Source organism: Clostridium sp. FP1 (genome assembly GCF_011065975.2).
Classification (GTDB): Bacteria; Bacillota; Clostridia; order Clostridiales; family Clostridiaceae; genus Clostridium_AD; species Clostridium_AD tagluense.
On the sequence record NZ_JAAMNJ020000001.1, the window covers coordinates 2,389,187 to 2,446,857 of the forward strand.

Sequence of the window (57,671 nt, forward strand, 5' to 3'; positions counted from 1 at the left end):
GCAAGGTGAAGCATATCATAAGTAAAAACACTATGTGTATTGAAGTTCCCATTATCTATAAAATTGGACGTGCTATGGCGAAGTTATTGTCAATTATATTAATGTTACGTGAGCTCATAATATAACTAAAGAACATGAGAAAATCTGTCCTGCATTCTAAAATTGTGTTTTCAGAACGATTTTTTATTAAGCAATAATATGCATCTTCATATTTAAGTATTTTATTAAGGTAGTTTAAATATTTGTTTATTATATTGGAAATTGGTATTACATGTATCAAAAAATGTGAAGTAAAGATTATTTAAATATAGTACACAGATAAATAGTAATTTCTAGGGGAGATGTGAGTATGGATACAGGAGCTATTATGATTTTTCCTGAATTTGAAAATTTGTTTAGAAAGGTGAGTTTATAATGTTTGAAATTTTGTTTGATGAGTTGGTAAGAAAATATGGTGAAGATTTTAATTGGTCTTTCATAGCTTTCACAAACAAATATTTTATAGAAGAAGCAAAACGAGAAATAAAAGAAGGACATCCTTTATATGGAGAAACGATGTATTCAACGGCTAAATGTGATTCTAATGATGATGTTATGTATGTAATAAGTGGAGAAAGATATGTTATTATTCACTTGACTTATTCTGAAAATACAGATGCTAGTTATCCTCATTTCATTCTATTTGAAAATGTAGAAGAAGAATTAATCTACATTGAAAAGAGATATTTACAAGAATATTTGTAAGTAAAATTACACTTTTAAATTCCAAGTTGTTAAAAGATTTTATTAGTGCAAAATGAGTGTGAGGAGGAATGCATTATGGACAGAAAAGAATTGATTGAACAGAAAAAGAAACAATTATATTTTAAAAATTTAATGAAATCCATGAATGCAGTAACTATTATAGAAATATATGAAATTGGTGCTGAGAGAGATTATTATAAAAATATTATTTATTCATATTATGAATTGTGGCAACAAAGTAAGATTGAGCCGTACAGTAAATTAATATGCAAGGCTGATGATAATCAATGTTGTAAATGGATTATAGATGAAGCTCGCTTAACAAGCGAAAAAGAATATATCTTTATTAATGGCGGATATTATGAAGGTTATGCATTAATTATCATTAATGATTTATCTGAATCAGTACTTCAATTATGGTATCATAATTGGAAACTTAATGATTTACATGGTTCTCTCAAATGTGGTTTTGGAGAAGGATTTTGTTTAATTGACTTAGTAGATAAAAAAGTAATTGATGTTGCTTTAGTTAGTGATGATGAGTATAATTATCAACTTTGGCAATGGTATTATTGATTCTTATTTCTGAGTTTAAAATTCCATTTGTAGGTGAGGTAGGAAGCATGTACAAGATAATTAAAAAAACTAATAATGGTTGGGAAGTACATGAAGTTGTAGGAAGTGATACTATTTCCCTTGTAAAGTACAGCGCAAATCATCAGGACATAAATAAATTAATAGAAGTATTACAACTTTTATATAAAAATAAAGTTGTAGAAGGTTCAATTGATATGAATCTGGCTATGCAAGATGAATATTTGCAGGAGTTATCAATAGGAGCGTATCAGTTTATTATAAATTTAGACTTTTGGGAAACTTTTATTTTTTATCCAAAACAAAAAGATGGAAACTCATATGTCATGAAAGTTTTTGAAAAATTAGCTACAGACACTAATTAAAACACCAGATTGAGGTTGAGTAATATAAATAGTAAATTTATAAGGCAGCTAATTATCATTATTAGAAATCAATCATAATTTTTAAAGGAGACTAGAGACTATAAATGTTTAGATTAAATAATGTGGAATTTGAAATTAATGATACTGAGTCTATATTCTATATTAATAACGGAAATGAAAATGGGCTTAGTTTTGCGCTTGATATAGATTGTAAAGCAGCAGAATATGATGGAGAGAATGTGACCCCATCAATATGTATTAATTATTTTGAAACAGATGCTAAAAGTATTCAGGATTTAAACGGAATGGAGTCTTTTGTGAATAGTTTAGAAGAATCTGACGAAAGAGAAGATACTATGTATTTGTTTGAGCATGAGCCATTTGAAAAGTACAGTTTAAAAATTCTTGAAAGTAAAGATGATAGAGTTCGTGTATTCTGTAAAGGAGTTGTAGTAACTAATGGATATTCAGAACCATATATATCTGCACCATTTGAATTAGATACTTGGATTAAGATAAAATAGGAATACATAAATTTATATCACGATGGAACAAATTCCCAATTTGTCTAGTTGATTAAAACTAACATGATATTTGGTTTATTTAATGCACATTTTTGTATGGTATAGTGAGATAATAATCTATATTTATCAGCTTCTCATTATCCATATACCCATTAGGTTAAATAATCTGAAGCTGGTTAAATGGATTGAAATGTCTATAATGTGCAGTACAAAAAAATGTGACACAATTGATAAGTGTGGGGAATACCTTAGTTAGCTAGACATGTTTTATAAAGATATCTGACTGTTAAAGAATAACGGGGATATGTCGAACCTTGAGAAAAAATGTATCATAACTATTGAAATTGAAAGTACGAACAATGGTCTTTGATAATTGAATAATACGGTATTGAAAAATAAAAACATTTACTATTATGGGAATATAGTTATGTATAAATATGTATAATTTGCAATTTCTATAGAGTTAGGTCGAAGTTGTAAAATGTAACGGTGCAAATAAGGGGGGAATTATAATGTCATTTATGCATTTGAAAGAAATTTTAATTGGAATTTTTGTATTAATGCCTATAATTATTTTAATCCATGAATTAGGTCATGTCTTCTTTGCAAAATTATTTGGTGCAAAGATTAAAAATATTGTTATTGGAAGTGGAAAGACAGTTCTAACTTTAGGTAAATTAAAAATAAAAACCGTATATTTTTATAGAGGGGCATTTACAGTAGATAAATTAGGCAATAGCAAGTTTAAAAAAATATTTGTTTTATTGGGTGGAGCTTTATTTAACATAGCAAGTTGCTTAATTATAATAATACTTTTTAATTTGAATGTTATAAGTCAGACTAATTTATTTGCTGTTTTCATCAATTTCTCTTTTTTTGCAGCAGTATTTTCCATTATTCCCATGACATATGGTAATGAGAACAATGATGGTTTACAAGTATATCAAGTTATTAAGAAAGGGACTTCTGATTTCTATAATAACAAACATATTTAACTTAATAATCATTTTAGGTTTGTTTGTAATAGGAATTTATGAGTTTATGTTATTTATAAAACTTGCTAATAGGGGAATTAAAGCACTTGATATTTATATTAACGAAAAGACAAATAATAAATTGCATTGAACATTATTAATTCCAAATATTTTGAAGATAATTTCAGTTGGAAAAATAATTGGTGGAATATTACGCAGGTTTGTATGTGTTCAGTGTTTATTGTTGCGGAGATAATATTGAATTATCTGCACTAGCATTAATATCTTCTACTACGTATTTATTTGGTTGGGTTTTCATTGTTTGGTTATTATATATACTATTTTCGCAGTAAAAGCACGAATGTATTATCAATAGACAAATCTTAAAAACCGAATATAAGAATTATTGGGAAGTGTGTTGCTTCATATTCTTCTTATTAAGCGGTGCAACTAATAAAACCGAATAATCCCTTAAAAATGCCGTATTATTCAATTGAATTTTACGGCATTTTTACGTCGCAGTTCAAATGTAGTTCGTCATAACCAACTGTAAGAGTTAATAGATTGTTTGTGCAGGTTGTGTCTAGCATGGGAAGCTGTATATCTAAAGAAGAAACTCGTAAAATAAATTGAACAAAAGATTATTTAGATAATCTAATCTGTAATCAAGAAGGTGAAAATAAAGATGTTAAGTAGTTATTTACAAAATGGGATGTTTTATTTTTATGGTTGCATACATAAAGTATTAATTATTTTTTGTGTATTTACTGTTATAAAATTTTTAGTTAAAAGAAAATTTGAAATTAAACCGCTAATCATGTTATGTGAATTCGCATGGATTCTTATAGTTTTTCTGATTTTGCAAATCACGGGTATTATCGGTGATTATTTTGGTACAACTTCATTTTTTGATGGAATTGCAAATTTTAGCTTTGACTTTTTTAAAGAAGGGTTATCTATAGCAACCTTATTAAATATAATACTATTTATTCCTTTTGGGTTCTTCTCGGCAATAGTTTTCAAAAAACTTATGGATAAATGGATTTATGGAGTTTTGATGGGTCTCATTTTTTCAATAATAATTGAATTTCTACAAACATTTAATGGTCGTTATGGAAGTTTACAAGATGTAATAATGAACACAATTGGAACATTTATAGGGTATGAAATATGGTTTTGGTTGTCAAGACTCATACAAAGACAAAAGAAATAAAAATGATTATCATTGTGTAGGCTAGGTTATGAGGATACCCTTTAGTACTTAGTTTTCATAAAGTTCATCATAAACAATTGTAAGATTACTAAAGAAATTATATAAACTGGATAGAATGTGGACATACCCAGTAGGCTAATAATGGGCGTGCGAAAAAAATGAATACTTAATTGATGAGTGTAGTGAAAATGAATAACTTGGATATGGCGAACTAGTATTATAGGGCGTCATAGTAAAAATGTATTAGCCAATACAAAAAAAATGGAGGTGATTAATAAATGAATTTAATCTTTCATACTGTTTTCAGCATTTCGACTGCACCATTATGTGCTAAAAAGATAGCGGAAGGTAATAAGTCATTAAAGATTTTAACGTTGGGATTTATAGGAAATATAATTGGACATGGTATTATGGATTTAATTCCGCATAACTATCCATTCACAAGAAATACTGATGTATTAATTTCATTTGGAGTATTTCTTTTATCAATGCTATTTGTGAAGAAGGAGTATGTATTTTCAGTTTCCTTTTGCTTTTTAGGGGGAGTGTTACCTGACTTGATAGATAAAGCATTCTTCCCAATAATAGGGTTAAGGAACTTGAAAATCTTTCCTTGGCACTGGGCTACTACAATTAACGTCTTTTATAATCAATACTCCAAATTGTCTTACCAATCCATTAATATAGTTTTTAAAATGTTTAATATTTTAGTGATAATTGTATCTTTATGCTTACTATTAATAAATGTGAAATTTATTGTTCATCATATGTTAAGACACATAAAAACAGACGGCAAAAAACATTAACAAAATGACTTAATGTAATAAATAAAAAGACTTTTAAGTCATACTTTTCTTCTAATTCGTCTAAACTTTATAATTAATTTGCCAAGAGTACTCCTCATTTTGCTGTATAATAGTAACTCAAAATTGCAAATGCAAATGATGAACCTAAAACTATTAAAATATCTACATCGTTTTTTAAAAATGCTGCTACATACAGAACAACAAAAAAGAATAGCCACTTTTTAATAATTTTTTTACAAAAACTCTTTTTACCGTCTTTGCTAATAATTTCAAGTATCCCTGATATTGAAACTATTAGCATACATGATGCAGTTAATATAAAAATTATAAGAAAGAAAGGTACAACAGCAGAATCAACTGACCATTCAAATTTTTGAGCCATTAATATAAAAACAACTACTACTAAAAATAACATTATAAACATGCAACTAATTTTTTTTATTGTCTTAACCATAAATATTCCCCCCAAGTTAATATGAATTTTTATATTTCTACTACTGTAAAGTAAAAACCCTCAGAAGCCACACGTCTCGTGGCTGAGAGTGCTACAGGACGTCGCACCCTTAAACATCCTTGAGTTGTGTTGCATAAAATAAGATCATAAATCATATAGAATTATTTCCATATAGTTTTATATTAATAAAAGTATAAGAACTAAAACTCTCCATATTGGTTTAATAATTTACTTCTTTTTTGTTTCATAATATTTTACAAGTCCAAATTAACTCCATTATACAATAAAAGGATAATATTGGCTATAATTGTGTATATGATTTTCAACACTACTCTTTGTAAAAGTATATAATAATTAATAGTAAGGGAAGTAATATAAGATTTTATATTACTTCCCTTTTTATCTTAAATTAATGATAAAAAGTATATAGTAATAATACATAAATATAAGCAATAAAGGAATACTAAAAGTATAGTAAGTGAGATAAACGAAAGAGAGGTAATTAACAAAAGGTGAAAGGTAATGAACTAAAAGAACAGTGGTATAAAAAGATTAGGATAGTAAAAGCACAAACAGATTTAGGTGAGATGTTCTATATAGTAGATGATAATTATGATTTCATACCTTTGATAAAAGAATATTTAAATATGATACAGGCAAGAGCCGAAAGAGAAGTCTCTCCTAATACAGTAAAAACGTATTGTTACTTACTGTGGTATTTCGTTGTATTCTTAAAAATTAAAGGACTTAAAATATTAGACCTTGATGGAGAACCTGATATATTAGCAAAGTTTAAGTTATGGCTTAAAAACCCATATAGGTTTTATGAAAATATAGAATTATTAAATTACAACATGGAGGTTGATTATGTTGAAGATTCATTAAATATAACTACTATTAATGGAATAATCAGTAGAGTAAGTTCTTTATATTTATGGCTTAAAGCAAGTAATAGAATTAAGGAAAATCCAGTTGTTTATAGAAATGTTATGATTACTAAATCAATGCGTGATAAAGACATTTTAGCACATACAAGGCATAATAGAACCATACAAGTAAATACCTTAAAATCTAAAGTACCGAAGGTACTACCTAAAACTGTAGAACAAAAGGATTTTAAAATATTTTTAGATAGTGTAAATCTATTAAGGGACAAAATAATGCTTCTCTGTTTGAAAGAAGGAGGGTTTAGGTCTAATGAACTGCTTGGAATTCATTTAGAAGATATAGATTTTTCAGAGCAGGGTTTATGGGTTAGGTTTAGACCAAATAACGCTAATGGTTCAAGAGCCAAGGGTGGATATGGAAGAGATAAATTTATTCATTTACCTACTGATTTAATGGCTCTAATAGATAGATATATAAGTTCTGAATGGTTAGAAAGCAATGCTGATAATGATTTCTTATTTGTGGTAGTTAGTAGTAAATTACATTCTAATAATGGCAAAGTAATGACTAAATCAACTCTTGATTCAATGTTTAGATATTACAGCAAGAAAACAGGAATTAAGATACACCCACATATGTTAAGGCATACCCATGCGACCGAACTTGCAAGAGAATATATTAGTAAAGGAGAACAAATAAACTGGGAGTATATATCCAAAAGGCTTGGTCATGCAAGTGTAACAACTACAATGGAAATATACGCACATTTAAAGCCAGAAGATTATAAGCAAGAATACCAAAGAATGCAAAATTATAGAGAAAACAAAAGAAGGGGTTAATAATTGGAAGTTACAAAAGATATACTAAATTCTATACTCGTGATGGAAAACAAAAATATTGAAAGTGGTCAAATAATAAACTTTCCTATAGATAATACTTACACTTCTTGGATGACGAAATCACAAAAGAAGTTATTTGAAGTATTAAAGAATCCAGAACATAGAAATAAAACATATAAAGAAATACTGTTTTTAGCAGGATATAAGGGTGCATCAACATGGCATATTGCTATAAAGAATGTAAAATTTGCAGACTTACTTGAAAATATGGGAGTGAAGATAAGAATAACAAGCCCAAATTACTTACCTCATGGTGAAATTGAGTATATAAAAAATCCTAAAGAAAGAGAAACATATTTAACACAAGATATATGGGATGTAAGAAAACTTTATAATAATTATCCAAGGCATAAAAATCCTGCTGACTATATTTTAAACTTTGCTAAAATTAAAAATATCAATATAAGAAACAGTATAAAAAAATACTTTAACTATAATCAATTATCAACAATGCAACCCACAACAGTTAAAACCCACCTTGATAAGATGTCATGCTTTTTACAAGCATTAGAAAATATTTTTCCGAATATAAATAGTTTTAATGAACTAAAAAGAGAGTCTCATATAGAAAAAATAATTAGCAATATGCATGGCTCTGCAACATTAAGGAGACAATCTCTAACAATAATAAAATCAATGTTTAAATATATGTATGATAGTAAATGGGTGTTAAACGTCAAATTATAACTAATTGAAACGTCATTTTATTTCTATTATTAGTAGGTGATTTACGTCAGATTATCCCTATAAAATCACTTTATCAGTAAGAAAAAAGCATTTTATTAATATAATTTCTTTTAGCCGGCAGGCTACTTTTATATAAAAAATGAGTAGCAATAATAGCTACCCAAGTATGTTAGTTTAAATTAATATGTTCGGCCATAGCTTGTAAGGCATGAGCCACTGTTATCGCATCTACTTTGTTCATAATTTCACATAAGCGTTCAGAGTTCCAAAATAAATCGTTTAAGGTAGAAAGATGACAGCCTACATCATAATCAGGGATACAAGCAAAATTTCCATAATTTGTTTTGCCTATAACTACAATAAAGCCACTTCTACTTTCAATCTTAAGCTCATAATGACTTCCAAATTCAGTTAATTTAGTTATCATCCCAGACCAATTTTCTATTTTTTTGCCCGTTTTCATTGTACACTCAAATTTAATTAGCATAGACAATCCTCCTAAAAACTAATCTACGATTACCGAAGCGATAATTCATTGGCGGCAGCCATTATTGTGTCAGTGTCAATCACTGTTTTTTCGTGCTGTGCACCTATTATTAAAGCCTTTGTTAATATCATATTTAGACGTCTTATAGAACCAGTACAGCTTCTGTATGCAGCTAAAATGGCATTATTATCAATAATTTCAGAAGAAGCACTTGCCAATGATAGTCTCGAATGAATGTATTCTACAGCCTCAGTCTCTGAAAACCCTTCAAAATCATAATTTATTATGATCCTTTGCTTTAATGCTTCATGTATCTGTTTTTCTAAGATATTATTAAGTATAGGTTGACCTATTAAAACCAGTGAAAAACAGTCCTTTGAGTCCATAGAAAAATTCATGAGTAATTTTAAATCTTTCAATATATCATTACTTAAATACTGTGCTTCATCCCATACAAGTATGTAATGGACACCCTTATCACTGCTCATGTTTTCCATATAGTCTTTTATATTTTTAAACATGTCTGACTTGCGAGAGCAAGGTTCGAGTCCTAGTGAGATACAAAACTGCCGATAAAACTCAGCAGTAGTTACGGTAGTAAAGCAAAGATAAATAACCTTTGTTAAATTTGGATTAACTTTTTTCGCGAAACATCTTAGAGCAAAAGTTTTTCCTGATCCAGGCGAAGCCGTAAATAATCCAATGCCTCTAGTTTCATTAAGATAATCAAGTCTTGATATCATTTCTTTTAAATCCCTTGAGATATATGCATCTTTTTCTTTAATACCTTTTTCAAAAGGGTTTAAGGTCATACCATAAAACTGCTTAAACATATTTAACACCATCCTTTGAATAATCTATATTAAGTGGGTTTTTACGTTTGGTTTTACCATTTTCAACCTTGTTTGTTTTTCTAATGCTATATTTAATCTTTTCATAATAGATATAAGCACTGTCCATGTCATCAGGTAGATACCGCACTTCAACCTTCTGTTTTATAAATTGCATAGGTACATCATAAGATATTTTATCAATGCTTATAGTTGCATCATTATTTACTTTCCGTTGTACGCGATTCATAAAACAATTATCTAGCCATTCACTGTCAGATGCTACTTTTACATGAGCTAAATCGCTCTTATATCTATCAATAGGACGCTGCTTTGTAGATGAATGAATAGTTATGTTATGCTTATTAATATAAGTGAATAATTCATCATTTAGCTCCGCTAAGGAGGAAATAGATTCTACATCTAAAGTGTTTAGCCATCTGCTTTTTAATGTCCTGAAATTTCTTTCTACCTTTCCTTTAGATGCTCCGTCCCTTACCATTGTATGGAGCTCTACTATTCCAAGAGAGCCGCATATAAGACTTAATTGCTCATTTCTGTACGGAGAGCCATTATCCAAATAAATTTTTTTTGGAATTCCATACCTGGCTACAGCCTCTTTAAGTACCTTTTGAAAGTTATAAGAATTATCATTGTAAAAGAATCTACCGCCTACTATTAATCTAGATTTATCATCTATTAACATAATTACGTACGTCCGCTTGCGCTCACCATTTTCAGTTATAAATGGACCGTAACAGGTGTCGCCTTGAAACATTCCAGTTGCAAATTCTTCTTCAAAAGCTTTTCTATCTTTCATGTTGATACATCTAGCAGATCTAATATCGTTATTTTTTATAAACCGTTGAACAGTTGAAATTGACACATCCTTTTCTTTAATAAAGCCATCTTCGATGAGTTTATAATATATAAGCGTAGCATTAATTTTAGGAAAGTTGTTTTTTAAAGTGTATATCTGCTCTATAGCTACATTACTTAGTTTTCTGGTTTGACCTATATCGCTACGCGTCTTCGGAAGAAGGGAATCAAAACCAAATCTATTATATTCTGATTCCCAATTAGAAAGTGTTCCTGGGCTATACAAAACTGAATTGCCGTTAGGTAATTTTACAGGGTTAATAGAAACACGTCTATAATAAGCAATTTTAGATTGCTCAGTAAAAGTATTATTTATAGCAGGGGCTATTAGTGCTAATCTAATAGATGCTATTTCGATTATTTCTTTGTTATTCATTTATTATCACCTCTAGAAAAATGTTATCATATAGGTATTTCAATGACCATTATCGTATTAAGTGGTCTGCCTAAATTAAAATTAAAAATATATGCTTATAGCTAAACTATGACGTTCCTTGAAAAAACGATGAACCATTTTGCTTGAAAAATTGTATTATGAAGTCCTCAAGTTTATCAAAGGAACTATTTATGATATGCTGCACAAAAGTTAAGTTTGAAATGAGCTTGTCCTCTAAAAGTCCAAGCCACATCTGTTTATGTTCTTTAAACTTCTTTAAAATTCGATAGAATGTAGATATAGCAATGCCATAATGTTCGCACATAGCTTCCACAGAGTGATATTTATGTACAAGATAGTCATGGATGAGGTAAACAGTGAATTTAAAACTAAATGACATATACGGCACAATTACAGAAGGTAGAAGGGCATGAGTACGTTTACATGATGAACAAATATATCTAGAAATGATGATTATATTATCTTGAGCAGTATTATTATTATAAGTCACAAGATGGCGTTTGTAAGACGCAAATGGAGATAGCGCATGTTTAGCGCCACAAAATGGACATACTAAAGTCTCTATATTAACAGAGCTTACATATTTATTAAAGGCAGTTATCTCATTTTCAAAAGAAATTTGCTTAAAACACTTGCATAATTGTAAATTTAATCTTATCATAATAGTAGTTTTATAAGAGTATTAACTCTAATAAAGGGAGAACATTGCTTTGGACGGCTGGGGTTCTCCCTTTTCCTTTCTCTAGTTTTAATAATAAGCATAAATTAAGCTCCTAATGATGTCAAGTCATTAGGAGCTTTGTTATAGGAATAATCTGCTTAGTAAAAAAGCAAATAACCACTAGATAATTATTAGTATTATAGTTATAATTTGACTTAGGAATGCAGTTCCATAAAGCTATATTTTGACGTACTACAATGGGTAGAAGCCCCTAAATCTGATGCTCTGATTATTTCTTATGATGTTCCTAAAGGAAAAGAGTATCTACCGAGACCTATTCCTCCTAACATCAAAGTTCAACTTGATGACTATTTAGACAATGTAATCATTCCTTTATTAGAGGAAGGTAAGCCTACTCCTATTGTAGAGTCTCAATATTGGGATTTAATAATTATTATAAGACACACAGGAAGAAGATTTGAGGATATAGCACATTTAATTTCAGATAATACTGATAAAGACTGTTTAAGATATGATTTAGATGGAGACCCTCAACTATTTTCACACCATAGAATTGCTAAAATTGCAAAAGATTTGGTCATACCATTGGCACACTTAAAAGACAGAAGAGGTAATAATATCGTTGAAAAGGCAATATTAAGGCAAAAGGAAAGAGTAGCAAATTTACCACCTGCTCCTGATGGTTTCAAGTACCTTTTTAGAGAAATAAGGATGGATAATCGAGGCACTGGGGCAGGTAAAGCAATGACAGATACTAATGGCGGTCATATTATAGACACAGTAAAATATGGAACATTTAGTCATAGATATGTACTTCCCAATATTTGCAGCAAAATACCGTTAAAAAACATAGATGGTAGTAATTATAAAATAACTGCACACCAGTTTAGGCACACAGTAGCAACTGAAATGATTGATGCAGGAGTGGATATTTATGCTGTTAAAGAGTTTTTAGGACACTCTTCTATTGCTATGACAGAGAGGTATATTAAAGTATATCAACAGAGATTAAAGAATGTATTTAAAGAAAAATTAAGTAAATCAGATGCTACTGATATTAAAAATAATCTCACAGAACCAGAGGAAATATACGATAATAAATGGGTTAAGAACAAAATAATTGGAGTTTTTGAACTTGGTGATGGATGTTGTGAACACCCTTATAAAATGCCTTCTTGCCCTCATATGTCTTGTAAAACTTGTGTTAAGAAAAAGATATATCCAAGACATTTACAGGCGGTGAAGGATACTATAGAAAGCGAAATTATTCATAGAGATAATGCTTTCAGAATGGGTTTAACTGAAAAGGCAGAAGAATTTGATAAAGTAGTTAATTTCTATATAATTGCTTTAAATATAATCAGTAAAGGTGAAACCTTTGAAGCATCAAAACACTTTTATGCGAAAGGAGTTCAGTAATGGCTAACAAAAATCCAAACACATGTGAAATAGTTAAATATAAAAAACATGAAAGTGAATTAAAAAAGCAAGCAGTATTATCAACCTTAAAACAATTGGAACTATTAGATGACCCGATTAATAACCAAATTTCAAAGGCTGAAATATCTCGCAGAGCAGGTGTAAGTAAAACGTTCTTATTTACATATCCTGATGAACTTATAACTCCTATTAATGAGGCTATAAAGCGACAAAATAAAAAAATAAGAATAATATCTCAAATGCAGACATTTACAGAGACTTCAAAAGATAGAGTCATTGAATCACTTAAAAGAAGGATACAGTCATTAGATAAAGATAGCAAGAAACTGAAAAATGACAATGCTATACTTTTGGGAAAACTTGCCCAAAAATAACCGAATAATTAACCTAATATATGGTATAATGAGTTATGACTCTCATTTGTAATATAAGGTGGATTTAATTAAATTAGGGGGTATTTATGAGAAAAGTTGTTTTTGGGAGGTTTTTAATATTAGCATCTGTAATTATTTTTGCAATTATTGAAGTTCCAACTTCAAAATACTGTGAAACATTGGGTTCATGGACCACTCCGCCAGGAAAATATATGACTGCCTTGCAAGATACAGGTAACGGTTTTCTTTTTTGGTTAAGTATTTCATTGTTATTAATAGGCGTAATAATTGGTATGGTGGGATGTTTTAAAAAATCATAATATTCTTAAATGGTTCATCAAATGTGAAGGAATCGTTATTAACAATGTTATCAATAATATAAACTAATGGAATAGCCTATATCTTTAATTACTATGTAAAATAAGATATAGGCTTTATATTTTGGATAAAAAAACGATTTATATACTTTTAAGTTATTAAACATAGCCTAAATTTTAAATTAAAGTTGACTTGTTATTTATTTGAATGTCCCTAAGGCTATGGTGAAAATGGTAAGAAGTATAGAAAGGAGATAATAGAAGACTTTCTAATAGGGAGTAATTATTTGGCATAGCCTTTGGAAATGGAGGATCTGTACATACACTATCCTATCATTTAATAGGATAGTACCAGGTACCTCATGTGAAGCAAATTATGAATTCTTTAATAGGAACGAGAAGTTTATCATTAATTTTATCTGCATAAAATTTTACGATACAACTAAATATTGCCTTTACTAATTTGTATTATGTGATATAATCCTATTGCATCAATTTGATGTGGGTGGGCGAGGGATACATTAAAAGAAGGATTGACAAAATGGAAAAAATATTTAAACTAAAGAAAAATAACACTAACTTTAAAACCGAATTTACAGCAGCACTAACCTCATTTTTCGCATCAGTTTATATAATAGTCGTAAATGCTAGTATATTAAGTGATACAGGAATGCCTATGGATGCTCAAATAATTGCAACTGTATTAGCCTCACTTGTGGGTTGCTTACTAGTAGCTTTTATTAGCAATACCCCTCTGATAATAATGCCTGGTATGGGTGTAAATGCTCTTTTCACTTATACTATTGTAAGAGCTATGGGACTTAACTATCATGAAGCACTAGCCTCCGTACTTATAGCTGGATTTTTATTTTCTGTGGTAGCGCTTACACAATTATCTGAAATTTTATCAACATCTATTCCAAACAGTTTAAAAGAAGCTATCACCGTTGGTATTGGGCTATTTATAACATTTATAGGATTACAAAAGGGTGGTCTAATAGTTTCCAGTTCAACTACATTAGTCCAACTTGGAAAATTAACAGATCCTCACGTTTTAGCATTCTTAATTACTATGATAATTACTTTATGCTTATTTTTAAAAGATATACCTGGTGCATTTTTAATAAGCATTTTTCTAGGCACTATAACATCAATAGCATTTGGTATTGTAGATTTAGGTGCAATAAAATTTGGGCTTCCAAATTTTTCAGCATATAATGATTTGTTTTTCACAATGAATTTTGGCAAAATTGGTACTATACCATTTTGGGTAGCAACATTTTCTCTTACTTTAGTATTAGTTTTTGAAAACATAGGACTTCTACATGGACAAGTTGGAGGTATGTTAAAACAGCCTGAAAAAATAAACAAGGCATTGCGTGCTACAGCTTTTTCTACCGTATTTTGTGGATTACTTGGCACAAGTCCTTCAGTATCTACTGTTGAAGGCGCCGCTGGAATCGCTGCGGGTGGAAAGACTGGATTAACATCATTTTTAACAGGATTATTATTTTTAATTTCATTGTTTTTCATCCCAATAATAACCATAATTCCAAATGCAGCAATTTCTCCAATATTAATAATTATTGGTGGTTTAATGATTAAAAACATTATAAATATTGATTTCGAAGATTTCTCAGAAAGCTTTCCAGCTTTTTTAATAATAACATTAATTCCTTTGACTTATAGTATAGTTGATGGTATAGCTTTTGGATTTATAGTTTATCCATTAGCAAAAATATTTGCTAAAAAACATAAGGAAGTCTCATTAACTATGTATTTAGTTTCGTTAATATTTTTAATTTACTTTGTATTACGTGGATTAAGCTTATAATTTTATATCCTAGCCCTACAATTGTACATGTAGGGCTAGGATTTTATATAGAGACTTATATAAATATTAAAATATTACACAGGTGTTGCAATAAAGGGAAATATACTTTATAATAAGTTTAACTTAATAAATAGTTATTTAAGGTACCTTTTAAAGGTTTAATAGGGAAAGTGGTCTAAATCCACTGCAGCCCCCGCTACTGTACACGGAGACAAATTCATACCACTGGCAAAGCGCTGGGAAGGTTGGAGGAGAGTGACCCGCAAGCCAGGAGACCTGCCTAGATGATATACAGCTTTATCCTACGGAGGGAAGGGATAGCAATTATACATGCTTTTTTTTGCATTATATTGCTTTCACATGGGATGTGAAGGCATTTTATTTTATAAAATCTTTTACTCGACCTTTTGCAGGTCGAGTATTTTTATTTTTTTGATTATTTTAATTTAAAAGGTTGAAAATCCAGTTGAGAGGAGTAAATAGATGAAGAGTATATTAGTTGTTGGACATGGAAGTAGATCAAAAGATGCATTAGAGGTTTTTAATAAGGTGCTAGATAATTTTAAGTTAAAGGTAGAAGATAATGTAGAGGGGTGCTTTATGGAGTTATGTGCGCCAAACATACCGGATACAATTGATATTATGTATAAAAACGGGGCTCGCAATATAGTAGTTGTTCCATATTTTCTTTTTTGCGGAATTCATATTAAAGATGATATTCCTGGAATTTTGAAAGAAGTTAAAGCTAAGTATGTAGACCTTAAAATATCATTGGCAAGACCAATCGGATACAATAAGATAATTGCTGATATCCTTAAGGAAAATTCAGAGGGAGAATTAACATGTATTTAAAAAAACCTATGGAAATAGAGTATAAAAGCATGGATATAATTGAGGCTGAGCTTGGGGATCATGGACTTACTCCAATGGAACTTAAGGTTGTGGAAAGAACAATACATACCACAGGAGATTTTGATTATAAAAACATAGTGAGTATAAAATCAGGAGCAATAGAGGAAGGCATTAAGGCAATAAAGGGTGGATGCAGAATTGTAACTGATACAACTATGGGGCTTTCTGGAATAAATAAAAGAGCACTTGAAAAGCTAAACTGCACCGTGGAATGTTTTATTGGACACGAGGAAATATTTAAGAATGCAAAATTAAAGGGCATAACGAGATCCATGGCATCTATGGATTATGCAGCAAGAAGCCAAGTTGATATTTTTGTAATAGGTAATGCTCCCACTGCCTTATATAGAATTGGTGAGCTTATAAATGAAAATAAGGTGGCACCAAAGCTTATTATTGGGGTTCCCGTTGGATTTGTTGGGGCCGCAGAATCTAAGGAATATATTAGAGGATTTGATGTGCCTTCAATAACAACAATAGGTACAAAAGGCGGAAGCAACGTGGCAGCATCTATAGTAAATGCATTAATATATATGGCTAGTGACGGCAATCGCCATGAATGATCACTACGTAATAAAATATGGAAAAAGTCTTAGATGTGGATATACAACTGGAAGCTGCGCAGCTGGGGCAGCAAAGGCTGCAGCTAAAATGTTACTAAGTGGAGAAAAATTAGAAAATATTAGTATAGATACTCCAGCTGGAATCATTCTTACATTGAAGCTCTTGGACATTCATATAGAAAAAGATCATGCATATTGCTGTATTGTTAAAGATGCAGGAGATGATCCTGATTCTACGGACAAAATAGAGATATACGCAAGAGTGTCTAAACGAGAGGATTCTAAGATCCTCATTGATGGAGGAGAGGGCATAGGCCGAATTACAAGAAGTGGTTTTTGGGGAAAGAGTGGCACAGCGGCAATAAATCCTGTTCCAAGGAAAATGATTGCAGATGAATTATTAAAGGTGTCAAATTGTGGGTTTAATGTAGTGATTTACGCACCAAAGGGAAGAGAAATAGCTAAAAAAACCTTTAATTCAAATCTTGGAATAATTGATGGTATATCCATAATTGGAACAAAGGGAATAGTTGAGCCCATGTCTGAAGATGCGCTTAAAAAAAGTATTTATATAGAAATTGATGATGCCTATGACAAGGGAACAAGGGAAATAGTGCTGTTTCTCGGAAATTATGGTGAAAAAATTGTTGAAGGTTTAAATCTTCAGGGAGCTAAAATAAAAATATCAAACTTTATAGGTGATATGTTGCTTTACTCTAAAAATAAGGGCTTTAATAAAATAACCCTTGTGGGTCATATTGGAAAGTTATGCAAGCTATCCATTGGAGCCTTTAATACACATAGTAAGATTTGTGATGTTAGGATCGAAGCTTTTGTTTATTATCTTGCATTAAACAGCGCACCCCTTGCATTAATAAATTCTGTTAATGAATGTAAAACCTCAGAAGAGGCACTTAAGCTTATAATAGATAGCAATTATCCTCTTGTGATAAATAATATGATAGCTGGTTGTAGTGATAGAATCAAAAGATACCTTAAGGATGATGAATTTAGCATCCATGTAATTATGTATTCAATGGATTATGGAATACTTGGGAGGAAGCTATGATTAAAGTTGTTGGAATGGGGCCAGGAAATATAAATTATCTTACAATGGAAGCAATAAATGCAATAAAATCTGCAGATAGGGTTATTGCATTTGGAAGAATAGCTAGCACCGCAAAAATTTTAGTAAATGATGTTATTGAAGTAAATAGGGTTGATAGTATAATAGAAAACTTAAATGATAATGTAAATACAGCAATACTTGCCTCAGGGGATCCTTGCTTTTTCGGTATTATAGATTACCTGATAAAGAAGGGTATTGTAGTTGGAGAGGTAATACCAGGAATTTCTTCCTTCCAATATATGATGTCAAAACTAAAAAAGAGCTGGCAGGATGCCTTACTTATAAGTCTTCATGGAAGAGAAGAAAGTCTCTCAAAAGTTATTGAAAGTAGGCTATCAGTGATACTTACGGATAGCAAAAATAACCCTAATTTTATATCGAAAAGATTATATGAACTGGGGGTAATTGGAAAAATATATACTGGGTATAACCTTTCTTATGATGAGGAAGTTATATTAATTAATGATATAGGTGGCGAAATAGAAATAGCAGGGAATATATCAGTGGTGGTGATAGAAAATGAAATGGCTTAGAGATGAGGAGTTTATACGTGGAAAGATTCCTATGACTAAATTTGAGGTTAGGGCCCTCACCCTTGCAATGCTTGATATATCATCTGAAGATGTATTTTTAGATATTGGTGCAGGAAGTGGTTCAATATCTATTCAGGCAGCGGTACTTGGCGCAAAAGTATTTGCAGTTGAGAAAGAGCCTGAAGGACTAGAGCTTATTTTTAAAAATGCTGAAAAGTTTAATGTAGCAGTAGATGTCATAGGTGGAAATGCGCCGGAGGTACTTTGTAATATTGAAGGTTTTAATAAATGTTTTATTGGTGGAAGTGGTGGGAAACTTCACGATATTGTTTGCGCTGTAAGTGAAAAGCAACAAAGTGGTGGACTTATTTGCGGGAATTTTATTATCCCTGATAACATGATTCAATTTAAAAATTTGCTAAAGCAGTTAAGCTATGAAGATATTGAGGTTAGACTTATTCAATGTGCAGTTATGGATAGACTCGGACTTATGAAGGGTCAAAACCCTGTATATATAGTTAAGGGGAGAAAAATATGAGGAAGATTTATGGGATAGGAGTAGGGCCAGGGGATGCGGGGCTAATTACACTTAAGGGTTATAATCTAATTCGTAGTTGTGATTATGTGTTTTTGCCAAGTAGCAATGGAAATAGTCTTGCAGGAAAAATAGTTAGTGATTATATTGTGGACAAGAAGGTTATTGAAATTGAGTTTCCTATGGGTGAAGACAATGAGGAAAGATATATAAATGCAGCCATTAAAATAGATGAAATACTAGGTGAGGGCCAAGTTGGAGTATTCCTAACCCTTGGTGATCCAATGACCTACAGTACTTATTTATATTTGATGTTTGAGCTTAAAAAAATGGATCTCAATGTGGAAACTATTCCAGGGATAACTTCATTTAATGCAGCGGCATCAAGACTTTCATTGCCCCTAACGCTAAGGGATGAAAGCTTTTACCTTGCAGATGGGACTCTAGACGAGGAAATACTTAAGAGGGTTGATACAGTTTGTGTACTTAAGATAATAAAAAACAAATTAGATATAATGGATAAACTAACAAAACATGGGTTTGAATATGTTTGTGTGAAAAGGTGTACACAAGAAAATGAAACATTAATATATGAAAAATCAGAAATACTTGAAGACAACGATTATATGTCTTTGATATATGCAAGGAGGAAATAATAGTGATCTATTTTGTAGGTGCAGGACCAGGGGATGTTGATTTAATAACAGTTAAAGGAAGAAGAATTTTAGAAGCTGCAGACGTAGTTATATATGCAGGCTCTCTTGTATGGGAAGAACATTTGAAATTTTGCAAAAGTGGTTTTGAAAAATATAATAGTGCCTCAATGACTCTTGAAGAAGTTATTTCAGTAATGGTAAGTGAGCAAAACAGTGATAAAATAGTTGTAAGACTTCATACTGGAGATCCATCAATTTATGGAGCAATCAGGGAGCAAATGGATGAACTTGATAAACACCATATGGAATATAGTGTTATTCCAGGAGTGAGTTCATTTACGGCAAGTGCTGCAGCCATTAAAAAAGAATTTACTCTTCCAAATGTAAGCCAAACTGTAATAATTACTAGAATGGAAGGAAGAACACCAGTGCCACCTGAGGAGGATTTAGAAAAGCTTGCTTCGCATAAATGCTCTATGGCTATATTCCTATCAGTTCAAGATATTGAAAATGTAGTTGCAAAACTTATTAAGGGTTATGGAAGTTCCGATGTTCCAGTAGCAGTTGTTTATAAAGCCACCTGGCCAGAGCAAAAAATTGTAATGGGGAGGCTTTGCAATATAGCTGAAAAAGTAAAAGCTGAGGGGATAGGGAATTTTTCTCAAATTTTAGTGGGATACTTTATAGAGGGAGAATATGAACGCTCATTATTATACCATCCTGGATTTACCCATGCCTTCCGAAAGGGAGTAAAATGAAAATTGCCTGTCTTTACTTTACAAGGAGTGGAGAAGCTATTGCAGAGAGAATAAAGTATTCCTCAGATTATGAAGTACATATATACTCTAAGGAAAATTACAAAATTAATCTAAATAGTATTTTTAAGGATTATGATGGAATTGTTTTTATTTCTTCAACAGGAATTGCAATTAGAATATCAGCGCCCTTTATAAAAAATAAGACTGTTGATACTGCGATAGTTGTGGTGGATGACCTGGGAAGGTACTCAATAAGTCTTTTGTCAGGGCATATTGGTGGGGCAAATGAGCTTGCAGAAAGCATAGCAGAGTGTCTTAAATGCCAAGCCATAATTACAACAGCCTCAGATGGCAGAGGAATAGAAGCAGTTGACATGTTTGCAAAAAGAAATAATCTTTTTATTGAGAGTTTTTGCGATGCAAAAAAAATAACATCTATGATGCTTTCTGGAGAAGATATAAAGATCCAATCTGAAATTGAAGCTAAAATAGGATATGGAAGTATTGTAGAGCATCATGAAGCAGGAGCAATATTTGTTTGTTCAAAACTCCATATTAATTATGATAAACCTAGTTGCATTTTAAGACCTAAAAATATCACAGTAGGACTAGGTTGCAGACGTGGAAAAACCATGGACGAGATAATTCATGCGCTAATGACAGTATTTATTGATAATGATTTAAGTATAAATAGTATAAAACAAATTGCAACCGTTGATGTAAAGCAGGATGAAAAAGGCATAATAGATGCCTGTCAGTATTTAAAATGTGAAATGCTGGTAATTTCAAGGGAAGCTATTAAGGTAGTTCAGGGTAGATTTAATAAAAGCGCATTTGTTGAGCAGACAATTGGAGTATCTTCAGTATGTGAGCCCTGCGCGTATATTTCTGGTGGAGAAATAATAGTTGGTAGAACTGCAATAAATGGGATAACTATTGCTATTTCTAAAGGAGGAAAATAATGGCTAAACTTTACGTAGTTGGTATTGGCCCTGGTGGTCTTGATAATCTTACATATAAGGCGGCAAATGTAATAAAAAAATGTGAAGTAGTGGTTGGATACAAGTTTTACATAGAATTGGTAAAAGATATAATAGTAGGTAAAAAAATCATTTCAACTGGTATGAAGGGTGAAATTGAAAGATGCAAATTGGCCTTGCAGGAAGTTGAAAATGGAATTGATACCTGTATTATAAGCACTGGAGACCCAGGGCTTTATGGTATGGCTGGGTTAATACTTGAACTAGCTGGCGATATAGAAGTTGAGGTAATTCCAGGAGTTAGTGCTGCTTTTTGCGCTGCATCAGAGCTGGGAGCACCTATTATGCATGATTTTTGCACAATAAGCCTTAGTGATTTACTTACACCTTGGGAGGTTATTGAAAAAAGGCTTGAAGCGGCAGCGAGTGCTGATTTTGTAATAGCTATATATAACCCAAAGAGCAGGGGCCGAAAAATTCAAATAAAAAGAGCAAATGAAATAATAAGAAAGTATCAGAATGGAGAAGTTCCAGTAGGGCTTGTAAAAAATGCAGGTAGAGAAGGTAATGATAGGAAAATGGTAACTCTTGACACTGTGGATTTTGAATTTATAGATATGATGACAGTTGTACTTATTGGTAATAGCAAAACCTATATAAAAGATGGTAAAATGATAACTCCAAGGGGTTACAACCTTTGATATGGATTATTGGAGGAACCACAGAAAGCACTATTTTAATATCTAAAATAAAGGGGTTACTTAAGTATATTATATCTGTTGCAACCTATAGTGGCAGTGAGGTAATAGACGATGAACATGAGAATGTTGTGGTTTCGAGAATGAATTATGAAGAAATGCTAGAATTTATCAAAATAAAACACGTTGAGACTGTAATAGACATGTCCCACCCTTACGCAATTGAAGTCAGTGAAAATGCACGACTTGCCTGCGAGAAGGTTAAAATTAAATACTTGAGATTTGTACGTAAAAAAACTGAATTTGAAAATGTTGTTTATGTTAACAACATATCAGAATGTATTGAATTTTTAAAAGGAGTTCAGGGACATATCCTATTTACAACTGGGATTAAGAATATAAAAGATTTTGAGGCGATAAAAGATAAGCAGAGATTTATATATAGGGTACTTCCCACAATATTTAGTATTCAGGAGTGCGTTAATAACAATATTAAAATGAAGGACATTATTGGGATGCTAGGACCCTTTTCTGAAGATCTTAATATTAGTTTATTTAAGGAATATAATGCGGATTATGTTGTTATGAAGGATAGCGGAAGCGTTGGGGGAACACCAGAGAAAATAGAGGCTTGTTTTAAATGTGGGATTACCCCTATAGTAATTGGACGTGGATTTGAGGATGGAATAGGTGATATGGATAAATTACTAGCCATGATTTTATGATTGGACTAATATAAAATATGTATTTAGAGAGGTTGGGTCATGATTTGGGAATAATAATAGCTTCAAGAAAAAGTAAGCTAGCACAGGTTCAAACTGATCTTGTTATGAGTATGATATACGAAAAACATAAACTAATTTGTGAAAAGCTATTAATGGATACAAAGGGAGATAGAATACTTGATGTAAGCCTTGATAAGATAGGTGGCAAGGGCGTTTTTGTAAAGGAAATTGAAATTGCAATGCTAGAGGGACGTGCAGAAGCCGCTGTTCATAGTATGAAGGATGTGCCTTACGCCATGCCAGAGGGCTTTGAAATAGTTTCAATGCCCATTCGTGAGGATGCTCGGGACGTTTATGTATCTATGAACGGTATTCCTCTTGAGGATTTACCAAAGGGCGCAAGAATTGGGACAAGTAGTCAAAGGCGTTCTGCCCAGATTATGAAACTAAGAACAGATGCTGTAATGGTACCCATAAGGGGAAACATTCAAACTAGAGTGGAAAAAATAGAAAGAGAAAACTTGGATGGCATTATACTGGCAGCAGCTGGACTAAAAAGGTGTGGTATGGAGTGTATTATAACTCAGTATCTCGATGTGGATGATTTTGTACCTGCTATTGGTCAAGGGGCCCTTGGAATTGAAGCATTAAAGACAAGCTCATATATTGATATATTAAATAGCATAGAACACCTGGAAACTAGGATATGCGTGGATGCAGAGAGAAGTTTTATGAGACGATTAAATGGAGGCTGTCATTCTCCAATTGGAGCATATGCTAGGATACAAAATGAGGACATGTATATAATGGGCGTATTTGAGATAAACGGAAAATTTATTAAAAAAGATATATTGGGAAGCAAATATGATTATATAAGGCTTGGAGAATTGCTTGGTGAAAAGATAATAAATGATTAAGGAAAGGCGGTGCTTTTTATGTCAAAAGTATATTTGATTGGAGCAGGCCCTGGAGATGAGGAACTTTTAACACTTAAGGGTAAGAGAATTCTTGAAAAGTGTGATGCAGTTTTATATGATAGGCTTGCAAATGATAGTCTTTTAAAATATTTAAATGAAGAATGTATAATATATTACTGCGGTAAGGAACCTGGATGCCATTACAAAACCCAAGAAGAAATAAATGATATGCTTGTAAACCTAGCACGAGAAGGAAAAACCATCGGAAGAATAAAGGGAGGTGACCCATATATATTCGGTAGGGGTGGTGAGGAAGCCCTAAGACTTGAAGATGAGAAAATTGAATTTGAAGTAATTCCAGGAATTACCTCAGCTATAGCTGTTTTAAATTACGCAGGAATTCCTGTAACTCAAAGGGGAGTATCGCAGAGTTTTCATGTATTTACTGGACAAAGTGCAGAGAAATTAGATATAAACTGGAAAAGTGTAGCTGGTTTAACTGGAACATTGATATTTTTAATGGGACTTAAAAATATAGAGATTATAACGAATTCACTAATAGATAATAATAAAGATGCAGAGTGCCCTTGTGCTGTTATTATGAGGGGAACTACTTCAAAGCAGAAAAAAGTTGTGGGAACTCTTAGTAATATATGTAGTAAGGTAGCAGTATCTAAACTTGCATCTCCCTGTATAATTGTAGTTGGAGGAGTTGTTGGTTTAAGTGAGAAACTTAATTGGTATGAAAGAAAACCTCTATTTGGGAAAAACATATGTATAACACGCTCAAAGCAGCAAAGCGAAGAAATTAGTGAAAAACTGCTTGATTTAGGTGCCCAGGTAACTGCCATAAATTCAATTAAAATAGTGGATACCTCAGAAAATTTAGTGAATTATATTAAAAACCTAAATTTATATGATTATCTAGTTTTTACAAGTGTAAATGCTGTTAATTTATTTTTCAAATATTTAAAGGCTAGTGCATTTGATATTAGAAAAGTAGGTGGGGAATTTTGTGCAATAGGTCCTGCTACAGCCCAGGCAATAAGAAACATGGGAATAAACCCATTAATTATTGCAGAGCAATTTGTTTCTGAGTCTCTTCTATTAGAGATTAAAAAACATGCAAAACCTGGTGATAAAATATTAATTCCTGGGTCCAAAAGTTCCAGAGCATATCTAGGAGATGAACTTAGAAAACTTAATTGCGATGTGGATGAGGTTCCTATTTATGAAACTGTGGAGGGCACACTTCAAAATGAGGCTGCATTTGATAATGTGGATATTGTTATTTTCACAAGTCCTTCAACGGTTAAAAATATGATATCAATGCTAGGAATAAATAGAATAAGAGAAAAAGAATGTATAGCCATTGGTCCCATAACGGGCAGTGAACTCAGTAAAAACAATATTAAATATAGTGTATGCGATGAATATTCTAGTGATGGAATAATCAAAAATTTGTTGCAATTAAAAGGAGAAAAAAATGATTAATAGAAGAAGAAGACTAAGAGCAAGTACAGCAATAAGGGATTTAGTAAGAGAGACAATATTAACACCTAAGGACTTTATATTACCAATATTCGTTGTAGAGGGTGAAAATATAAAAGAAGAAATTTCATCAATGCCAGGAAATTATCATTATTCAGTGGACAGGCTTTATGAAATAATAGATGAGGTTGAGAAGGCTGGAATCAGGGGTATCATTTTGTTCGGACTTCCAGATACAAAGGATGAGGTTGGAACTTCCGCTTGGACAGATGATGGAATAGTTCAAAGGGGTGTAAGAAAAATAAAGGAGCTTAATAAAGAACTTTTAGTAATTACAGATATATGCATGTGTCAGTTTACAAGCCATGGACATTGTGGAATAATGGACGGGTGTGTAATTGATAATGATGCAACACTTCATTATTTAGAAAAAATAGCGCTGTCCCATGCAAAAGCTGGAGCGGATATGGTAGCTCCATCTGATATGATGGACGGAAGAGTTGGGGCTATTAGAAATATCTTGGATGAAAATAATTTTAAAAATGTATCAATAATGTCTTATAGTGCAAAGTATTCATCTGCATTTTATGGCCCTTTTAGGGAAGCTGCTCACTCTGCACCACAATCTGGAGATAGAAAAACATACCAAATGGATCCAGCAAATATACGTGAAGCAATGTGCGAGATTGAGGATGATATAAAAGAGGGTGCTGATATTGTTATGGTTAAGCCAGCAATTTCATATCTTGATGTAATAAGATGGGCAAGGGATAGATTTGATGTGCCAATAGCAGCTTATAGTGTAAGTGGTGAATTTGCAATGGTTAAGGCTGCAGCTGAAAAGGGACTTATTAATGAGAAAAATATTGCAATGGAAATGTTAACATCAATAAAAAGAGCGGGTGCGCATATTATAATTACTTATTATGCAATAGATGCTTGCAGATGGCTTAAGGAAGATTAATTTTAAGATGGAAATATAGTCATAATGCTCACTGGTCAATATAAAAATACTGACTAGTGAGCATTAAAATTTTAAATAGTATTAATTAAAACACATAAATCTTTTGGGGGAATGCTGCTATGACTAAATACTATCCGATGATGATTAATATTAAAAATAAAAAATGTTTAGTTGTTGGAGGCGGAAATGTTGCCTTTAGGAAAGTTAATGAGCTTATTGAATATGGAGCTAAAGTAACGCTAGTTTCCAAGGAAATTAATGAAAACATAAATTCATTAGTTGAAAATGTGGACAAAAGCATTATATATATTGAGGATACTTATAAAAGTGAATATATTAAAGGTGCTTTTATAGTTATTGCAGCCACTAATGATAGGGGCATTAATTTTGAAATAGCTAGTGACTGCGAGCAAAAAGATATTCTTGTAAATGTAGTAGATGATTTAGAAAGTAGTAGATTTATAGTTCCTGCAAAAGTTAAAAGAGGAGACCTAACAATAACATTATCTACTAATGGTAAATGTCCCTTTTATAGCAAATTACTAAGAAAGAAATTAGATCTTCAATTTGATGATAGCTACAGTATATTTGTAAATATATTAGGCGATTTTAGAAAAGAGCTTTTAAAGAATATAGAATCATGTTCAAAAAGAAAAGATATAATGGCTTCTTTAGATATGGAGTACTATATTAAAAGGCTTAGGGAAATAGGAGAAGAGGAAGTTCGAAAAGAAATTATGACACATGCTCTATAGAATTAAAAAATCAGTAAAATAGCAACAGAGATTTTTAGCAAGCAGACAAGCTCTATATGTGGGTTTAGCTATATTATAGCAAAGAAAAAAACTTCAGTAGAAGGGTAAATCTCCTTCTGAAGTTGTTAGTGTTACAGCACTGCAGGTGATGATTTAAGTTTTAAAACCATAACCTCCTCTTCATCCTCAACTTCACCTGTAAATTCAAAGCCAAAACTCTTATATAAACCTTTAGCTACTGCATTTTCAGGCACCTCACTAAGATATACCTCATCATAATTATAATTATTGCCAATATATTCAATGATTTTTGCCATTGATTTCTTGCCATATCCTTTTCCTTGGAACTTCTCATCAATCATAAACCTGCAAATCCAAAATTCATCATCAACATTTTTATCCTCATCCTCATCTATTCCAAACATAACAAATCCAACCATAGTTTCATCATCATAAATACACATAGGTGTGCAGTCAGGTTCATATTTTGATTGTGCCAAAGAAAATGAATTAGGTGCTACAAAATGCTTCTGAGCTTCTGACACCTTTAAATGTACACAATCCAGCCAGTTATCAGAAGTTACTTCTTTTAATAAAATATTCATATAAAATCCCCCCGGGTTCATTTGATGCTTGAACTTCGCTAGAAAAGTAAGCTATCATTTTAAATTTTGGTACATGTATATTTTACACTATTATACATGTAAAATATATGGTTATATTAATTAATATTGATTAATTATAAATATTTTACATAAAATAATATTTTCTTAGAACTACCTTATTTTTAAAATAGTTCTAGATACTCCTCGTACCCTTCTTCTTTAAGTTTATTAGTAGGTATAAACTTCAATGCAGCACTATTTATACAATATCGTAATCCACCTTTTTCACTTGGACCATCGTTGAATAAATGTCCTAAATGGCTGTCACCATATTTGCTTCTTACTTCTGTTCTTATCATTCCATGGGTTACATCCTTATTTTCCTTTACATGTTCTTCCACTAGTGGCTTCGTAAAACTAGGCCACCCACAGCCTGAATCAAATTTATCTAGAGAGGTAAATAATGGCTCTCCACTATTAATATCTACATAAATTCCTTCTTCACTATTATTCCAATACTCATTATCAAAAGATCTTTCTGTGCTATTTTCTTGACTTACCTCAAATTGAGTAGGAGTCAGTGTCTTTTTTAGTTCTTCTTTACCTTTTTTGTTATAAATTTTTTTAGACATAAGATTATCTCCTTTCGTTGTTAGAGTGCTTATTTTATTTTTAAGTTACCCATTAAAAAATATTCATATAAACATGGTACCAAATGTTTATATAATACTCTAGTTAAATTTTATTAAATGTTTAACTTAATATATAGTGAACTCAAGCAGAATTTTTTATAATAATAAGGAAACAATATAATATAGTAAGCAAAAAAATTATATAAGGAGATAGATTATGAACTATTTAGACAAATTAGCAAAAAATATTGAGTTTAATGGAAAAAAACAAAAGGTTAGCAATCATAAAAGTTTTTTGGCTTTAGCAGTAGTGGGTGTTGCAATTGGAGGTGCTGCTGTAGCTTTATTCACTAAAAATTGCTCTATAGAAACAAAAAAAAATGTTACTAACAATCTAGAAGATAATAATGGAGGTATACAAAAGGATATTGATGAAAATGCAAATATAGTTGAAGATATAAATCTTAATAGAGATGAAATTGAGGATACTTTGAAAAATGTGGGTGAGGAATCCATAGGTGATGTTGGTATTGCAATGGAGCATGCACTAGAGGATGATTACGATGAGAAGCAAAATGAGGATAAAAATTAATTGAAATTGCAAGATAATTATTATACTCTCACAGGGACAGACATTTTAGTCTGTTCTTTTGTTTTTTTTTGCATAGGTATTGACATAAAAATTTTTTGGGAATATAATGTACTTCGTAAGCGAAATATACGTATACGAAATGTACTGGAGCGAAATATATTTTAAGGTGGTGTTGTAGTGGAAATATTAAATGATAGCATAGAAGTTGCAAAGCTGTTTCAAGAGGTTATGCAGTTATTTAAACATAATACAAGTAAGGTGCTTTGTGAAGCAGGTATTTCTGCACCTCAAGGCATGGTACTCGGACTTTTAAGTAAAAAAAAGAAGATGAAGATAACAGAACTTAGCCAGCAGCTTTGTTTATCCAATAGTACTGTATCGGGAATCGTCGATAGGCTTGAGAAGCAGGAAATGGTAGTACGAGAAAGAAGTGAAAGTGATAAGAGGGTAGTTTATGTAAGTATATCACCCAAATTTAATGACATGCATGAAATTTTTAAAAAGCAGTTTGAAAAAAACATACAAAGCACAATGAGTAGAGGAAGTGAAGATGAACTTCATAAAATTTTTGAAGGTCTAAGTACACTTAAGAAACTTTTAGGCGACCAACAAAATAAACAATAACAGTGAATGGAGATGATATTAAATGATTAAATTATTTAGATTTTTAAAACAATACACATTGCAAATAGTTGCAATAGTTGTATTGATTTTTATTCAAGTACTTGCAAATCTATATTTGCCAACACTTACGGCAGATATAGTTGACAAGGGGATAGTACAAAAGGATGTAGTTCAAACTATTTCATTTTTAGGATTTAGTGGCTCGTATAAAGGTGTAGATTATATTCTTAGACTAGGTGGAATTATGCTAATTATATCACTGGGTGGCGTAATATGCTCAGTTATGGCTTCATTTCTATCTTCAAAAACTGCTGTAGGCTTTGGTAGGATTATTCGTAATAAATTGTTTGCTAAAGTTGAAGGGTTTTCGCTACATGAGTTTGATAAGGTGGGGACTGCCACTCTTATAACAAGAACTACAAATGACGTTACTCAGGTTCAAACAGTAACCGTAATGATTTTTTCTATTATGCTTTTTGCACCTTTAACTGCCCTAGGTGGTATTGTTATGGCTTTAAGAGAGGATGCATCACTAACCTGGATTTTTGCAGTTGTAGTTCCGCTTCTTGGAATTATTATTGGAGCAACTCTTGCATACGCTATGCCGTTATTTAAAGCAATGCAGGTAAAAATAGATAAATTGAATCTTGTATTACGTGAATCACTTACTGGTATTAGAGTTGTACGCGCATTTAATCGTACAGAGACTGAAAAGGTTAGATTTGATGATGCTAATGCTGACCTTATGGACAATGCTGTAAAAGTGAATAAAATTATGGCGTTTTTAATGCCAATAATGATGTTAATTATGAATGTTACAACAATTGCTATTATTTGGTTTGGTGGCAAAAGAATAGACGCTGGAACTATGCAAGTAGGTTCATTGCTTGCATTTATTCAATACGGAATGCAAATTTTATTCGGATTCTTAATGCTTGCTATGGTATTTATAATGATACCAAGAGCTCAAGCTTCAGCAATAAGAATAAATGAAGTATTAGACATGGAACCGGGAATAATAGATCCAAAGAAGGAAATACTTGCTGATAAAAAAAGTGGATATGTTGAATTTGTTGATGTCAGCTTTAGCTACCCAGGTGCAGAGCAACCAGCCATTAGCAATATAACCTTTAGTGCAAGGCCCGGCGAGACAACAGCTATTATTGGTGGTACAGGTTCCGGTAAATCTACCCTAGTAAACTTAATACCACGTTTTTATAATGTGGATAGCGGCACAGTATTAGTTGATGGTGTGGATGTACGTGAAATGAGTCAGGAGGGTCTAAGGTCAAAGATAGGCTTTGTTCCTCAAAACACTGTACTCTTTTCTGGAACTATTGCTGAAAATATTAAATATGGTAAGAATGATGCGACCTTTGAAGAAGTTCAACATGCAGCAACTGTAGCACAAGCTACAGACTTTGTTAATGGAATGGAAGAAGGGTATGAGCATTTCATTGCTCAAGGAGGTACAAATGTTTCTGGTGGACAAAAACAACGTCTATCTATAGCGCGTGCTCTAGTTAGAAAGCCTGAAATATATATTTTTGACGATAGTTTTTCAGCCCTTGATTTTAAAACTGATGCAAAACTTCGAGCAGCACTTAAAGAGGAAACAGCAAAAGCTACGGTACTTATTATTGCTCAAAGAGTTGCAACAGTTATGGACGCTGATAGAATCATAGTTTTAGATGAAGGTAAAATTGTAGGTATGGGAAATCACAATGAACTTTTAACCAGTTGTGAGGTATACCATGAAATTGTATCTTCACAGCTTTCAGAGGAGGAATTATCATGAGTGAAAATAAAAAAGGAAATAGATCAGGTGGGGGTATGGGTGGTGGACCAATGGCATCCTTTGCCGGTCCTATAGTAAAAGCTAAGGACTTTAAAGGAACCTTAAAAAGGCTTTTAAGTTACTTAAAGCCACAAAGAGTTAAATTTATACTAGTATTTATATTTGCAATCATTAGCACTATTTTTTCAATAGTAGGACCTAAGATTTCTGGAAAAGCTATAACTAAACTATTCGAAGGAATAATGAGTAAAATTGGGTTACTTCAGTTGAATATGCAGCAAGATAAAATAGCAGCTGTAATAAATGCTAATCCTGAAGCTTCAAAGAGTCCCAAGATAGTTGAGGGACTTGCTCAAGTTAAAGTTGGCATTGCTAAGATAATGGATTTAAATGGTGGTAAAATAGATTTTCATTATATAGAACGTATTATTTTAATACTACTGGCACTATATTTAATAAGCACACTTTTTGGTTTTCTTCAACAATATATTATGGCTGGAGTTGCTCAGAAAACTGTTTATAGTTTACGCAAAGATGTTGATGAGAAGCTTTCACGGTTACCTCTTAAGTTCTTTGATGCAAGAACTCATGGTGAGATATTAAGTCGTGTAACAAATGATATTGATAATATCTCAACTACGCTTCAACAAAGTCTTACTCAGCTTATTACGTCTATTGTTACCATCATTGGTGTTATTATTATGATGCTCACAATAAGCCCACTACTTACACTTGTGGTTATTTTAACATTGCCACTATATATTGTGGTAACAGCATTTGTTGCAAAACGCTCTCAAAAATATTTTGCAGCTCAACAAAAAGAAATTGGAGCACTTAATGGTCATGTTGAAGAAATGTATACAGGTCATAAAATTATTAAGGCCTTTGGACATGAGAAGGATTCCATAGAAAAGTTTAAAGATATTAATGATAGATTATACAATTCAGGTTGGAAAGCACAATTCATATCTGGAATAATAATGCCTATGATGAGATTTGTTAGTAATATAGGATATGTAATAGTTTGTGTTGTAGGTGGTTATTTAGCAACACAAGGAAGAATCACTATTGGGGATATTCAAGCTTTTATTCAATATTCAAGTCAGTTTACTCAGCCAATAGTTCAAACTGCAAATATTGCTAATATAATTCAATCAACAGTTGCATCTGCTGAACGTGTTTTTGAGCTTTTAGATGAAGTTGAAGAAGTGCCAGATGCTACATCTGCCAAACTCATAGAATTCCCTAAGGGAGAAGTTGTGTTTGAAAATGTTGACTTCAGCTATAAAGCAGGAGAACCACTTATTGTAAACATGAATATTGACGTAAAACATGGTCATACAATTGCAATTGTTGGGCCAACAGGGGCTGGTAAAACTACACTTGTTAATCTGCTTATGCGTTTTTATGAAATAGATGCGGGTAAGATTACAATTGATGGAGTGGATATTAGAGACATAAAACGTGGTGAACTACGTAATATGTTTGGTATGGTACTTCAAGATACTTGGCTCTTTAATGGTACTATAATGGAGAACATCGCTTATGGTAGGGAGGGCGCAACAGAAGATGAAGTTATGCAGGCAGCAAGAGCGGCCCATGCACATCACTTTATTAAGACTCTTCCTGATGGATATAATACAATACTAAATGAAGAAGCTTCAAATATATCACAGGGGCAAAAACAACTTCTTACTATAGCTAGAGCAATACTTGCAAATCCAACTATTATGATACTTGATGAAGCTACAAGTAGCGTTGACTCAAGAACAGAAGTTTATATACAAAGGGCAATGACCGCGCTTATGGAAAACAGAACAAGTTTTGTAATTGCTCATAGACTTTCTACAATTAGAGATGCAGAGTTAATACTAGTTATGAATAAAGGAAGTATTATTGAGATGGGGAGTCATAATGAACTTCTTGCTCAAAAGGGCTTTTATGAAGATCTTTATAATAGCCAGTTTACTGGTGCAAACTTAGATAATGAAGTGGTATAAATAAAAAATAATTTTAAATAAGGCTATGTTACCATTATTTTAATGGTAACATAGCCTTATTTTAATTATACTTGTAATAAAAAATTATAATTATCACCTATAAATTTTAATATAACAGTTGCTATTAATGATTGACCATCAATATTGGGATGTATACCATCTTTACATAAAAACTGACTGTAATTGCTGTGTTTTAAAAATTCTGTTCTTATGTCTATTAGCACAGTATTAGTTTCATTAGCTACTTCTGTAATGATTTTATTATATGAACTATGCCAGTTGAAAAGTCTATCCTTTGTACCTAGCCATTGTAAGATATTTTGCTCTGCAAAAGAATCTTCTTTTGTAATCCATTTGAAGTATTTTAGAGGATCCAGTGGTGGTAGTGTCATAAGTACAGGTAATATGTGATTAACCTTCAATGTATCTATCATTGCACATAGTGTTTCCCGATAAGTTGAAATATCAGTATTTGGTTTGTATTGCTCGTCAGGGTTTTTAGCAATGTCAGCCCAATTATAGTCACAGTCATTACCACCAAACTCTATTAAAACTATATCAGGTGATTTTTTTATGACATCATTATACATCTTACTAACACCCCTCATAATGGTGCTTCCAAATTTACCTGCATTGTATACTTGCCCTTTTATTTTATTTGAAATGATATTTGTAAAGTTTTCTTTTAAAGCTGAATATTTTGATTTTTCTTCGTCATAAATAATTCCCTTGGTAATAGAATCACCAAATGCTATAAGAACGTAACTATCTTTTATTTTCATAATTTGCCTCCATAAAATTAAATATTAAGCCATTAATTTTTTTTGTATAATTTATTTAATGTATATTAACAATATACCACATAATTATTGAAGACGCAATACGTAGTTATTAAAACTAGGTAACAAATAAGTAATATTTACTGCAGGATTTCATAGAAATATTATCATCAATATTATTTTGCAAAAATGAGGATAATATACACATAGATTCTAGGTAAATGGAAAAATAGTCTACAAAACTATTAAATTACCTACTCCGGCTACTATAAAAAAGGATTATGATTATATGAAAGAAATTGATAGTTTAGCTTTTGCAAATGTTCAACTTGATTTTAGGGATGCTATAAAAAAATATAATAATGAAAGTGATGGCAAAACTTATACTAAAAAAGCTAAAAAACAAGTTAAAACATTAGGTAGAGAATTGACTTTCAAAGACTTAAAGGGTATGCCTAATTTCAAAAGTAAGAATAAAAACCAAAATTCTTTTAGTACAAATAATCAAAATGGAACGATAGCTATAATAGATGATAATTCTGTTAAAATACCTAAATTAAAAGAAGCTATTAAGTTTGTTAATCATAGACAATTACCTCAAAATAGTATAATAATGTTTAGAAATTTTCTGAAGTATAAGTTAGAAGTAGTGGAAAACAATTTATCAAAATAGACAAATGGTATCCATCATCTAAAACTTGTAGTAATTGTGGAAATATTAAAGAGAATTTGCAGTTATCAGATAGAATATATAAATGTGAATGTTGTGATATAATTATAGATAGAGATTATAACGCAAGTCTAAATATAAAAGAGGTTGGTTCTACCTTGCTCGCATGGTAAATTTGTCTTCATTAGAAGGCATTACCCATGAAGCTCCCACTTCTAAAGTGGGGGTAAGTTCACTCCACAACAACCTAATTTTTTATCACCAAAGCTTTCTTCGTTGGCTTTTACAATGTCTTTTATAAATTTATCGAACCATTAGAGGAATTAGGGATGATATGAATCAGGCATATACTCCTTTCCCTCGCCTAAAAGAAAGAACTTGGCAACAAGCAGCAAATGCTTGCAATTGGAAGAGCGTTAATGTCCAGGCCCAAGTTACTCATAAGGGTTATTGCATAAACATAATATTAGCATAAAGTTTAAAAGCAAGTGGAGTTATATCTACTTGCTTTTTAATATTGTATACCAGTCGGCATCCTGCAATTTATCACGTGGGTGGAACTTACTTCTTGTATATTGCAATACCAGAAGAATTCGCACCTAAAAAGGTGACACCTAGGAACTCATTATCCTCTACCATACGTCTAAAAAGCTTGCCAATCTTCTTCCTTTGAGATAAGGAGACATTATTCCAAAAGTCCGTTAAGAGGTCTGCAAATTGGAACTTACCACTAATGGTATTTATGTTCACTCTAATTAAATTCAATATATCATCTTCAGTAAGGTTGTCTTTTAATATTATGATTTTTTCATCATCATCAATATTTTTAATTTCACTTCTAATGATTTCCGTTAAGTATTGACCTATGCCCATATAGCCTTTTGTTTTTGTAATATGTTCTAGCAGCTTTAAATCATCCTCGGCTAGGCGTATACGTACATTAAACTCTTGCATTTTAAATCACCCCTTCTAGTCATTATAGTATATTGCAAAAGGCTACGCAACCATGAAATATATGGAGAATACTAAAGGTATCCTAACATAATAAGCGAGTATTGTGTTTGCAAATATTGATAAAATCTTCTCAGGGTTATATAATGTTATTACAGGTTATGCAACCTGTAATAACATTATGATGCAAATTGCATGCGTCAGAGAAAACGTATTCATACCAACTAGAAGTCATTTGTTTTTTTATATTTGTAACTAAATTTTATAAGGAGGAGCAAAATTGAAAAAAATAGGATTACTTCCTAGACTTATTATAGCTATTATTTTAGGTATCATGTTAGGAGGTATACTTCCAGAAACCGGGATTAGAATTTTTGCAACATTCAATGGATTATTTGGTCAATTTTTAGGATTTGCTATACCTCTTATAATTATAGGATTTGTAGCACCGGGTATAGGTGATCTTGGCACTGGAGCAGGTAAAATTCTAGCTATAACAGCAGGAATAGCCTATGCTTCTACTGTACTTGCAGGATCTTTGGCATATTTTGCAAATGCTACTATTCTTCCAATGTTTTTAAAACCCGGATATTTAGGAGACTTTGCTAAGGGTGGGTTAGCTACATCATTTATTAATATTAAAATACCACCTCTAATGGATGTAATGACAGCGTTAGTTCTTGCCTTTACATTAGGTATAGGAATTGCTGTAATAAAATCTACTGCCATAAAGAGTGTTATGAAGGAATTTCAAGATATTATTACTAAACTGATTACGGGCATAGTAATCCCATTACTTCCTATATACATTATGGGTACTTTTGCAAATATGACTTATGCTGGTCAAGTTGCTTCTATATTAAAAGTATTCTCAAAAGTATTTATTTTAGTACTTATACTTCACTTTACAGTAATTATACTTCAATATGTAATTGCTGGAATAATAGCTGGTGCTAATCCAGTTAGCTTAATAAAAACAATGATTCCTGCATATTTAACAGCGATAGGAACTCAATCATCTGCAGCAACTATTCCAGTTACTCTTGCTCAAACTAAGAAAAATGGAGTAAATGATGGAGTAGCAGACTTTGTAGTACCACTTTGTGCAACTATACATCTTTCTGGTAGTACAATAACACTAGTTAGTTGCTCCCTTGCAATAATGATGTTAAATGGCATGAATTATAGTTTCGGAACTTTCTTTGGGTTTATCTTAGCCTTAGGGGTTACAATGGTAGCTGCTCCTGGGGTTCCTGGTGGAGCTGTTATGGCGTCACTTGGGCTACTTCAAAGTATGCTTGGATTCAGCGAACCATTAACATCCCTTATGATTGCTCTATACTTAGCTCAAGATAGTTTTGGTACTGCTTGTAACATAACTGGTGATGGAGCAATTGCAATATTAATAAATAAAATTTCAGGACATAAACTTTTTGACCAAAAACATGAAAATGTAAAAGAAGAAAATATTGTTGCCTAAAAGTAATATATAAAATTGCGTATATTAAGCAAAATAAAACCATCCTGCTAAAAAAGCAAGGTGGTTTTATTTGATTAATATCAATATCATAGTGTAAGTGACTAAAATTCATTCTGCAATTTAGCAGGGATTTTTGCTAAGAATAAAGAATATATTACATAATAGTATTTGGAAATATAAGCATGATAAAAAATGTTATTGTACATTATTTGTATAATACTATATGAAGGAGGGAGAAATTTATGAGAACACTTATTGTTTATGGTTCTAAGCATGGTGCTACAGAAAAATGTAGTAAAGCCTTAAAAGATAAGCTTTACGGGGAAGTCACCATTGTAAATATAAAAAAGGACGTAATACCTGATATGGGTTCATTTGATGATATTGTTATCGGCGGGTCAATCTATGCAGGGAGAATCCAAAAGGAAATAAGAGAATTTTGTTTCAAAAATGCTAATACTTTAAAAAATAAAAAAATAGGTTTTTTTGTATGTTGCATGAGTGAAGGGGAAAAAGCAATATCACAGTTGAATGATAGTTTGCCAAACGAATTAATGTCTATGGCCACAGCTAAAGAACATTTTGGAGGAGGCTTTGCATTTAGTAAAATGAATTTTTTTGAGAAATTTATAATTAAGATGGTATCTAAAAAAGAGAAAAATGCTATTAAAGTAAATATTAATAAAGATGTTTTAAATATACATGAAGATAACATTAATAGATTTGTACAATTAATGAATAATAAGTAGTCTTTAATTAGTCATGTAACGTAATGGAAGGGGAATTAACGAATGTATAGTTTTAAAAATGATTATAGTGAAGGTGCTCATCCAAATATATTGAAAGCACTAATGGAATCGAATATGGAACAGTCGGAGGGGTATGGGGAAGATAAATATTCTTTAGCTGCTATTACATTGTTAAAGGATAAATTGAAATGTGATGAGGTTGATATACATATGTTTTGTGGTGGAACTCAAACAAATCTTACTGCAATATCTGCGTTTTTAAGACCACATGAGGCTGTTATTTCAGCAAGTACTGGACATGTATTAGTTCACGAGACTGGAGCTATTGAAGCCACTGGCCATAAAGTTATTTCTATGAAAGTAGATGATGGAAAACTTAAGCCTATTCATATAAAAATGACACTCGAAGAGCATACCGATGAGCATATGGTAAAGCCTAAGATGGTTTATATTTCAAATCCCACCGAAATAGGGTCTATATACAAGAAACAAGAATTAAAAGATTTAAGTGAGTGTTGCAGATTTAACAATTTGATTTTATACATTGATGGAGCAAGACTAGGATCTGCACTATGCTCAAAAGGGAATGATATTGAGTTTTCAGATTTGCCAAAGCTAACTGATGCTTTTTATATAGGCGGGACTAAAAATGGTGCATTAATGGGGGAAGCTCTTGTTATTTGCAGAGAGTCGCTTAAAGAAGATTTTAGATTTCATATTAAGCAAAAGGGAGGATTACTTGCAAAGGGAAGGCTAATTGGTATACAGTTTTTGGAGTTATTTAAAGAAAATATTTTTTTTGACTTAGCAAAACATGCAAATGATATGGCGCAGCTATTAAAAATGGGAATTAGTAATTGTGGATATGAATTTTTAATAGATTCGCCAACAAATCAAATATTTCCAATATTGCCTAATAAAATAATTGAAAAGCTTAAGGAAAAGTATTCCTTTTATATATGGCAAAAAATTGGTGAGGATAATTCTGCTATTCGGTTAGTAACATCCTGGGCTACAGCGGAAGAGGCTGTTAAGTCATTTATAGATGATATTACCATATTTATGAATGAATTTTATGTGGTATAATGTAAGTTGTTAATGAAATAAGGAGGTTTTTCAATGGCAATACTTACATCTATTAAGGATGCATTAAACGCGCAACAATATAAATCAGAGATTGAGAAATTAATCGAGGAAAATAAAAATTTGAGATATATAAAACTAACTCCAACTCAACTAGGAATGAGCCAAGTTTTAGCTAAAACTAAAGAACTTGAATTGGAGATTGAAGAATATGATAAGCTAATTGAAACAAAAACAAAAGCCATAGAAGAACTAAATAGGGAATATAAGAGCCAAGCTGGATATCAAACCAAAGAATTTGAAGAAAAATCAAATGAATATGATAATTTGATCCGTCTAAAGGCTAAGGATTTTGAAGACAAGAGTGCGGAATATGATGATTTAATCAGAACCAAAAGTGAAGAATATAATAGTTTAATGGAAGTAAAGGGTAAAGAACTGGAAGATAAAAAAGCAGAATACGATGACTTAATTGGAACCAAAAGTCAAGAATATGATAATTTAATTGAATTAAAAGGCAAAGAAATGCAAGATAAAAGTACAGAATACAATGAATTTATTGAAAGAAAAAACAGTGAATATGAAGAGTTAACTAAACAAAAGGCAGAGGAACACAAGCTAAAATTGAATGAATATGAAGTTTTAATGGTCAGTAAAATAAAATCTATTGATGAAATTAATTTGGAATATAATAATGTTAAAACATCTGTAGATAGCTTAAAGTCTGAAATTATAACTTTAGGTGATGATATTCTAATGCAAAGTTATGGGGTTTATAAGCCTGAATATAATTTAATGAATTCAATAAAAGGTGCTACAATGCTTCAGGATCTTAGAGAAAAGCAAAGATCTATGGTTAAATCTAAAGAAGCTATAGAATTTAAGCAATGGATTGTAAATGGGAACATAAAAGAAGGTAATGAAGTAGTTGATGATATGACAGAGGATATGATTAAACTAGTCCTTAGGATTTTTAATGACGAGTGCGATTCTATTATTGATAAGGTGAAATTTAGTAATATAGAAGTAATAGAAAATAGAATTAAAACATTCTTCGAGGATTTAAATAAGTTTTCTAATTTAACACAAGTTAAAATAGTCCCTAAATATCTTAATACCAAACTAGAAGAACTTTACGTTACTTATGAATACAAACTAAAGCAGCAGGAAGAAAAGGAAGAACAAAATAGAACAATATAATATACAGAAAATTTATTAGTTAAACAAAAATGCCCGTGTAATGTAAAATTACAAGGGCATTTTTATATTATGTCAGGAAAAACCCTTACAATCACTTGAATAAAAAATAAATGATTTTTGTAGCCTGTGCTACATCAAATAATAAAAAATTCTGATATATTATAAATATACAAATTTTATTATAAGGAGGTATTTTTATGATTAAACTAATTGGTATCTTGATCATTGTAATAGGGTTTATGTGGAAAAAAGATACTATTGCAGTAGTAGTTGTAGCAGGGATAACTACTGGGCTAGTGTCAGGTATACCTTTTAACAAAGTAGTGGAAATTTTGGGGACTCACCGCTGGATTCTGTGGAACTCTTTTAACTCCAATGTCAGCCAATTTTAATATTGTTCCAACAGCAATACTTGAAATTGAAGATACAAAATATGGAGTAATAAAATATCAAGCACCAGTTGCATTAACTATGCTTGTTATTCATATAGGACTAATGTATTTCTGGGCATTTTGATAAAAGTGTCTAAAGCAAATAAAAAAAATAACTAATGAGGTGATAACATGAAAGTATTAATAACAGGATTTGATCCCTTTGGAGGGGAAAAGATTAATCCATCCTTCGAAGCAGTAAGAAAATTAGAGGATGTAATTGCTGGTGCTGAAATTGTGAAGCTTGAAATACCAACGGTGTTTAATAAATCTATTATGGAACTTGAAAAGGCAATAATTAAAGAGAATCCAGACATAGTGATTTGTGTTGGTCAAGCTGGTGGTAGATTTGATTTAACTATAGAAAGAGTTTCAATTAATGTAGATGATGCAAGGATTCCAGATAATGAGGGAAATCAATTTATTGATAAAGCAATTTTTGAAGGAGGAGAAAATGCTTATTTTTCAAATCTTCCTATTAAAGCAATGGTAGAAGAAATTCGAAAAGGTGGTATTCCAGCCTCTCTTTCTAATAGTGCAGGTACATTTGTGTGTAATCATATAATGTATGGATTACTTCATTTAATTCATACAAAATACCCAGCAGTAAGAGGCACTTTTATTCATGTTCCATTTATTCCAGCACAAGTAATGAGCAAAGCCAATACTCCATATATGGAGCTTGAGAAAATTACACAAGGTTTAACGTTAGCAATAAAAGCAGCAATTGAAAATAAAGAAGATATAAAAGCTGTGCTTGGTACCATATGCTAATGATTATTCAGTTTGAATAAAAAAATTTTTGTTTATAGAAGTTTATTAGAAAACTTTTATAATTATTTGGTTGGAAAAGTATAAAAAATGAACTATTTCTATATATTTATATAGAGATGGTTCATTTTTTATATATTAACTATTTGTAAAATATAAAAAAAATTAATGATATAATAAAAATATATTAAAAATTTATATGTTTTCAAAAGAATAGAAATAGTAAAATCTTATTGTAGTATATGCTTAGGAGGAAATCTATGTATGAGAAGTTTTTTGAGTCTGATCGACAAGCGATAATGCGAGATTATTTTTTGAATACACTCAGTAAGCTTGGACAAATAAGCAAATATAATAAAAATGAACTGTTAGATTTTGATTCTGGACTTCATGTAGGAATTGTGTTAAAAGGTGTGGTGACACAAAGCGTTATTAGCTTAAATGGGCATGAAAAAATCTTGTATTTTATTCGAAGTGGAGAGATAGTGGGTGAAATGATTTATTTTTGTGGGGGCATGGATTCAATTGTCTCGACGGCAAAAGAATATGTAGAAATCTCAATTATAAGTCAAGAGGTCTTAGAAAGAGAACTTACCTTGAAACCACAAATATATAGATATTTTATGCATAGTACAACAAGGAAATTTAGAATTGTTATGCTTCAGCTTACTAATAAAATTTTTAATGATGCAAGAGGGCAACTTGCGGACGCTTTATTAAGGTTAGCGTCTACAGCGGAGTTAGATAGTGCAGGATTTGTTACATTTAATCGCATGTTTACCCATGAGGAACTATCAAATATCATAGGCTGTTCAAGAATAACAGTTACTAGATGTTTAAATGATTTTTTGAAAGATGGAGTTATATTTTATGATGCTAAAAAAATTATAATTAATAAACCAGAGGTGTTAAAAACATATATTGAACTTGTTGTTGAAGAGTAAAGAAAGTAAAAGAAGAGTTCTAAAAATAAACTTTTTAAAGTTTATTTTGTTTATTTAAAAAGAAAGGAATTGTTAATGATTAGTCGAAATAGATATATTAAGTAATGAAATATTTAGGAGGCAGTTATTATGAATTTATTGATTTTGGCCCCAATTTGTTCCATATTAGCACTTGCTTTTGCTGGATATCTTGCATATAAAGTATTGAAAGAAGATGAAGGAACGGAGCAAATGAAAAAAATTGCTGCGGCTATTAGAGAAGGTGCAGATGCCTATTTAAAAAGGCAGTACACAGGAGTAGCGCTTTTCTTTGCAGTTATGTTTGTAATCCTAGGAATACTTGCAGCATTTGGGCTTCTTACCCCATTTGTACCTTTTGCATTTATAAGTGGAGGTTTTTTTTCAGGTCTTTCAGGCTTTATAGGAATGAAGATTGCCACCCGTGCAAATGTTAGAACTACACACGCAGCTGGGAAAAGCCTTAATAGTGCTCTAAAGGTTGCGTTTTCAAGCGGTGCAGTAATGGGACTTACTGTTGTAGGTCTTGGACTTCTTGATATTAGCATATGGTATTATTTGTTGGATTTTTTCTATAGGAATTTAAATGAAGCAGCAAGAATTCAAAATATAACTAGTGCAATGATTACTTTTGGAATGGGAGCTAGCTCCATGGCATTATTTGCACGCGTCGGTGGAGGTATATTTACTAAGGCAGCGGATGTAGGTGCAGATCTTGTTGGTAAAATTGAAGTAGGAATTCCTGAAGATGATCCAAGAAACCCTGCAGTTATAGCTGATAACGTTGGGGACAATGTTGGTGACGTAGCTGGTATGGGCGCAGATCTTTACGAATCCTATGTTGGGTCAATAGTATCCACTGCGGCACTTGCAGTAGCTGCTGGACTTGGAGTTAAAGGTGTAACAATTCCTATGACTATAGCTTCAATTGGTGTAGTTGCATCTATTATTGGAACCTTCTTTGTTAAATCAGGGGAGAAAACTGAGCAAAAGGGTCTTTTAGCGGCTCTTAGACGAGGGGTATATGTAAGTTCTGGAATAATTGCAATACTATCCTTTTTCTTAGTTTGGAATGTACTTGGATGGGAGCACATAGGAGTTTACTTTGCAATATTAAGTGGGCTTATAGCAGGTAATTTAATTGGTTTTTGTACAGAGTACTTTACCTCAGATACGTATAAGCCTACTAAAAAACTGGCACAAACAACAACAACTGGTGCAGCCACCGTTATAATAGGTGGTATTTCCCTTGGAATGATGTCTACTTTTCTTCCTGTTATAATAGTAGCTATGGCAATAGCCGCTAGTTTTTATTTTGCTGGAGGGTCAGGAGATTATAATATGGGATTATATGGTGTAGGAATAGCTGCAGTAGGTATGCTTAGTACGCTAGGTATAACCTTAGCTACAGATGCTTATGGTCCTGTAGCAGACAATGCTGGTGGTATTGCAGAAATGACTCATCAAGATTCTATAGTACGCGAAAGGACAGATGCTCTTGATTCTTTAGGGAATACTACAGCAGCTACAGGCAAAGGTTTTGCTATAGGCTCCGCAGCTTTAACAGCGCTTGCACTTATTGCAGCTTATAGAGATCAAGTAGAAATTATTGTGAAAAAAGAAAATTTGGATTTTGTTTTTAACTTGTCAATATTAAATCCTCAGGTACTTATAGGGTTATTTATAGGTGGAATGGTGCCTTTTGTATTTGCAGCATTAACAATGGATGCAGTAGGTAAAACAGCACAACTTATTGTTGTAGAAGTTAGAAGACAATTTAAAGAAATATTGGGCCTTATGGAAGGTAGCGCAGAAGCCGATTATGCAACCTGCGTTGATATTTGTACAAAAGCAGCTCAAAAGGAAATGATTATGCCTGCACTACTGGCTATTATTATTCCAATAACAGTTGGAATGCTTTTAGGTGTAAATGGTGTGGCAGGACTTCTCGCAGGAGCAACTGTAACGGGTTTTGTACTTGCGGTTATGATGGCAAATTCAGGTGGAGCTTGGGATAATGCCAAAAAGCATATTGAAGCTGGAAACCTTGGTGGAAAAGGATCAGATTGTCATAAAGCAGCCGTTGTTGGTGACACTGTAGGAGATCCATTTAAGGATACTTCAGGTCCAGCCATAAATATATTGATTAAGTTACTTTCAATGGTATCAATAGTGTTTGCAGCATTTATTTTGAAATTCTCAATATTTTAAGGAAACTAAAAACGACTCCCCATTAATTTAGGGAGCCGTTTTTAAAATTAAAAGTTATTAAACTTCTTTAACTATTTCATCGTAGCCTCTTCTATATGCTCTTGGATAAAGAGATTTATTTTCATCTAAGTGTCCAAGTGCAATTAGCATTACTACTGTCTTATTTTCTTCAAGTCCAAATTCACGGCGTACACCTTCAAAATCCATGCCGCTCATTGGATGAGAATCTACTCCAAAGCTCTTTGCTGAATACATTATAGACATGGCTAGAAGCCCTGCATTACTTTCTGCAAACTTTAATTTATTTTCTTCTGTGGTACCATATAAACTATTTGCAAAACCTTGTGTACCTGCTAATTTTGCTTGATCATTACCAAGCATCTTTAACATATCCTTCCATGTAGGATTAGATGCATCATATCCAGTTTTATTACCTACAATTATTAAAGTTACTGGAGCTTCTAATATTTTAGGTTGACTATTTGAAAGTTTATGTAATCTTTCTTTAGCTTCTTTGGATTTTACCGCTATAATTTCCCAAGGTTGAAGATTAAATGCTGAGGGAGCGAGTACTGCAAGATTGATTATATCCTTGAGTAATCCATCGTCCACTCCTTTATTTGTATCAAAAAAATTGATGGACCTTCTATCTTCGTAAGCCTGTTTTAAATTCATTTTAATACACTCCTTTATCCCTTTTGATTATCTATTACTAATAGCTATAAATTACTAATAATTATTAATTACTTTATAGTAGTATAATAACAATAATCCACTGCTTATGTCAAGTAGTTATTAAAATTGTCAGAGCTGAAGCATGAAAAATTCACTTAATTTTATAGAATTTTTTCGCAAAACCTACTTTAACCAACACATGTAGCACTTATTATGATATAATAAAGGATCGCACATAAATCCACGATACATATAGATACTATTTAAGTTAATAAATGCAATATATTTCATGATTATGGAATGTTAATTCCCAACAACAACCCTTAAATGGAGTTATATTCAAGGGTGTCAACGCGTAAAATTTGTATGTTTTAGAGTGTTTGCGAAAAAGTTTTTATCTGAAAACCCTATAGCCATTGAATTTACTACATTTCAAAATTCATGCTTCAGCTCTGTAAAATTGTTTTTATGAATTTAATAAAACAACAAAGGTATTGAAATTATTTAGTCGAATTATATATAATGGGTTATAAAGTATTTTGGCTTTCAATAATTACAAATATGAAAGGATTTTTTTTATGAATGAAAATAAAAATAAATACATGAAAATAATGGATATTGATCCATACCTCGAACCCTTTAAAAAGGATATTGAACTTAGAGGGTCTAATTATACTTGTTACAAAAAAAAATTACTTTCTAATAATCAAAGCTTTCAGTCTTTTGCGAATGGAGACTTATTTTATGGGTTTCATCTAGTACAAGATGGATGGATTTATAGAGAATGGGCTCCGGGAGCTGATGCTCTTTATCTAATTGGAGACTTTAATTATTGGGACCCCAAAAAACATCCATTGAAAAAAAAAGAAAATGGGAATTGGGAGATTTTTTTGCCTGGGTTACACGCATTAAAGCATATGTCCTGTGTTAAAGTAAGGGTAGTTGCAAAAAATGTATCAAGAGATAGAATTCCACTGTATATTAAGCGTACTGTGCAAAATCCTGTTACTCACGATTTTGTAGGACAAATTTGGCAACCAGATTATAGCTTTAATTGGCAGGACAGTGAATTTCATGTTGATAACAAGAAACCATTGTTTATATATGAATCTCATGTAGGTATGGCACAGGAAAAAGAAGGGATGGGTACTTTTAAAGAATTTACAGAAATTACTCTTCCAAGGATAAAGGCTGCTGGTTACAATACTGTGCAGCTTATGGCAGTAATGCAGCACCCTTATTATGCCTCCTTTGGTTATCAAGTATCTAATTTTTTTGCTGTTTCTTCCTGGTTCGGAACCCCAGAAGATCTTAAAGTATTAATTAATACTGCCCACTGTATGGGTATTTCCGTATTGCTTGATTTAGTTCATTCCCATTCAATTAAAAATATAGCAGAGGGTATTAATGAGTTTGACGGAACAGATTATCAATTCTTTAATACTGGAACTCTCGGAAATCATTCTGCTTGGGGTACAAAGCTTTTTAATTATGGAAAACCAGAGGTTATTCATTTTCTTCTGTCAAACATTAAGTTTTGGCTGGAGGAGTATCATTTTGATGGTTATAGATTTGATGGTGTTTCATCTATGCTATATCATCACCATGGTCTTGGTGTAGCCTTTACAAATTACAGCAAATACTTTAGTATGGATACGGATATAGAAGCAATTACTTATCTTCAATTTGCTAATGATTTAATAAGACAAGTGAAACCTAATGCGATAACTATTGCAGAGGATATGAGTGGAATGCCTGGAATGTCTTTACCAGTAGAGGTTGGTGGTCTGGGTTTTGACTATCGGTTGTCTATGGGAGTACCTGATCTTTGGGTGAAAATACTTAAAGAATTGCCTGATGAAAAATGGAGTATGAGTAAGTTGTGGTATGAATTAACTACCAGACGACCTCATGAGAAGAATATAGGTTATTCTGAATCACATGATCAAGCACTTGTAGGTGATAAGACCTTAATGTTCCGTTTAGGTGACAAGGAAATGTATTCTCATATGTTAAAAAATGATGATAATTTAATAATAAGTAGAGCAGTAGAACTTCATAAACTTATTAGATTTATTACCATGATTTTAGCTGGTGAAGGCTATTTGAATTTTATGGGTAATGAGTTTGGACATCCTGAATGGATTGATTTTCCGAGACAAGGTAACAATTGGAGTTATCATTATGCAAGAAGACAATGGAGCTTAATGGAAGATAAAAGGCTAAAATATGAATATTTATCAAATTTTGATAAAGAAATGCTGAATTTAGTAAAAAACTATAATGTTTTAAGCGCTTGTGATCTACAAAACCTTTGGACTGATGAGAAGCATAAACTGCTTGCTTTCAGAAAAGCTGGGCTGATATTTTTATTTAATTTTAATCATTGTGAATCTTTCGCTGAATATGAATTACCTACTGGCGAAATGGGTGAATATAAAATTGTGTTTAATAGTGATGAAAAAATATTTGGTGGGCAAGGTAGAATTGCAAGGGATTATAGTTACGGTGCAGAAACCTTGAAGCATAAGGAAAATAAAACTGGGGTTATAATATACTCACCTAGTAGAACGGTGCTAGTGTTAAAGAAAGCGAGGTAATATTCACAAAATACTTTACAGATGAGTTTTTCATATTGGAGGAGAGAACATGTTAAATCCGGGACGAATACTAGATGAAAAATACGAAATAATAAAAGTCTTAGGACGAGGCGGCATGGGGACGGTATATCTTTGCAAGAATAACAGGCTAGGAAATTTTTGGGCGGTTAAGGAAGTAAGTGGTCAGTGGAAAGACAAAATAGATTTTCTTGCTGAGCCTAATTTACTAAAGAATTTAAGTCACATAGGAATTGTACGAATTATTGATATCTTTTATGAAGATGATAATTTATACATTGTGGAGGACTATATTGAAGGAACGACCTTAAAGGAATATGTGGAGGCAAATGGGTCTATCTCTCCAGAACTTGTAACAGATATATCACTGCAACTCTGCAGCATATTAGGTTACCTTCATAACTTTAATCCACCAATTATATATAGAGATTTAAAGCCTGCTAACATAATGATAAAATCTAACAACAAGGTAGTACTTATCGACTTTGGAATAGCGCGGACATATAAGGAAAATCAAGAAGGCGACACTATGATTTTAGGCTCAATGGGATACATAGCACCAGAACAACTTATAAATGCTCAATCCAATGCTCAAACAGACATTTATTCTCTCGGTGCCACTATGTTTTTTATGCTTACAAGTAAATCCATAAACCTACCTTCAGAGCTTATGTTTGAGAAAAATTATAGGTGGGATGATGCTAAGAGTTTAGTTAGTGTTATTAAAAAGGCTTCAGCTATAGATCCTAAAAGCCGCTATAGTGATGTATTAGAGATGCAATCTGCGCTTAATGCTAATATAGCTGAGGTAGAAAATGAAAAAACAATGTTTATGAATTCCAGTGAATCTGCTACGGATACTTCCAAAACAGTTTTGGTAGGGGATAAAAAACTTAAGAAGAGAACTAAGTTTTTTATAATATCAGCGCTTGCTTGTATAATAGCGTTGGTTGTTATTTTAGCCTGGTTAATGAATAATAAAGCAGCAGATAAAAATGCTGCTGAAGCGAAAGTTTCGCCTAGACAAACCAAAGCAACGGTTGATAAAACAACCGAAGTAACTAAGCCAAAAGTAGAACCGGCAGTTGAGGTTGTGGAAAAAGATACTATTGTTAAGGGGCTATTAGATATAAAAAACCCTGTAATATTAGGCCCTAGCTCTAGCAATGGAAAAGGCAAGGACAAGGACAAGGTCAGGGGCAAGGATAAGAATAAGGATAAGCATAACAAGGAGGATAAAAATCAACTTGTGCAATACAATTTAAACCCTGCTGCATCTATTGCTAACTCAAAACTATCTGTTTCACTAACTAGCATTCATGTTATGGATAAAGATTTAATAGCCATTTTAAGTATTGTAAACACAGCTGATGATACACTAAAATTAGATTTAAGTAAAACTTATTTAGAAGATGATAAAAATGAGGCTATAAAAAGCTATAATCAGAGTTCAACTACTATGATGCTAATTCCACAAAGCTCAGGCAAACAGGAAATTAAGCTGTACTTTAAAGATTTGGATATTGAGCAAGGTTCTTATATATTGAAAACAGTTTTAAGCTCTACTGTAAATAAAGATATAAATTTATCTGTAGATGTTAAAAAATCATGATAATTTATGCCATATACATTCTGTATATGGCATAGGTGTTTTTGAAAAAAATATACTAAGCAGATGGCCTATTTATTTTTTTATTAATTCTTTGAATTCCATACTGTCCTGTACATTATCAAAATCCTCTTCATTTCTTGCTGAATTTTTAACATTTGGGTTAATATCGATGGCTAGTTTCAGATATTTTATAGTATTTTCAATATCACCTTTTCTTCCATAGATACTAGCTATACCATAATAGCTCCATTCGAATTTTTCCACTTCTAAAGCACTTTTATAGCATTTGATGGCTTCATCATAATGTCCGTATAACTCATTAGCTAGTGCTTTATTAAATCTTGCATAACCATAATCAGGTTTTAGTTTTAAAGCACGATCAATTTGCTCTATACCATTTTTGAAATTCCCACTGTAGGCTAGTGCAATTCCTTCAACAGCATATGCTTTATAAAAGTTAGGATCCTCTTTAAGTACTTGTCTTTCAGTTTCAATAGATTGCACATACTTTTTTTCGAAAAATTCATCATATCCTATTTTCCATTTGTTTTCTAAGCTATCTTGTTTATGTTTTACCTCTTGCAATTTTTTAATTTCAGCGTCTTTTAACCCATTCTTTTTTATTTCTTCACTTTTATCGTTTGTTTGAATCGCATTATTACTTTTTATGTTAAAATTTTTAATTGCAGCATTAACTACTATGAGTGCAATAATAATAAAAATTGATATCTTGAATTTAAACCATTGTGGCTTCATTTTTTTCACCTATTCCCTTATTTATAGGGCTTTAAGTTGACACTTAAAACCCTATAAATAAATTCTATGGATTCAATCTTAATTTGAACTTATCAAAACTGAAGTTTGCATTAACAAAAATTCTGCCCAAGGAATAAATATTAGTATTTTTATCTATAAAGCCAGAGTCAGTTGAAAAAGCTAATTTATAGCCTGATTCTTTTGCGGCTTTTATTGTGCCGGCAGAATATTCTCCGTAAGGATAGGCTATGTAATTTATTTTTCTGCCTAATATTTTTTCTAATTTATCTTTTGAAGATTTCATTGTTTTTATATTAGCACTATAAGATATTTTAGTTAAATGTTCATGTGCAGTTGTGTGGCTTTCTATTCTCATATTGTTTGAATCCATGGATTTTATCTCATTAGAGGTTAAAAAATCTTTCTCAGTATCTATGGCACCAGCAATTACAAACACAGTTGCTTTTAATCCTAATTCCTTTAAAATAGGATATGCATTAGTGTAGTTATCTTTATAGCCATCATCAAAAGTTATAATTATGGGTTTCTTAGGTACTATTTTACCTGTTTTCATATAACTATAAAGTTCATCTATAGTTAAGGTTGTATAATTATTATCTTTAAGATATTTCATTTGCATTCTAAAGTTTTCTTTGGAAACTCTTAAGGAATTTCCTTTTTCATAACTAATAGAATGATACATAAGTATTGGTATTTTACTATTTCTTACCTGAAAAGCAGATGCTGATTTATAAATTTTTTCTTCGATTTTTAAGCTATCATACACAGCTAAATTATCTGAGTGTTCCGTTGGTAATTTTATTTCTTCACTAATAATTTCTGGTATTTTTGCTCCATTTAGTGTATTTCTTCCTTTAGAAGTTCCTAACCTATTTATTCCATAAGTTAGGCCTATACACAATATAAAAATTGCTATTGTAATTATTATAAGTGGTTTTTTACTTGATTTCATAATACGCCCCATTTTGTTATTTATTTTTATAATTAATTTTTAGATATAATTACATAATAGCAATATATTCACATTTAATAAAGTAAAATATATTTAAATGAATTAGAATTGAGAGTAGCAGTGATTTTGTCAAGAAGAAAAATAGTAATAAAAATAAGGAGTACATAGCTTAATTGCGGTTCTTTCTGAACTTTGGGTGTATAGAAGAAAATGAAGACAGTGAAATAAAGTCGTTTTGTAATGGAATAAAAAAGGATATTGATCCCGTCAAGAATGCAATATCCTACACTATAAGTTCTGGATTTGTTGAAGGAAACAACAACAAATTCAAACTTCTTAAACGTATTGTATACGGAAGAAGTGGATTGGTCAATCTCACAAAGAAATGTAAGCTTGCATTTCTTCCTAAAAATGAAGAATTTAGTTTATCTGCTTTAATATAAAAATGAGCTGCTAGCTTATAAACTGCCTGCTCATTTTTATATTATGAAGCACCCAAAGTTCAGAAAGAACCCTTAATTGCTATGTACTCCTTATTTTTGTCGTTAAAGTGACTTATACATTTTTCCCTTTTTCGCGAAGAAATTCAATTAACATTGCTCTATTTGTATTAACAATAAGCTCTTCAGGCATATCTATGTCTTTAAGTACTTTTTCTACAGAACTAAAATTTCCTATAGAAAAACAGAAATGAGCATCACTATTTACAATAATCTTTCCACCGAATTCTTTGCAAAGTTTCGCTATTTTAGTGCAATTCTTATCACTGCCTATTCTCGAAGTTATAAAAGAACTATTATTTAATTCTATTAGTATATTTTTTTCTTTTGCTTTTTTTACTATTTCTTCTTCGTGTATAGGAAATTTTGGATTTCCAAGATGTCCTAAAATATTAACATTTGGATTGTCCATAGCTTTTAAAATAGCGGCTGTATTTAAATCCACACTCTTTCCACCTTCCATAAGTGGTTCATGCATGCTTACTATCATTATGTCAAGACCCTTTTGCAAGTCTAATGGTAGATCAAGATTACCTTCATAATCAATTATATTAGCTTCACAACCGTAAAGCATTTTAACACCGTACAATTCTCTTGGCAGTACTTTAAAATTTCCAAAATACCAAAGATCAGGAGAACCTGGCATATTAGGACCATGATCTGTAACCCCTAATATCTCAAGACCTATCTCATTAGCATATTTTGCATTTTCCATTAGTGTACTATATGCATGACCACTAACTATAGTATGGGTATGTAAATCTGCAACAAACTTCATAAAATCGCTCCTCTCACTATTTCATTTGTTTATCTTTAATTGTATACCAAAATTCAGGCTTATGGTTATAATTTATTTAAATAACCCTAAATTCTCCACCATAAACAGTGAAACCTATTACAACTACTACAAATAAAAGTAAGATATATATTACTTCAAATAAATTGCCTGCATCGGAGCCAGTGGTAATATGTGGTGGTAATTTAAGCTTAAACTTACCTATTTTTTCTAAAAACTGAACAAATTTATTATGGAAGCCTAATTTTTTTAATAATACTGCAATAAATCTTGGAATTGAAAGTAATGGTACCCCTTCTTTTGTAAATATATCAGCCCAATAAATATGACTTATATATCCAACAAAAAAACACCCTGTTAAATATTCGTAGCCTAATTTTTTAAATACATAGGAAGCTGAAATGTTGAAGATAGCAACGCCTTCTAGTGAATGTAAAAATGATCTATGAGGGAAGGTTGCTATACCAATTAATAAAATACAAATAAGATAAATATTTGCGTCATTTAAATTAGTAAAGTTATAAATGGATAAAATCAAGCTTGAACCAGCATAAGTTAAGAATATGGAAATTCTTATAAAATCATTGGATCCTACACTTATTATAGCTGACAACTTTTTATAAACCGTCCCAATTAAGGGGATTTTTTTAAAAATTCGTTCATTAGTTACGCCTAAAACCATTAAAACAAAAGACGTAAAATATGTAAATATATAAGCATATTCCCCTATAAATTTAATTTTTTCTAACTCCCATATAATAGCTTTTGAATACCATAAAATTAATGCCCCAAGTCCAACCCCTAAGAATAATCTAAGCAGTAACTTTAATATTTTTTCTAAAGTATTTATCACTTTATTACTTGCATTTGTAAGTGGGTTCATGTGATTTATCTTACTATGCTGACTATCCGCATCAACAACTAACCCTGCAAGGCCTGCTGTTGCAAGGCCTACAAGGCTTATTCCCATGGGGACATGTATATATTCATTGTTGAATATTGGCATAGAATTAGCAATAGGTATTGTTGCTACTATTGCATAGGATAGCATTGCTATCTTTTGATGTGATCTTCCATTCATATTATGTCTCCTTACCTTTTTAATGTCATAGCAAAAATCACAAGGGGTATTAATTACATATTATTCTTCAAAAACTTAACTATATAACTTAATGTGTAAAAATCACAATCTAATTCAGATTTCATTATATTTAATCCTTTAATTAACGTTTCTTCATCAAAATTTTCTAATAATATCATTAGACTTATTACATTAATGCCACCATCTTTTGTATCAAGAACTCTAGCAGCTTTAACATATTTATTTTTCATTGCATTTACAATAGCAATTCGAAGGTCTTCACTAATTTCCATTTCAGGCATTTCACTAAATACTTTAGTATCTGAATTCTTAATGCTAAGATTCTTAGCTTTTGTAAGATCCGAATTTAAAAATATAGTGTTTTTAAATTCTGCATCTTTAAAATCAGCCCCATCTAAATTCACAGAGTCAAATATAGCATTTTCAAATATTGTATCTTTAAAATCACTGCTCTTAAGATTTGTTCCAATGAATTCAGCCCATTTAAAGGTACAGTCAGAAAATACACAAGATTTAAAATGTGCACCTCTAAAAGTTACATAATCAAAATTTGACCTGGAAAAATTACAATTATAGCAATTGCTTCTCTCAAGATTTTTATACATAAAGTTCTTATCTTTTTTCTCTATATTGTTGTAAACAAAATTATTCCTAACACTATGATTCTTACCCATTTTTACCTCCATGGCAAATACATTTATTTGCCTTCCTTTTATTAGTCTAATTAAAAAGACTCCTAACCAATTTTGAGAAGTGGCTAGAAGTCTCCATATTCATTATAAATATTATACACAAATTTAATAAAAGTCAATGATTTATTGAAATCTTATATTTTTTTATAGCAGATTGTAAATTAAAGGGCGAATTATGGCCTGATTTGCTTTTATATAACAAAGAAAATATAATTAATAAAATAGAGGACTTCGAAAATAATATAAAACAGATAAAAGATGCAATAATAAATGGCGATAAAGTAGAAGGTTTGAGAGTTCAATGAATAGAAGAAAGGGGAGAAGCTAAGATGTATAGTATTGAAGTTAAAGGCTCTAGCGGCAGCTATCCAATATACATTAAGAATGGATTGCTTGGCGAAATTGGTATTGAAGTTAAGAAGATATACAAAGGAAGAAAAATAGCTATAGTAACAGATTCTAATGTTAATAAATTTTACGGTGAAAAGGTCGTCAGCTCATTAAAAGCAGAAGGGTTTGAGACTTTTAAAATTGTGGTGAAAGTGGGGGAAGAAAGCAAGTCCTTTGACACTCTTTTAGGAGTATACGACAAACTTTTAGATTTCAAGATAAACAGGGGGGATATTATAATTGCCTTAGGTGGTGGAGTTGTAGGAGATATGACTGGTTTTGCAGCCGCAACTTTTTTAAGAGGAATTCCATTAATACAAATTCCAACTACGCTACTTTCCCAAGTGGATAGTAGCGTAGGTGGTAAGGTGGCAGTAGACTTACCTCGCGGGAAGAATCTGATAGGAAGTTTTTATAATCCAAGGGCAGTTTTTATTGATCCATTGCTGCTGGGAACACTTAATGATAAATTTTTTAATGACGGTATGGGTGAAGTAATAAAATATGGAGCAATTAAAGATAGAGAGTTGTTTTATAAATTAATGAATTATGAAAACAAAGAAGCTGTTTTAAAAGACATAGATAAAATTATTTATACTTGTTGTAGCATTAAGGCGGGTATTGTTGAAAGAGATGAGAGGGACACGGGGGAGAGAATGTTACTAAACTTTGGTCATACCATAGGGCACGCAATTGAGCAATTCTTTAATTTTAAAGAGTACTCCCATGGAGAAGCGGTGGCAATGGGAATGCATGCTATAACAAAATTAGGGGAAGAACTAGGAGTGACTAAAATTGGAACAGCAAATATTATAAAAGACATCTTAATTAAGTATAATTTACCTTGGAACTTGCCTGAAATAAAAACTAAAGCTATAATTGAAACTATTAGTCATGATAAGAAAAATATTGGCGATTCTATGAAATTTATATTAATAGAGTCCATTGGTAATAGCTTTATTGAAAAAATTAAGTCCGCTAAAATTGAAGATTATTTACAAAGAAATCATAAATAAATTATTATATTGAATTGAGGTAATAAGTTATGAAATCGGTTATGATACAGCCTTTTTCTTTAAAGGGAAAAGTGAAAATTCCACCATCAAAATCCTTATGTCATAGAGCAATTATAGCTGCAGCACTGAGCTATGGGGAATGCATGGTCCATAATGTTAATATGTCTGAGGATATAATAGCTACTTGTGAAATTATAGAAAAACTTGGAGCTAAGATAAAAGAAAATAAAGGAAGTCTCCAAATAAATGGAGAAGGCGTATTTGACCTTTTTCACCAGGGGATTTCTAATAATAAAATTGAAAACAATGAAACAGCTTGTAATGAGTTAGAATGCAATGAAAGTGGATCAACATTACGTTTTTTAATCCCTATAGCAATGCACAGTATGGGGAAAATAGTCTTTAAAGGTAAAGGGAAACTAGTAGAAAGAACACTTAAACCTTATTATGAAATCTTTGATAAGCAGAATATAAAGTATACAACAGATAGAGGGTACCTTCCACTAACAATAGATGGGAGACTTAATCCTGGAATTTTTAAACTTAGAGGAGATGTAAGCTCCCAGTTTATTACCGGTCTTCTTTATGCACTACCTTTATTAAATGGAGATTCAATAATTGTGGTTACTACCAAAATGGAATCTATTGGTTACATAGATTTAACTTTAGATATACTTTCTAAATTTGGAGTAATCATAGAAAATAATAATTATAGAGAATTCGTGGTAAAAGGAAATCAACACTATGAAAAAAGAGACTACAGAGTTGAAGGTGATTTTTCACAAGCAGCATTTTACCTTGCAGCAGGTGTTTTAGGGGGAGAGGTTTCCTGTGTTGATTTAAATATGGAATCACTCCAAGGAGACAGGGTAATAGTGGACATAATAAAAAATATGGGTGGAAAAATCTCACTTACAGATGGAATTTTAAAGGCTTCAAAATCAGATTTACGAGGCACTATTGTTGATGTATCGCAATGTCCTGACCTTTTACCAATAGTTGCAGTGCTTGGTGCATTAAGCTTTGGTACCACAGAAATTATTAATGCAAGGAGAGCTAGAATTAAAGAATCTGACAGATTAAAAGCTATAGCAACAGAGCTAAATAAAATTGGGGCTGAGGTTATAGAAAGAGAGGATTCGCTGATAATTCATGGTAAACCATGGCTTAAGGGTGGAGTGGTAAACAGTTGGAATGATCATAGAATAGCTATGGCCATGGCAATTGCATCAATTAAATGTACGCAGAAGCTTATAATACAGGATAGTGGGGCAGTAAAAAAATCCTATCCCAATTTTTATGAGGATTTTAAGAGCCTAGGAGGGGAAATTAATGAGTGGACAATGGGGTAAAAAAATAAAGTATTCTATATTTGGAGAATCTCATGGAAGAGGCATAGGAATAACTATTGATGGATTACCCGCCGGTATAAAACTTGATATGGATTTTATAAATAATGAAATGCAAAGACGTGCGCCAGGTAAAAGTGAATTTTCAACTACAAGAAGGGAAGGAGACAAAGTTGAAATTCTAAGTGGATATTTTAATGGATATACAACTGGTACACCTCTTTGCGCGGTTATATTTAATGAAAATCAAAATTCTGTGGATTATGACAAGTTAAAGGATTTAGCAAGACCAGGCCATGCAGATTTTACAGGAAAAGTTAAATATTCAGGCTTTAATGATTATAGAGGTGGCGGTCATTTCTCAGGAAGAATTACTGCGCCACTTGTTTTTGCAGGTGCTGTTGCAAGGCAAATCCTTTTCCATAAGGGAATTCAAATAGGAAGTCATGTTTTGAGTATTGAGAATGTATTTGACAACTACTTTGATGCTGTTAATTTAAAAAATCAATTTCTAATAGATATTTTAAACAAAGATTTTCCCGTAATTGATGATGTTAAAGGGAAAGAAATGAAAAGTATTATTTTAAAAGCTAAGGAAGAATCTGATTCTGTTGGAGGCATAATTGAGGCTGCTATATTAAACTTACCTT

63 protein-coding genes, 3 pseudogenes and 1 riboswitch (1 of these 67 cut by a window edge) are annotated in these 57,671 nt (G+C 31.6%); of the genes and pseudogenes, 50 read left to right on the forward strand and 16 right to left on the reverse strand.

The features are described from left to right. The first annotated feature begins 414 nt into the window (after nt 1-414). The 7 genes from G9F70_RS11470 (at nt 415) to G9F70_RS11500 (ending at nt 5,220) form a co-directional block, all read left to right on the forward strand. Complete coding sequence (locus tag G9F70_RS11470; protein ID WP_164946955.1) at nt 415-744, forward strand: hypothetical protein; 330 nt, start codon at nt 415-417, stop codon at nt 742-744. 75 nt (nt 745-819) lie between these two features. Further along, the gene (locus tag G9F70_RS11475) at nt 820-1,320 is read left to right on the forward strand and encodes a hypothetical protein (RefSeq protein ID WP_164946954.1); all 501 of its coding nucleotides are present in this window, start codon (nt 820-822) and stop codon (nt 1,318-1,320) included. Continuing rightward, the gene (locus tag G9F70_RS11480) at nt 1,308-1,703 is read left to right on the forward strand and encodes a hypothetical protein (RefSeq protein WP_224617845.1); all 396 of its coding nucleotides are present in this window, start codon (nt 1,308-1,310) and stop codon (nt 1,701-1,703) included. Before G9F70_RS11475 ends, G9F70_RS11480 begins: the two co-directional genes overlap by 13 nt. Before the next feature lie 104 nt (nt 1,704-1,807). Further along, complete coding sequence (locus G9F70_RS11485) at nt 1,808-2,227, forward strand: hypothetical protein (protein WP_164946952.1); 420 nt, start codon at nt 1,808-1,810, stop codon at nt 2,225-2,227. 512 nt (nt 2,228-2,739) lie between these two features. Then, a complete protein-coding gene (locus G9F70_RS11490) occupies nt 2,740-3,222 on the forward strand; it encodes a site-2 protease family protein (RefSeq protein WP_164946951.1) in 483 nt (160 codons plus the stop codon). Between the two features lie 664 nt (nt 3,223-3,886). Next, on the forward strand, nt 3,887-4,414 hold the full coding sequence (locus G9F70_RS11495; protein WP_164946949.1) for a VanZ family protein: 528 nt from the start codon (nt 3,887-3,889) through the stop codon (nt 4,412-4,414). A 278-nt stretch (nt 4,415-4,692) separates the two neighbouring features. Beyond that, nucleotides 4,693-5,220 carry a hypothetical protein gene (locus tag G9F70_RS11500; protein WP_164946948.1) on the forward strand — a complete coding sequence of 176 codons (528 nt, stop codon included), beginning with the start codon at nt 4,693-4,695 and terminating at the stop codon, nt 5,218-5,220. A 94-nt stretch (nt 5,221-5,314) separates the two neighbouring features. On the opposite strand, the gene G9F70_RS11505 is transcribed toward G9F70_RS11500, so the two are convergent. Beyond that, a complete protein-coding gene (locus G9F70_RS11505) occupies nt 5,315-5,674 on the reverse strand; it encodes a hypothetical protein (RefSeq protein ID WP_164946947.1) in 360 nt (119 codons plus the stop codon). Between the two features lie 512 nt (nt 5,675-6,186). Here G9F70_RS11505 and G9F70_RS27300 point away from each other — a divergent pair. After that, nucleotides 6,187-7,401: a tyrosine-type recombinase/integrase gene (locus G9F70_RS27300; RefSeq protein ID WP_164946946.1), complete on the forward strand. Its 1,215-nt coding sequence runs from the start codon at nt 6,187-6,189 to the stop codon at nt 7,399-7,401. Nucleotides 7,402-7,404: 3 nt separating this feature from the next. After that, nucleotides 7,405-8,148: a hypothetical protein gene (locus G9F70_RS11515; RefSeq protein WP_164946945.1), complete on the forward strand. Its 744-nt coding sequence runs from the start codon at nt 7,405-7,407 to the stop codon at nt 8,146-8,148. A 169-nt stretch (nt 8,149-8,317) separates the two neighbouring features. Here G9F70_RS11515 and G9F70_RS11520 read toward each other — a convergent pair whose 3' ends face one another. From G9F70_RS11520 to G9F70_RS11535, 4 genes are all read right to left on the reverse strand, one after another. Next, nucleotides 8,318-8,635, reverse strand: coding sequence for a DUF6618 family protein (locus G9F70_RS11520; RefSeq protein WP_164948065.1), 318 nt, complete (start codon nt 8,633-8,635; stop codon nt 8,318-8,320). Nucleotides 8,636-8,664: 29 nt separating this feature from the next. Further along, a complete protein-coding gene (locus tag G9F70_RS11525) occupies nt 8,665-9,468 on the reverse strand; it encodes an ExeA family protein (protein ID WP_164948066.1) in 804 nt (267 codons plus the stop codon). Further along, a complete protein-coding gene (locus G9F70_RS11530; RefSeq protein WP_125006703.1) occupies nt 9,461-10,720 on the reverse strand; it encodes a DDE-type integrase/transposase/recombinase in 1,260 nt (419 codons plus the stop codon). The genes G9F70_RS11525 and G9F70_RS11530 overlap by 8 nt, the downstream gene beginning before the upstream one ends. A 106-nt stretch (nt 10,721-10,826) precedes the next feature. Then, nucleotides 10,827-11,402 carry a DUF6431 domain-containing protein gene (locus G9F70_RS11535; RefSeq protein WP_164948068.1) on the reverse strand — a complete coding sequence of 192 codons (576 nt, stop codon included), beginning with the start codon at nt 11,400-11,402 and terminating at the stop codon, nt 10,827-10,829. A 606-nt stretch (nt 11,403-12,008) separates the two neighbouring features. On the opposite strand from G9F70_RS11535, the gene G9F70_RS11540 reads away from it, so the two are divergent. The 18 genes from G9F70_RS11540 (at nt 12,009) to G9F70_RS11625 (ending at nt 27,004) form a co-directional block, all read left to right on the forward strand. Next, a complete protein-coding gene (locus G9F70_RS11540; RefSeq protein ID WP_224617529.1) occupies nt 12,009-12,842 on the forward strand; it encodes a site-specific integrase in 834 nt (277 codons plus the stop codon). Next, nucleotides 12,842-13,237, forward strand: coding sequence for a DUF6262 family protein (locus G9F70_RS11545; protein ID WP_164946903.1), 396 nt, complete (start codon nt 12,842-12,844; stop codon nt 13,235-13,237). The genes G9F70_RS11540 and G9F70_RS11545 overlap by 1 nt, the downstream gene beginning before the upstream one ends. Before the next feature lie 86 nt (nt 13,238-13,323). Then, on the forward strand, nt 13,324-13,557 hold the full coding sequence (locus G9F70_RS11550; RefSeq protein WP_164946902.1) for a hypothetical protein: 234 nt from the start codon (nt 13,324-13,326) through the stop codon (nt 13,555-13,557). Between the two features lie 538 nt (nt 13,558-14,095). After that, complete coding sequence (locus G9F70_RS11555) at nt 14,096-15,388, forward strand: NCS2 family permease (protein WP_164946901.1); 1,293 nt, start codon at nt 14,096-14,098, stop codon at nt 15,386-15,388. Nucleotides 15,389-15,512: 124 nt separating this feature from the next. Further along, a riboswitch (cobalamin riboswitch) is annotated at nt 15,513-15,687 on the forward strand. A gap of 184 nt (nt 15,688-15,871) precedes the next feature. After that, nucleotides 15,872-16,240 carry a sirohydrochlorin chelatase gene (locus tag G9F70_RS11560; RefSeq protein WP_164946900.1) on the forward strand — a complete coding sequence of 123 codons (369 nt, stop codon included), beginning with the start codon at nt 15,872-15,874 and terminating at the stop codon, nt 16,238-16,240. Further along, nucleotides 16,225-16,863, forward strand: coding sequence for a precorrin-8X methylmutase (locus G9F70_RS11565; RefSeq protein WP_224617847.1), 639 nt, complete (start codon nt 16,225-16,227; stop codon nt 16,861-16,863). Before G9F70_RS11560 ends, G9F70_RS11565 begins: the two co-directional genes overlap by 16 nt. Continuing rightward, the gene (gene cbiD / locus G9F70_RS11570; RefSeq protein WP_164946898.1) at nt 16,856-17,932 is read left to right on the forward strand and encodes a cobalt-precorrin-5B (C(1))-methyltransferase CbiD; all 1,077 of its coding nucleotides are present in this window, start codon (nt 16,856-16,858) and stop codon (nt 17,930-17,932) included. The genes G9F70_RS11565 and cbiD overlap by 8 nt, the downstream gene beginning before the upstream one ends. Next, entirely contained in the window at nt 17,929-18,525 is a 597-nt protein-coding gene (gene cbiE / locus G9F70_RS11575) for a precorrin-6y C5,15-methyltransferase (decarboxylating) subunit CbiE (protein ID WP_224617530.1), read from the forward strand. Before cbiD ends, cbiE begins: the two co-directional genes overlap by 4 nt. Further along, nucleotides 18,512-19,063, forward strand: a complete 552-nt coding sequence (cbiT, locus tag G9F70_RS11580; RefSeq protein ID WP_164946897.1) for a precorrin-6Y C5,15-methyltransferase (decarboxylating) subunit CbiT — start codon at nt 18,512-18,514, stop codon at nt 19,061-19,063. Before cbiE ends, cbiT begins: the two co-directional genes overlap by 14 nt. Beyond that, entirely contained in the window at nt 19,060-19,716 is a 657-nt protein-coding gene (cobI, locus tag G9F70_RS11585) for a precorrin-2 C(20)-methyltransferase (protein ID WP_164946896.1), read from the forward strand. Before cbiT ends, cobI begins: the two co-directional genes overlap by 4 nt. A 2-nt stretch (nt 19,717-19,718) precedes the next feature. Continuing rightward, nucleotides 19,719-20,474 carry a precorrin-4 C(11)-methyltransferase gene (gene cobM, locus G9F70_RS11590; RefSeq protein WP_164946895.1) on the forward strand — a complete coding sequence of 252 codons (756 nt, stop codon included), beginning with the start codon at nt 19,719-19,721 and terminating at the stop codon, nt 20,472-20,474. Then, on the forward strand, nt 20,471-21,436 hold the full coding sequence (gene cbiG / locus G9F70_RS11595; RefSeq protein WP_164946894.1) for a cobalt-precorrin 5A hydrolase: 966 nt from the start codon (nt 20,471-20,473) through the stop codon (nt 21,434-21,436). Before cobM ends, cbiG begins: the two co-directional genes overlap by 4 nt. Beyond that, the gene (gene cobJ / locus G9F70_RS11600) at nt 21,436-22,155 is read left to right on the forward strand and encodes a precorrin-3B C(17)-methyltransferase (protein ID WP_224617531.1); all 720 of its coding nucleotides are present in this window, start codon (nt 21,436-21,438) and stop codon (nt 22,153-22,155) included. The genes cbiG and cobJ overlap by 1 nt, the downstream gene beginning before the upstream one ends. Beyond that, nucleotides 22,152-22,877: a precorrin-6A reductase gene (gene cobK / locus G9F70_RS11605; protein ID WP_164946892.1), complete on the forward strand. Its 726-nt coding sequence runs from the start codon at nt 22,152-22,154 to the stop codon at nt 22,875-22,877. Before cobJ ends, cobK begins: the two co-directional genes overlap by 4 nt. A gap of 44 nt (nt 22,878-22,921) precedes the next feature. Beyond that, nucleotides 22,922-23,794 carry a hydroxymethylbilane synthase gene (hemC, locus tag G9F70_RS11610; RefSeq protein WP_164946891.1) on the forward strand — a complete coding sequence of 291 codons (873 nt, stop codon included), beginning with the start codon at nt 22,922-22,924 and terminating at the stop codon, nt 23,792-23,794. 18 nt (nt 23,795-23,812) lie between these two features. After that, the gene (cobA, locus tag G9F70_RS11615) at nt 23,813-25,288 is read left to right on the forward strand and encodes a uroporphyrinogen-III C-methyltransferase (protein WP_164946890.1); all 1,476 of its coding nucleotides are present in this window, start codon (nt 23,813-23,815) and stop codon (nt 25,286-25,288) included. Further along, nucleotides 25,281-26,249 (forward strand): porphobilinogen synthase, encoded by a 969-nt coding sequence (gene hemB / locus G9F70_RS11620; RefSeq protein ID WP_164946889.1) that lies wholly within the window; start codon nt 25,281-25,283, stop codon nt 26,247-26,249. The genes cobA and hemB overlap by 8 nt, the downstream gene beginning before the upstream one ends. Nucleotides 26,250-26,368: 119 nt before the next feature. Next, complete coding sequence (locus tag G9F70_RS11625; RefSeq protein WP_164946888.1) at nt 26,369-27,004, forward strand: bifunctional precorrin-2 dehydrogenase/sirohydrochlorin ferrochelatase; 636 nt, start codon at nt 26,369-26,371, stop codon at nt 27,002-27,004. 131 nt (nt 27,005-27,135) lie between these two features. Here the strand turns inward: G9F70_RS11625 and G9F70_RS11630 are convergent, their stop codons facing one another. Continuing rightward, nucleotides 27,136-27,609, reverse strand: a complete 474-nt coding sequence (locus G9F70_RS11630; protein WP_125005693.1) for a GNAT family N-acetyltransferase — start codon at nt 27,607-27,609, stop codon at nt 27,136-27,138. 182 nt (nt 27,610-27,791) lie between these two features. Next, the gene (gene msrB, locus G9F70_RS11635; protein WP_164946887.1) at nt 27,792-28,241 is read right to left on the reverse strand and encodes a peptide-methionine (R)-S-oxide reductase MsrB; all 450 of its coding nucleotides are present in this window, start codon (nt 28,239-28,241) and stop codon (nt 27,792-27,794) included. A 217-nt stretch (nt 28,242-28,458) separates the two neighbouring features. Here msrB and G9F70_RS11640 point away from each other — a divergent pair, with 217 nt between their 5' ends. The 4 genes from G9F70_RS11640 to G9F70_RS11655 all read left to right on the forward strand — a co-directional run bounded on the left by G9F70_RS11640 (nt 28,459) and on the right by G9F70_RS11655 (nt 33,255). Further along, nucleotides 28,459-28,833, forward strand: a complete 375-nt coding sequence (locus G9F70_RS11640; protein ID WP_164946886.1) for a hypothetical protein — start codon at nt 28,459-28,461, stop codon at nt 28,831-28,833. A 177-nt stretch (nt 28,834-29,010) separates the two neighbouring features. Then, a complete protein-coding gene (locus G9F70_RS11645) occupies nt 29,011-29,457 on the forward strand; it encodes a MarR family winged helix-turn-helix transcriptional regulator (RefSeq protein WP_164946885.1) in 447 nt (148 codons plus the stop codon). Between the two features lie 22 nt (nt 29,458-29,479). Then, complete coding sequence (locus G9F70_RS11650) at nt 29,480-31,255, forward strand: ABC transporter ATP-binding protein (protein WP_164946884.1); 1,776 nt, start codon at nt 29,480-29,482, stop codon at nt 31,253-31,255. After that, the gene (locus G9F70_RS11655; RefSeq protein WP_164946883.1) at nt 31,252-33,255 is read left to right on the forward strand and encodes an ABC transporter ATP-binding protein; all 2,004 of its coding nucleotides are present in this window, start codon (nt 31,252-31,254) and stop codon (nt 33,253-33,255) included. The genes G9F70_RS11650 and G9F70_RS11655 overlap by 4 nt, the downstream gene beginning before the upstream one ends. Nucleotides 33,256-33,320: 65 nt before the next feature. Here G9F70_RS11655 and G9F70_RS11660 read toward each other — a convergent pair whose 3' ends face one another. Then, the gene (locus G9F70_RS11660) at nt 33,321-34,037 is read right to left on the reverse strand and encodes an SGNH/GDSL hydrolase family protein (RefSeq protein ID WP_164946882.1); all 717 of its coding nucleotides are present in this window, start codon (nt 34,035-34,037) and stop codon (nt 33,321-33,323) included. Nucleotides 34,038-34,323: 286 nt separating this feature from the next. Between G9F70_RS11660 and G9F70_RS11665 the strand changes: the two genes are divergently transcribed. Together G9F70_RS11665 and G9F70_RS27480 are read left to right on the forward strand one after the other, a co-directional pair. After that, complete coding sequence (locus G9F70_RS11665; protein WP_164946881.1) at nt 34,324-34,707, forward strand: hypothetical protein; 384 nt, start codon at nt 34,324-34,326, stop codon at nt 34,705-34,707. Continuing rightward, complete coding sequence (locus tag G9F70_RS27480) at nt 34,704-34,877, forward strand: zinc ribbon domain-containing protein (RefSeq protein WP_411956016.1); 174 nt, start codon at nt 34,704-34,706, stop codon at nt 34,875-34,877. Before G9F70_RS11665 ends, G9F70_RS27480 begins: the two co-directional genes overlap by 4 nt. A 42-nt stretch (nt 34,878-34,919) precedes the next feature. Here the strand turns inward: G9F70_RS27480 and G9F70_RS27485 are convergent. Beyond that, nucleotides 34,920-35,006, reverse strand: a pseudogene (locus G9F70_RS27485) (LDCC motif putative metal-binding protein); the annotation flags it as partial. A gap of 17 nt (nt 35,007-35,023) precedes the next feature. On the opposite strand from G9F70_RS27485, the pseudogene G9F70_RS11675 reads away from it, so the two are divergent. Then, nucleotides 35,024-35,147, forward strand: a pseudogene (locus G9F70_RS11675) (ABC transporter ATP-binding protein); the annotation flags it as partial. A 118-nt stretch (nt 35,148-35,265) separates the two neighbouring features. On the opposite strand, the gene G9F70_RS11680 reads toward G9F70_RS11675, so the two are convergent. Further along, nucleotides 35,266-35,658: a DUF1413 domain-containing protein gene (locus G9F70_RS11680; protein WP_125005707.1), complete on the reverse strand. Its 393-nt coding sequence runs from the start codon at nt 35,656-35,658 to the stop codon at nt 35,266-35,268. A 277-nt stretch (nt 35,659-35,935) separates the two neighbouring features. On the opposite strand from G9F70_RS11680, the gene G9F70_RS11685 reads away from it, so the two are divergent. From G9F70_RS11685 to G9F70_RS11725, 9 genes and pseudogenes are all read left to right on the forward strand, one after another. Continuing rightward, on the forward strand, nt 35,936-37,135 hold the full coding sequence (locus G9F70_RS11685) for a dicarboxylate/amino acid:cation symporter (protein ID WP_164946880.1): 1,200 nt from the start codon (nt 35,936-35,938) through the stop codon (nt 37,133-37,135). A gap of 242 nt (nt 37,136-37,377) precedes the next feature. Then, nucleotides 37,378-37,884 (forward strand): flavodoxin domain-containing protein, encoded by a 507-nt coding sequence (locus tag G9F70_RS11690; protein ID WP_164946879.1) that lies wholly within the window; start codon nt 37,378-37,380, stop codon nt 37,882-37,884. 42 nt (nt 37,885-37,926) lie between these two features. Continuing rightward, on the forward strand, nt 37,927-38,970 hold the full coding sequence (locus G9F70_RS11695) for a threonine aldolase family protein (protein ID WP_164946878.1): 1,044 nt from the start codon (nt 37,927-37,929) through the stop codon (nt 38,968-38,970). 33 nt (nt 38,971-39,003) lie between these two features. Further along, entirely contained in the window at nt 39,004-40,167 is a 1,164-nt protein-coding gene (locus G9F70_RS11700; protein ID WP_164946877.1) for a DUF4041 domain-containing protein, read from the forward strand. Between the two features lie 239 nt (nt 40,168-40,406). Further along, nucleotides 40,407-40,559, forward strand: coding sequence for a hypothetical protein (locus G9F70_RS11705; RefSeq protein WP_263577328.1), 153 nt, complete (start codon nt 40,407-40,409; stop codon nt 40,557-40,559). After that, nucleotides 40,507-40,683 (forward strand): annotated as a pseudogene (locus tag G9F70_RS11710) (5-oxoproline transporter, DUF979 family subunit); the annotation flags it as partial. The gene G9F70_RS11705 and the pseudogene G9F70_RS11710, both read left to right, overlap by 53 nt. Before the next feature lie 47 nt (nt 40,684-40,730). Continuing rightward, on the forward strand, nt 40,731-41,372 hold the full coding sequence (gene pcp / locus G9F70_RS11715; RefSeq protein ID WP_164946875.1) for a pyroglutamyl-peptidase I: 642 nt from the start codon (nt 40,731-40,733) through the stop codon (nt 41,370-41,372). A gap of 257 nt (nt 41,373-41,629) precedes the next feature. Beyond that, nucleotides 41,630-42,313, forward strand: a complete 684-nt coding sequence (locus tag G9F70_RS11720; RefSeq protein WP_164946874.1) for a Crp/Fnr family transcriptional regulator — start codon at nt 41,630-41,632, stop codon at nt 42,311-42,313. A gap of 129 nt (nt 42,314-42,442) precedes the next feature. Further along, nucleotides 42,443-44,542: a sodium-translocating pyrophosphatase gene (locus G9F70_RS11725; protein ID WP_164946873.1), complete on the forward strand. Its 2,100-nt coding sequence runs from the start codon at nt 42,443-42,445 to the stop codon at nt 44,540-44,542. A 57-nt stretch (nt 44,543-44,599) separates the two neighbouring features. Here G9F70_RS11725 and G9F70_RS11730 read toward each other — a convergent pair whose 3' ends face one another. Next, nucleotides 44,600-45,217 carry a nitroreductase family protein gene (locus tag G9F70_RS11730; protein WP_164946872.1) on the reverse strand — a complete coding sequence of 206 codons (618 nt, stop codon included), beginning with the start codon at nt 45,215-45,217 and terminating at the stop codon, nt 44,600-44,602. Nucleotides 45,218-45,795: 578 nt separating this feature from the next. Between G9F70_RS11730 and G9F70_RS11735 the strand changes: the two genes are divergently transcribed. Both G9F70_RS11735 and G9F70_RS11740 read left to right on the forward strand, forming a co-directional pair. Beyond that, nucleotides 45,796-47,817 carry an alpha-amylase family glycosyl hydrolase gene (locus G9F70_RS11735; protein WP_164946871.1) on the forward strand — a complete coding sequence of 674 codons (2,022 nt, stop codon included), beginning with the start codon at nt 45,796-45,798 and terminating at the stop codon, nt 47,815-47,817. 49 nt (nt 47,818-47,866) lie between these two features. Beyond that, a complete protein-coding gene (locus tag G9F70_RS11740) occupies nt 47,867-49,447 on the forward strand; it encodes a serine/threonine-protein kinase (RefSeq protein ID WP_164946870.1) in 1,581 nt (526 codons plus the stop codon). 72 nt (nt 49,448-49,519) lie between these two features. On the opposite strand, the gene G9F70_RS11745 is transcribed toward G9F70_RS11740, so the two are convergent. Both G9F70_RS11745 and G9F70_RS11750 read right to left on the reverse strand, forming a co-directional pair. Beyond that, nucleotides 49,520-50,203 (reverse strand): tetratricopeptide repeat protein, encoded by a 684-nt coding sequence (locus G9F70_RS11745; RefSeq protein WP_164946869.1) that lies wholly within the window; start codon nt 50,201-50,203, stop codon nt 49,520-49,522. A gap of 64 nt (nt 50,204-50,267) precedes the next feature. Beyond that, nucleotides 50,268-51,176: a polysaccharide deacetylase family protein gene (locus G9F70_RS11750; protein WP_164946868.1), complete on the reverse strand. Its 909-nt coding sequence runs from the start codon at nt 51,174-51,176 to the stop codon at nt 50,268-50,270. Between the two features lie 173 nt (nt 51,177-51,349). Here G9F70_RS11750 and G9F70_RS11755 point away from each other — a divergent pair, with 173 nt between their 5' ends. Then, the gene (locus G9F70_RS11755; RefSeq protein WP_224617532.1) at nt 51,350-51,619 is read left to right on the forward strand and encodes a transposase; all 270 of its coding nucleotides are present in this window, start codon (nt 51,350-51,352) and stop codon (nt 51,617-51,619) included. 112 nt (nt 51,620-51,731) lie between these two features. Here G9F70_RS11755 and G9F70_RS11760 read toward each other — a convergent pair whose 3' ends face one another. The 3 genes from G9F70_RS11760 to G9F70_RS11770 all read right to left on the reverse strand — a co-directional run bounded on the left by G9F70_RS11760 (nt 51,732) and on the right by G9F70_RS11770 (nt 54,248). Next, nucleotides 51,732-52,454 carry a phosphatase gene (locus G9F70_RS11760; RefSeq protein ID WP_164946867.1) on the reverse strand — a complete coding sequence of 241 codons (723 nt, stop codon included), beginning with the start codon at nt 52,452-52,454 and terminating at the stop codon, nt 51,732-51,734. A gap of 76 nt (nt 52,455-52,530) precedes the next feature. Further along, the gene (locus G9F70_RS11765) at nt 52,531-53,553 is read right to left on the reverse strand and encodes a metal-dependent hydrolase (RefSeq protein ID WP_164946866.1); all 1,023 of its coding nucleotides are present in this window, start codon (nt 53,551-53,553) and stop codon (nt 52,531-52,533) included. Between the two features lie 53 nt (nt 53,554-53,606). Then, entirely contained in the window at nt 53,607-54,248 is a 642-nt protein-coding gene (locus G9F70_RS11770; protein ID WP_164946865.1) for a pentapeptide repeat-containing protein, read from the reverse strand. Between the two features lie 164 nt (nt 54,249-54,412). Between G9F70_RS11770 and G9F70_RS27490 the strand changes: the two genes are divergently transcribed. The 4 genes in view from G9F70_RS27490 to aroC are tightly spaced (at most 29 nt apart) and all read left to right on the forward strand, a layout consistent with a single transcriptional unit that may run on beyond the window. Continuing rightward, nucleotides 54,413-54,571: a prephenate dehydrogenase dimerization domain-containing protein gene (locus G9F70_RS27490; RefSeq protein ID WP_411956017.1), complete on the forward strand. Its 159-nt coding sequence runs from the start codon at nt 54,413-54,415 to the stop codon at nt 54,569-54,571. 24 nt (nt 54,572-54,595) lie between these two features. Next, nucleotides 54,596-55,672 carry a 3-dehydroquinate synthase gene (aroB, locus tag G9F70_RS11780; protein ID WP_164946863.1) on the forward strand — a complete coding sequence of 359 codons (1,077 nt, stop codon included), beginning with the start codon at nt 54,596-54,598 and terminating at the stop codon, nt 55,670-55,672. A 29-nt stretch (nt 55,673-55,701) separates the two neighbouring features. Next, nucleotides 55,702-57,024, forward strand: coding sequence for a 3-phosphoshikimate 1-carboxyvinyltransferase (gene aroA / locus G9F70_RS11785; RefSeq protein ID WP_164946862.1), 1,323 nt, complete (start codon nt 55,702-55,704; stop codon nt 57,022-57,024). Then, a protein-coding gene (gene aroC / locus G9F70_RS11790) for a chorismate synthase (protein ID WP_164946861.1) crosses the window boundary here: on the forward strand, nt 57,005-57,671 show its 5' portion. Its footprint extends 404 nt past the window's final position; 667 of the gene's 1,071 nt are visible here — the first part of the coding sequence; its start codon is at nt 57,005-57,007; the stop codon falls past the right edge of the window. The genes aroA and aroC overlap by 20 nt, the downstream gene beginning before the upstream one ends.

Excerpts from the sequence above, each read along its gene's own strand:
- G9F70_RS11665 (WP_164946881.1), top strand. The coding sequence starts at position 34,324 with ATGAAAGAAATTGATAGTTTAGCTTTTGCAAATGTTCAACTTGATTTT.
- G9F70_RS11735 (WP_164946871.1), top strand. The coding sequence starts at position 45,796 with ATGAATGAAAATAAAAATAAATACATGAAAATAATGGATATTGATCCA.
- cobI (WP_164946896.1), top strand. The coding sequence starts at position 19,060 with ATGAGGAAGATTTATGGGATAGGAGTAGGGCCAGGGGATGCGGGGCTA.
- G9F70_RS11550 (WP_164946902.1), top strand. The coding sequence starts at position 13,324 with ATGAGAAAAGTTGTTTTTGGGAGGTTTTTAATATTAGCATCTGTAATT.
- G9F70_RS11770 (WP_164946865.1), bottom strand. The coding sequence starts at position 54,248 with ATGGGTAAGAATCATAGTGTTAGGAATAATTTTGTTTACAACAATATA.
- G9F70_RS11655 (WP_164946883.1), top strand. The coding sequence starts at position 31,252 with ATGAGTGAAAATAAAAAAGGAAATAGATCAGGTGGGGGTATGGGTGGT.
- G9F70_RS11680 (WP_125005707.1), bottom strand. The coding sequence starts at position 35,658 with ATGCAAGAGTTTAATGTACGTATACGCCTAGCCGAGGATGATTTAAAG.
- G9F70_RS11480 (WP_224617845.1), top strand. The coding sequence starts at position 1,308 with ATGGTATTATTGATTCTTATTTCTGAGTTTAAAATTCCATTTGTAGGT.
- G9F70_RS11760 (WP_164946867.1), bottom strand. The coding sequence starts at position 52,454 with ATGAAGTTTGTTGCAGATTTACATACCCATACTATAGTTAGTGGTCAT.
- G9F70_RS11700 (WP_164946877.1), top strand. The coding sequence starts at position 39,004 with ATGGCAATACTTACATCTATTAAGGATGCATTAAACGCGCAACAATAT.
- aroB (WP_164946863.1), top strand. The coding sequence starts at position 54,596 with ATGTATAGTATTGAAGTTAAAGGCTCTAGCGGCAGCTATCCAATATAC.
- G9F70_RS11705 (WP_263577328.1), top strand. The coding sequence starts at position 40,407 with ATGTGGAAAAAAGATACTATTGCAGTAGTAGTTGTAGCAGGGATAACT.
- G9F70_RS11470 (WP_164946955.1), top strand. The coding sequence starts at position 415 with ATGTTTGAAATTTTGTTTGATGAGTTGGTAAGAAAATATGGTGAAGAT.
- hemB (WP_164946889.1), top strand. The coding sequence starts at position 25,281 with ATGATTAATAGAAGAAGAAGACTAAGAGCAAGTACAGCAATAAGGGAT.
- cobJ (WP_224617531.1), top strand. The coding sequence starts at position 21,436 with ATGGCTAAACTTTACGTAGTTGGTATTGGCCCTGGTGGTCTTGATAAT.
- G9F70_RS11690 (WP_164946879.1), top strand. The coding sequence starts at position 37,378 with ATGAGAACACTTATTGTTTATGGTTCTAAGCATGGTGCTACAGAAAAA.
- G9F70_RS11640 (WP_164946886.1), top strand. The coding sequence starts at position 28,459 with ATGAACTATTTAGACAAATTAGCAAAAAATATTGAGTTTAATGGAAAA.
- G9F70_RS11625 (WP_164946888.1), top strand. The coding sequence starts at position 26,369 with ATGACTAAATACTATCCGATGATGATTAATATTAAAAATAAAAAATGT.
- G9F70_RS11495 (WP_164946949.1), top strand. The coding sequence starts at position 3,887 with ATGTTAAGTAGTTATTTACAAAATGGGATGTTTTATTTTTATGGTTGC.
- cobA (WP_164946890.1), top strand. The coding sequence starts at position 23,813 with ATGTCAAAAGTATATTTGATTGGAGCAGGCCCTGGAGATGAGGAACTT.
- G9F70_RS11725 (WP_164946873.1), top strand. The coding sequence starts at position 42,443 with ATGAATTTATTGATTTTGGCCCCAATTTGTTCCATATTAGCACTTGCT.
- cbiT (WP_164946897.1), top strand. The coding sequence starts at position 18,512 with ATGAAATGGCTTAGAGATGAGGAGTTTATACGTGGAAAGATTCCTATG.
- G9F70_RS11545 (WP_164946903.1), top strand. The coding sequence starts at position 12,842 with ATGGCTAACAAAAATCCAAACACATGTGAAATAGTTAAATATAAAAAA.
- G9F70_RS11650 (WP_164946884.1), top strand. The coding sequence starts at position 29,480 with ATGATTAAATTATTTAGATTTTTAAAACAATACACATTGCAAATAGTT.
- G9F70_RS11730 (WP_164946872.1), bottom strand. The coding sequence starts at position 45,217 with ATGAATTTAAAACAGGCTTACGAAGATAGAAGGTCCATCAATTTTTTT.
- cbiG (WP_164946894.1), top strand. The coding sequence starts at position 20,471 with ATGAAAATTGCCTGTCTTTACTTTACAAGGAGTGGAGAAGCTATTGCA.
- G9F70_RS11765 (WP_164946866.1), bottom strand. The coding sequence starts at position 53,553 with ATGAATGGAAGATCACATCAAAAGATAGCAATGCTATCCTATGCAATA.
- cbiE (WP_224617530.1), top strand. The coding sequence starts at position 17,929 with ATGATTAAAGTTGTTGGAATGGGGCCAGGAAATATAAATTATCTTACA.
- G9F70_RS11505 (WP_164946947.1), bottom strand. The coding sequence starts at position 5,674 with ATGGTTAAGACAATAAAAAAAATTAGTTGCATGTTTATAATGTTATTT.
- G9F70_RS11630 (WP_125005693.1), bottom strand. The coding sequence starts at position 27,609 with ATGAATATTTTATTAAAAGAAGTAACTTCTGATAACTGGCTGGATTGT.
- G9F70_RS11750 (WP_164946868.1), bottom strand. The coding sequence starts at position 51,176 with ATGAAATCAAGTAAAAAACCACTTATAATAATTACAATAGCAATTTTT.
- G9F70_RS11525 (WP_164948066.1), bottom strand. The coding sequence starts at position 9,468 with ATGTTTAAGCAGTTTTATGGTATGACCTTAAACCCTTTTGAAAAAGGT.
- G9F70_RS11535 (WP_164948068.1), bottom strand. The coding sequence starts at position 11,402 with ATGATAAGATTAAATTTACAATTATGCAAGTGTTTTAAGCAAATTTCT.
- G9F70_RS11520 (WP_164948065.1), bottom strand. The coding sequence starts at position 8,635 with ATGCTAATTAAATTTGAGTGTACAATGAAAACGGGCAAAAAAATAGAA.
- G9F70_RS11490 (WP_164946951.1), top strand. The coding sequence starts at position 2,740 with ATGTCATTTATGCATTTGAAAGAAATTTTAATTGGAATTTTTGTATTA.
- G9F70_RS11475 (WP_164946954.1), top strand. The coding sequence starts at position 820 with ATGGACAGAAAAGAATTGATTGAACAGAAAAAGAAACAATTATATTTT.
- msrB (WP_164946887.1), bottom strand. The coding sequence starts at position 28,241 with ATGTCTAAAAAAATTTATAACAAAAAAGGTAAAGAAGAACTAAAAAAG.
- G9F70_RS11660 (WP_164946882.1), bottom strand. The coding sequence starts at position 34,037 with ATGAAAATAAAAGATAGTTACGTTCTTATAGCATTTGGTGATTCTATT.
- G9F70_RS11560 (WP_164946900.1), top strand. The coding sequence starts at position 15,872 with ATGAAGAGTATATTAGTTGTTGGACATGGAAGTAGATCAAAAGATGCA.
- aroA (WP_164946862.1), top strand. The coding sequence starts at position 55,702 with ATGAAATCGGTTATGATACAGCCTTTTTCTTTAAAGGGAAAAGTGAAA.
- G9F70_RS11740 (WP_164946870.1), top strand. The coding sequence starts at position 47,867 with ATGTTAAATCCGGGACGAATACTAGATGAAAAATACGAAATAATAAAA.
- cbiD (WP_164946898.1), top strand. The coding sequence starts at position 16,856 with ATGAATGATCACTACGTAATAAAATATGGAAAAAGTCTTAGATGTGGA.
- G9F70_RS11720 (WP_164946874.1), top strand. The coding sequence starts at position 41,630 with ATGTATGAGAAGTTTTTTGAGTCTGATCGACAAGCGATAATGCGAGAT.
- G9F70_RS11745 (WP_164946869.1), bottom strand. The coding sequence starts at position 50,203 with ATGAAGCCACAATGGTTTAAATTCAAGATATCAATTTTTATTATTATT.
- G9F70_RS11530 (WP_125006703.1), bottom strand. The coding sequence starts at position 10,720 with ATGAATAACAAAGAAATAATCGAAATAGCATCTATTAGATTAGCACTA.
- G9F70_RS11485 (WP_164946952.1), top strand. The coding sequence starts at position 1,808 with ATGTTTAGATTAAATAATGTGGAATTTGAAATTAATGATACTGAGTCT.
- G9F70_RS11695 (WP_164946878.1), top strand. The coding sequence starts at position 37,927 with ATGTATAGTTTTAAAAATGATTATAGTGAAGGTGCTCATCCAAATATA.
- G9F70_RS11555 (WP_164946901.1), top strand. The coding sequence starts at position 14,096 with ATGGAAAAAATATTTAAACTAAAGAAAAATAACACTAACTTTAAAACC.
- pcp (WP_164946875.1), top strand. The coding sequence starts at position 40,731 with ATGAAAGTATTAATAACAGGATTTGATCCCTTTGGAGGGGAAAAGATT.
- G9F70_RS11500 (WP_164946948.1), top strand. The coding sequence starts at position 4,693 with ATGAATTTAATCTTTCATACTGTTTTCAGCATTTCGACTGCACCATTA.